Below are 57671 nucleotides of genomic sequence, written 5' to 3' on the forward strand. Positions count from 1 at the left end.
GCTATCACGATTGTCTAAATTATTCGAGGCATTGCTTGTCTTAGCGTCCGTCGCAAAATCCTCTTTGCTTCCAATGATCGTTCCGTTTATTTTTGAGTTGCTTGTTTTAAGCGATAAAGACTCCGCTGGCTTCAAATCCATCAAGTCAATTTTGCCATTTGAAGTTTGAAATTCGCCTTCTCTAAACTCTAGATTGTGCAAACTCATTTTACTATTGCTGGTTTCAAAAGAGCCGTCCTCAAATTTCATTTTCGCGAGCTCTAGTTTTCCATTACTGGTTTCAGCATCAACAGAATGCGCATCAACATCATTGATAATCATCTTGCTATTGCTTGTTTCCAAATCAAGATTGTCCAGAGACAAATTCTCTGTCGAAATCTTACCGTTAGATGTTTCAACCTGTAAGTCCTTGAGCTTTGCTCTCGGAATTTCGATGGTTACTCTTGGATTACGGTTCCCAAAATTGAAGAAGCTAAAATTAAACCCTATCGTTCTTTTACGTTCTAAATGCAGAGAATTGCTTGTTTGTTTGATTCGATATTTGATATCTCGGCTTTTCTTATAACTGATCCGTGTCTTGTTTCCAGAAACACCCACAACATCAATCGGCATATTACGATCGTCCACAACTAATTTGTTCACAGCTTTTGTTGTCGTGAAGGTCTCGTTACTCATTCGATTATGAAAAAACATACTGCTTATACTTACTAACGCAGCCCCAACCAAAATCAACCCAATAACCACTCTTTTCATTTTTTATACCCCTTATCTATTTTTCTTATCTTTATCATAAAGAATTTATCAACCGTTTACATGGGACAAAAGACTGATTCTTTCTCATTACTTTTTCCGATTAAAGCCGGCTTTAATTTCAATAAAATCTTGAAAAAGTTGAAACAGCTGAAAAAGCATCGCGCGCTCTTCAAAGGCCTGACGGCTTTCCGGTAATTGTTTTTGCTGATACCGCTGATCTGTCTCAGCAATTTTCGTTAAAATTTCAGAACCGTCATTTTCCTCAGCTAAAGTTTTTGAGGTAAATTCAAATAATTCCCTTAATTCCTGAACATCTTCAGGGTCAGCGTCCAACCGATTTAGAATTTGTAGCATGTCGGCGAGTACACGCAGCTGCAAACGGCGCATCGCAAAATATTCGAAATAATAGCTATTGCCAGAAAAGAAGCGATTTTCTTCGAATTCCTGCGCGCGAACTTGCGCTTCCCGAACGAAGTCCCGCAAAGTTAAGCACTCGTGACGTAGTTCTTCTTCTTTCGCCGGCTGATTCAAATACGCAGACATTTGCCCCAGCATCTTTTTCATCGAAACCTCTACCACCATCTGATCTTCTTGAATCTTCTTCTCCGTATTAGGCATATACAGATTGGCTACTAACGCACAACCAACACCGATGATCATCAGCAGGTATTCATTGATAATCAGGCTTATAGGCATCTCTCCGGCAACCAGATAATGGGTGATCAGAACCGAGCTAACCGCTATCCCTTCCGCTAAATCAAAGCGAATCGATAGTGGGATGAATACTAGTAAATATAAACCAAAGACTATTGGATGAAACCCTAAAAGCGAAAAACAGACTGCCGCAATCAATGTCGCTAAGGTCAAAGAAAAAAGCCGATTCAAAGCTGTCTTAGCAGTAGAACGTTTCGTATTTGTTACTGTCAAAATCGTAATGATTGCAGCCGAAGCAGCCGATTCCAGATGGAATCCACTAGCTAATAATAAAGCAATCGGTGCTGCAACGGATGTTTTTATTGTACGTAATCCTATCTTCATTTGCTTCCCCCTTCCTTTAAAAGCTTACACTAAAGTGGCTTGGGAAAAAAGTCGCAACTTCCTGAATAATCTTGTATAGTAGATACGTTGAAAAAATTACCTATTTCTTGGAAGCTATGACTAGTTTATTTCTGAGAAAATTGCAGGATCATAGAAGGAGTGAAGAAATGGAAAGCTGGCTATTTTTAGGAGTTATTTTACTAATTGCATTTATCGCAAAAAATCAAAGCTTACTGATCGCAACCGCAGCGATTTTAATTTTAAAATTAATTCCTCATTCAGACAAGTTTTTATCCCTTTTAAATAAGCAGGGAATCAATTGGGGGGTTACCCTGATCTCGGCGACCATCTTAGTTCCGATCGCCACTGGCGACATCGTTTTGAAAGATTTACTGAACACATTAAAGTCCCCTCTCGGCTGGGTCGCTACGATCTGCGGCGTGTTAGTCGCTGTCTTATCTTCAAAAGGAGTGGGGCTGATCAATCAATCCCCAGAAGTTACTGTCGCTTTAGTTTTTGGTACAATCATGGGCGTTGTCTTCCTCAAAGGAATTGCTGCAGGTCCTGTTATTGCTGCGGGTATCACCTATTGTATTATGCAAGTGATTCAAGTAGTGACCAATCATTAACCTTCCCCCTCTGCTTCTACAAAAGAAACAGAGGGGTATTTGTAACTAGGAAAGTTCTCTTGTAAGATAGAAGCATACTATTTAACTATCAATCCTAAATGTGGGAGGTGTTAACGATGGGGAAACAATCTAAAGCGGCGCGTTTGCGTCAAATCGTAAAAATCGTTAACCATTATAGCGTCGTAAAAAACATTACTCAGCAAAAGAATCCTGAAGAAGTCCGAAAAGCCTTTGAGGAACTCGGGCCTACCTTCATTAAAGTTGGACAAATGATGTCTGTTCGTACAGATATTTTTACACTGGCTTTCACTAAGGAATTACGCAAGCTGCAGGATGATGTGAAAACGGATTCCTTTGAATCCGTTAAAACGCTTGTTGAAAAAGAACTAGAGCTCCCTTTAACCGAGATTTTTGACAATTTTGATGAACAACCCTTCGCCTCAGCCTCAATTGCCCAAGCACATCACGCACGATTGAAAAACGGTCAGAAGGTCGTCGTGAAAGTCCAGCATCCGGGGATCGCCTCCGAAATTGAGTTGGATTTGTCTTTATTTGAAAAAGCCATTCCGATTGCTAATTGGGTACCGGAAAGTAAAGTCATTGATCTAAAAAACATTTTGAAGGAAATCCGTGAATCTCTACAAAATGAGTTAGACTTCAAAAAAGAATTAGTTCTAGCAGAAGAATTTTATCGTTTGAATAATGGTTGGAAAGAAATTCGGTCTCCTCAAATGGTCCCTGCTTACTCCACAAAAAAAGTTATTGTCATGGAATTAATGCCTGGCAACAATTTAAAGGAATTAATCAGTGCCGAGGATGCTAAAGTTGCACATGGCGAAACGACATATAAGGAACTTAAAAAAACAATCAGTGAATTGCTGATAGAACATTTTATGAAGGAAGTATTCGAAGACGGATTCTTTCACGCCGATCCTCATCCTGGCAATATTTTACTGCAATTAATGAGCAAGGAAGAAAATCAAAAAGATCAGCAAATGAAAACAAAGAACCGCCAAGGGAAATTTGGGCGCCTTCCATATGAATTTACGTATGCAAAAAATGAAAAACTCCGACCTTTCCGTCTGAACTTTATTGATTTTGGTATGATGGGCACAATCAATCGTGAAATGCAGGCAAAAATGAGCAACACGATTATTGCGATCTATAGCAAAGATAATCAACGGATCACGAACGCGGTTCACGCAATCTGCAAACAGGTCGGCAGCTTTGACGAAGAGAAATTTACCTATGAACTGGATGATTTTTTAAATCGATATTTGAACTTACCAGTTAAAGAAATTGATTTACAAAAAGTTTTTTCTCAGGTCGTCATTATTTGTCATGAGAATAACCTACAGATCGATGACTCGGTCACTATGCTGATCAAAGCCTTTGGTACGCTCGAAGGAGTGATTGAGGATCTTAATCCAGATTTGTCCTTGTTTGAAGTCGTCGCACCTTTTGCTCAAAAATACTTTCTCCAACAGCTGAACTTGAAAGATGAGTTACAAGAAACAGGATTGGATTATCTCACAACATTAAAAGCCCTACCAAAAATTCCTAGCCATGCTTTAAATGCTCTGGACACCTTCGGAAAAGGCAAAGGAAAATTAAATTTAGAATTAAAAAATCAACGGAACCTATTAGAGCGTGCGGAAGCAATGGTTAATCGGTTAGTGATTGGTCTGATCCTTTCTGCTTTAGTAATCGGTTCATCGATACTCGTTCAAACCTCTTCTGAGGGGAATACCTTTATTTCTGATTTAGGAATCTTTGGTTATTCTGTCGCAGCCCTCTCTATTCTCTTCTTAATTGTCGAGAGTCTTTATCGACGATACCGAAAATGGAAGGATCGTTAATTAATCACTTAAAAAGAAGTGTGCACAATTTTTAGCACACTTCTTTTTTTTTCGCAAAACCCTTGCTCTATCTTTTTTTTCTTTAATGATAAAAAAACCGAAAAATGGTCGAAAAGATTATTATTCTTTGCTTTATTCTTTGTTAACCTATATAAAAAAGATTTTTTTAATAAGATGATAAGCAGATTTTTTTACAATAAAGCCATAAGATTCTATTATTTTATTGTAAACAGTTAAATAATAGTGAAGTGAGGAGGTACGGTATGAACAAGTTTCTTAAAACCATCTTAATCATTTTCTCATTGGTTTTACTTTCTATTTTTCTATCTGTCGTAGCAATCTATTACTTTATCGCTTCAAATCCGTTAGACCTAAGTGCCCTGCAACAGTTCGTATTAACAAATAATTATGCTCAGATTTATTTATTCTGGGTTGCAGCAGCTTTAGCCATTTTAACGGTAATCGGGATTTTCATCATCCTGTTTTATCCAAAGAGAGTGACCAAGTTCGTTTTACAGGAAGAACGTGGCAAACTAGCTTTAGACAAGCGTGCAATTGAAGGGTATGTCCGGACAAGTATCAAACAGGAAGACTTTATGGATAATCCCAAAGTAAATGTAGCAGCGACGAAAAATAAAATTAAAGTGAATGTTCGCGGTCAGTTGAAGAAAACATCTGGTTTAGTCGGTCAAACAGATCGTTGGGCTAAAAACGTGGAAACAAAAATCAAGCAATTAGTAGGGCCTGATGAAAAAGTTTCTATTAAGGTAAAACTTCAAGCACTTGAACCAACGCCAACAGAAACAACGGTGACACGAACAGAGCCACGAGTAGAATAGGAGGAATAGCGATGCAAGAATTTTTAACACGAGACAAACTACCTGCAATCTTCGGTATCCTCGGTTTTATCTTAGCTGTACTATTCTTTACCATCGGCTTTTTTAAAACGATTTTACTAATTTTGATTACAGTTATCGGTGTTGCTCTCGGCATTTACCTAAAAAACAATCATATTTTAGATGACTATTTAAAGAAATAGGAATGAATCAGCTTTGGAATAACTTTTTCTTTTTGAAAAAGTTTATACACTAACACACTTAGGAGGAGAAAAATTATGGAAAACACAACAATCAAACCAACAGAACCAAAAAAAGAAGTTAAAGGTGAATTAACTTACGAAGATAAGGTCATTCAAAAAATCATCGGTATTGCTTTAGAACACGTAGATGGTTTATTAACCGTAGACGGCGGTTTCTTTTCTAACATCAAAGACAAATTAGTTAACAGTGATGATGTAACTTCTGGTATCAGCACTGAAGTCGGTAAAAAGCAAGTAGCCGTTGATATGGATGTAGTTGTTGAATACGGCAAAGACATCGAAAACATTTATGATGAAATGAAAAAATTGATTTCTGAACAAGTAGATAAAATGACTCATCTTGATGTCATTGAAGTAAACGTGAACGTTGTAGATATCAAAACACGTGAAGAATATGAAGAAGACAGCGAAACGGTTCAAGATAAAGTAACTAGCGCTGCACAAACAACTGGGAAATTTGCATCAAAACAAACGAATCGTGCGAAAAACGCAATGAGTAATCAAGCCGATAAAATCGGAGACAACTTAGAATCTGAACCTCGCGTACAATAAGCCATTCTTCCCCATTGACTAGCTGAAACTTGGCTAGTCTTTTTCTATAGGTCTTTATAGCTTAAATAATCCTGATACGTATCTGAAGCCTTGGTCCCTTTTACAATCGCCTGACGAACCGCTTCGACTGCAAGGATAGATACAGCTTCAAAGCTGGCTTCGATTTGATTTGCGCCTAACACAAAGAGTGTATCCCCATCATAAGTTGTGTGTGACGGACGTATCGCTCGCGCAATTCCATTGTGACTGATGTCAGCTAGCTTGTTCATTTTGGCTTTCGGGAACGTCGCATTCGTCATCACACAACCAATCACTGTATTGCCATCAAACAGAGCAGCTTCATTCTGATAATGTTCAAGAAAGAGTTCTTCTGAAAAACCAATTCTTGTCTCTCCCGCTTTTCGAGCGCCAGCAATAATTTTTCCTACTTGCTCATCAAAAACATCTCCTACAGCGTTAACAGCGATTACGGCAGTTACCCACAGACTGCCATGTTGCATTGTATGAAGTCCGATACCGCCTTTCATCGCATTTTGAGAACCATTGATCGTCCCCACCGTACAGCCTGTTCCAGCACCATAATTTCCCGCTTGAAAAGGTTGTTTTTTAAATGCAGCCTCGCAGGCACTGCGTCCAGCTTGGTAGTTTGGTCGAACATCAGAACGGCCAATCCGTAAATCAAAAAGACTCGCTCCTACCACATTAGGAACAAAAGTAATTCCCATGTCCCTTCCGATATGCTTTTCCTCTAAAAAATCTACGACGCCAGCATTTGCTGCTAACCCAAAAGCGCTGCCCCCAGACAGCGTCACCCCGTGAACAAACTTCCGATTATTCTCTGATTTCAGTGCATCGGTATCCCGTGTGTTCGGTGAACCGCCGCGAACCGAAACACCGCCTGTAACACCATCCTCACAAAGAATGACGGTACAGCCTGTCATCGCCTCGTTGTCGGTATATTGTCCAATACGAAAAAACTCTTGATATGCGTCCATCTTGTCCCTCCACTCATTTTCTCTATTTTAGCTGATTCTTTGAACCAGCTCAATTTTCGATTTTCTTGCTCATAAAAAACAACCGCCATTTTACAGGCGGTTGATGACTTCATCAACATTCTTGATCGTTACAGAAATTGTTCCGTCAGGATTATTAACAAACTCGATTAGTTCGGGATTGCGATAAACATCCAATGGAACAATCAACTCAATTCCGTTAGACAGCTTCAACTTTTGTTTGCCGTACTTCTTTTCTGTGATTTCTCGAACGTCTTTTAATAGCGGGGCTTGATCTACGTACCCTTTTTCAACAACCTCTTCTTGAAACGCCATTTGTGCTGAAACATTATCCTTAAAGACCTTCTGAGCTACAACCTTGGCATCAATTTGTCCGCTTTCCTCCACGATATCGTAAACAGCTTCTTTCACATCAGCGATCACATCATGCTTTTGATTTTCAAATTTTGCGCCAATTTTTTCGGCAGCTTTTTTGATCACACGAACGTTTTCTTCTAACGATGGCGCTGGACGACTTTCAATTACTTGCGTGGAGAAGTACAAGCGCTTTTCTCCAGAAAAAGGATATTTTTTTTCGATCATTTCATAGCTTAAATTACTTAAATGTACGACGATTCCCTCATCTGCTTTTTGTGATTTGCTTGAAAGCAATGCACGATGAAGGATCAATTCGTTCTTCAAACCAGCCTCGTCTGAATCAACTAGATGTGTATAGCCCTCATGATAATTCACCTTCAAAAAGGCTAAATATAATTGTGTGTCTTCTTCAAATAATACGACAAAGACATCGGCGCTAGGTGCCTCTTCACTTTCTTTATAGGCTTCATACCAACGATTCACGATTTTTTCGCTAGCAGGCAAGAAATCATGCTCTGCTTGTTGACTTAACAAAGCAAAGGTTGAATCCTCTGCTAAGGTGCCTGTTTTTGTTTGCGCTGAAGATAATTTTTGAATTTTTTTGGTTAAGTAGTCTCGAATATATTCGGTTGCCAAGTCCAATTCGCTTTGGCTATATATCGGATCGCCAGATTCCCGATCCACGATATGAAGAGCGGCTTTTTTTAAATAGATATCCATAAATTCCCTGCTTTCTAAAACTGTATCTTTTACTTCTGTCTATGGTTAAAATGAAAACTGTCAACCTGACTATCATACACAGGAAACAGGGAAAATGGCAACTATTGTTTTAGTAAAAGTTCACCGTCTTTCATTTGATACACATTATCGCTCCATTGCGTCATTCGTTCATCATGAGTAACCATCACAATTGCCTTGTTGCGTTCGTGGGCTTCTTTTGCTAATAGTTTTACAACATCATAGGCGTGGTCTGAATCTAGGCTGGCAGTTGGCTCATCCGCTAAAATTAATTGAGGATCATTGAATAGTGAACGAGCAATAGCTACTCGCTGACGTTCGCCCCCAGATAAAGCTTTCGGATATTGTTCACGCAACTCCCAAATATCCAAGGATTTTAACAGTTCTTCGATTTTAGCTGCATTTTTTTCCTTTTCAATTTTTTCTACTAATTGAAATTGCTCCTTCACCTTTAAAAAAGGAATTAGGTTCGAGCTTTGTAAAATAAAACCAATTTCCTTAAAACGGGCTTTAGATCGTTGCTTTTCATTCATTTGACTAAAGTCTGCACCATTAATCGTAATCTTTCCTTCTGTTGGTGTTTGAAGGCCTCCCGCGATTGTTAAAAATGTACTTTTCCCTGAACCTGAAGGACCGATGACACTAACAAACTCGCCTTGTGCCACATTGAAATCTACCTTCTTTAACGCTGTCACTTCTGTATGACCTTGTCCAAATTTTTTCACGATTTTTTCCATCATTAAAACATCATTCATCTTATTCCCCTCCAATCGCCGTTACTGGATCAACCTTGGTAACCGTGCGCATTGAGAACAATCCACCGATCATCGCAACGACTACCAAAATTAAGCTATAAAGCATCCATTCTGTCCAGTGAACCGCAAACGGCATTGCACTTGGCAAAGCCAAACTCGTCAATACACTTAATCCTACCGCGATCGCTACTCCGATCACACCAACTAAAAAGGCCTGCGCTAAGATCGAACGAACCAAATAACTTGTCGCCACTCCTTGAGCCTTCATTACGCCAAAGATGGCCGTTTTTTGCAACGTGATTACATACATAAATATACCAATGATCGCTGTCACGACAACGAATAGGAAATAGATCATCGTATTTAATGTCAATTTTTCTGGGGTATATCCTGGGATATTTTCAATAAACGTCTCAGGTGTCATTTTGTCTAATTTTGTTTGTCCCGATGGATTCGCAATAGATGTCTTGCCCTTTGTCGCTATCAAACTGATGGGCTCATTTCCTGTTGGCTGAGATCCATATTTCAATGTTTTGAATGCTGCTTGATTCAAATAAATTACTGGTGCAAGTGTATAGGTTGTTTCTTTTGTCACGCCGACGATTTTCAGAGTTTGATCATTTACTTTTATCTTTTGATTTAATTTGTATCCTTCAGACAAAAGATTTTCTGATACGATCGCTTCATCATTGGCTTTATATAGTCGGCCCTTTATAACTTTTGGTACGACAAATGCGTTACTTGCTGTACCAAAGATTGAAACGTTGGTCTTTTCCCCACCGCTCTTCTTTTCTACAGCTGTAGAATAAATCCCGATTCCTGATTTTTCTTTCGCTGTTACTCGTTTAGTATCTGTTTTTTGTAACTGGGAAGCATTAGCAATTTTATTGCTGTCCTCTGATAATATGATAGAGGATGCCCCCCAATCATCTATGGCTGTTCGATTTCCATCTGCTAAACCGTTGGCCAATCCTGACAACATGAACACCACATAGCCCACTAAAATCATGATCCCAACAATCAAGCCATATCTTAATTTCGCATAGCGAATTTCTTTCCACGCTAAAAACATATCATTCACCCTTTCTGACAACAGAATACTCTTCCGGTGACAAAATGTCACCGATTTTGCTCATATGCTATACTATAGAAAAAAGTACCGAAGAATTGTCAGGGAGGTAGCCCATGCCGAAAAAAACTTTTCTAAACTTACCGGAAACACGACAAGCGGAAATTCGTGATTTGCTATTGACCATTTTTTACGAAAAACCCGTTAGCCAAGTAAAAGTCAGCGAAATTGTGACGGCACTGCAAATGTCACGAGGGATTTTTTATAAATATTTTGAAGACTTAAATGATGCTTATGATTACTTGATTCACTACTATGCCGGGCAAATCCATGGAGAGATCATCGACTATATGACACGACAAGAGGGAGATTTTTTCCAAGGAATTGAAGCCTTTCTGCTGCTGTACGTTGACTTGGATACACGTACTACGCGCTATCGTCAATTAGTCCTTTTAGCACAAAACAGCTATCTATTTTCCTATCGCCCAGAAGCCGACCATGGAGTTGAAGCGTGGGAGGACTTGCTGCAAAAAAATCACTTTGACATGCCGTCACCAGAGGAACAAATTAGTTTCTTATATTTTTCCATGAAACTTGTGATTGACTCATTAACAGACATGTTGGCCAATCAATGGGGAGAGGACGAATTGCTGAGGGATTTTCATTTTAAAACACGTTGGCTCCTAGAAGGCATCAAAAAACGCTGAAGCGAACTTCAGCGTTTTCTCAAAATTAATTCAAAGTGTGTTCAAAAGTTGACGAAACCAGCCTTTTGAGCACTTTTTACTTGTATTTATTAGTAATACTGATGATTTTTCTCCTGCAACTGCTGCTTAAGCAGACTTAAAAATGCTGCCTTCGACATTTGCTTAACCGTGTTACTACCATGCTTACGAACTGCGAAAGTATCCTCCGTTAACTCCTTATCCCCAATGACTAAAATATAAGGAATTTTTCGTAACTCAGCTTCGCGGATTTTTTTACCTAGCTTCTCGTTTCTCAGATCCTTCTCCACACGAATCCCGGCTGCATGAAACTCTTGGAACAATTCCTCTACTCCTGATTCATGAGTTTGTGCGACACTGATTAGGGCTACTTGTTTTGGTGCCAACCAAAACGGAAAGGCGCCAGCATAGTGTTCAATTAAAATTCCTAAGAAACGATCCAATGAACCAAAGACCGCTCGATGAATCATTACAGGCTGTGCCTCCTGATTGTTCTCATCTACATAAGTCAAATCAAATTTTTCCGGCATTTGAAAATCCAATTGTACTGTCGCACATTGATGGCTGCGATTCAAAGCATCCTTGATATGGATATCGATTTTCGGCCCATAAAATGTACCGTCTCCCTCATTTATATTGTACTTATAGCCGAGGTCAGTTAGTACTTTTCCTAGAGAAGCTTCAGCTTCATCCCATAATTCGATCTCGCCCATGAAATCATCGGGACGCGTTGATAACTCTACTCCATATTCAAAACCAAATATTTTGTATACTTCATCAATGATTTTTAATGCCAAGGCAATTTCTTGCTCGATTTGATTTCTTCGAACAAAGATGTGCGCATCATCTTGACAGAAGGTCCGAACCCGCAGCAACCCGTTTAAAGCCCCACTGAATTCGTGACGGTGAACTTGACCAAATTCAGCCATGCGCATCGGTAAATCGCGATAAGATCGTTTGCGATCCTTATAGATTAAGCAATGTCCCGGACAATTCATCGGCTTCAAGGCATAATCCTCATCTGCGACTTTTGTGAAATACATATTATTTTTATAATGATCCCAATGTCCTGAACGCTCCCATAATCGCTGATTCAGGATCAACGGTGTCTTAACCTCTTTATAATCATACTTCGCCTGCAGCTCCCGCAAAAATTTCTGTAATTCATTGCGAATAGTTAAGCCATTTTCTAAATAGAAAGGCATTCCTGGCGCTTCTTCTGAGAACATAAATAGATCGAGTTCTTTTCCCAACTTTTGATGGCTGCGTTTTTCAGATTCTTCTAAGTATTCTAAGTGAGCTAAAAGCTGTGCCTTTTCAGAAAAAACAACGCCCGTAACACGCTGGAGCATCTCGTTCTCTGGATTTCCTTGCCAGTAAGCACCTGAGACTTTTAAAAGAGAAAAATATTTAGCCATCGGCAAGTCTAAAGCAGCCGGTTCCAGAAAATATTCCGTCACGTTGCCAAAGGAATAGACAAAGACCACTTGTTCAGCATCCAATTCTTCTAATGCTGAGAGCTTTAGTTCATTGTCCTTAAAAACTTCCTTCGCTTCTGAAACAGTCATTCTCGCACTTTTAATAGTTCTATTTGTTTTTATTTCCTTCTTGATATGGTGCTCGAGATCCTTCAAGATTAGTGCGCTTAGCGGTTGTTTCACTCGCAGATCGACCCAAATCGTCTGTTCTTCTCGATGGGCTTTTGCAAAGAGCGCCTCTGGATAGCACGCTTTTATCGCTTCCTGTAGTAAAAGACTGACCAATTGACAAATGGCCGTTGTCCCCTCGTTTGAAGCACAATCATAAAAAGCCAGCTCGGCGTTTTCACTGACTGGAGTTGATAAGTCAACAAGCTCGCCATCAATACTGCCAACGACCGCTTCTTCCATCAATTGATTTTTTATCTCGAACAATGTGATGCCTTTTGCCACCTTTTGTTTACTTCCATCTGGTAAAACAATCTCGACTTCCTTTGACATCCAACTCAACTCCGATCCGCATTTTCAATAAATAATACTGATTGCTGCCTTTTCCTTTTAATTTTAACAAAAGGGCTGAAGGGTTTTCAATAAAAAAACGCCCCTATAAATAGGGACGTGAATAAACGTGTTACCACCCAAGTTCCCAAAAAGTTTCCACTTTTTGGCTCGTAAGATACATAACGGGTATCCGCCGGACCGTTTTCGGTCACTCAAAGGGAGTAATTTGTTTCGCTCAATCAGAAGCTTCCAGCCATGACTTCTTTCTCTTAGAGTGAGCGTGGAAACAAATTTTGTCCTTCTCATTGCATTCAACTATTGATTAAAGCATAGACTTGCGTCAAATTTTTGTCAACGCTTTTCTTCTGGATTTATTCATTCGACTTCAGTGCATCAATCATATTGATATGCCGTAAGCGAAAATGAGTAGCAACCATTACGATCACTGAAAAGAGAATCGTTAATCCACCTGCTAAAAGATAGGCACCTGCACGAATGACCAGTGGAAAAGTGATCGTTTCCATCGACGCCTGATCTAAAATAAACTTCGTTAAGATAATTCCTAGACCATAGCCAAATAGGATTCCCAATATGGTGAAAACAAAGTTCTCCCGAAATATATATGACGTTACTTCTCGATCGTAAAACCCTAATACTTTGATCGTAGAAAGTTCTCGTAAACGTTCCGATACATTAATGTTCGTCAAGTTATACAATACGATGAAAGCCAATAACCCTGACAAAACCACAAAGATCCAAACGATTCCATCCAAATTATCCATAGAGTGTTCTTGTGTTTCAATCTGAGTAGAAATGAAGGAAGTATTGGTCACTTGTTCTGAATTCAGCAGTGTCTTTGACAGGTCCTCTTCTTCTGATTTGGACATTTTTTTACTCTTTAATAGATAACTGTTCACAGCAAAGCTTGTTCCACGAACTTTTTGGTAATAGTCTTTTGAAAGGTACAAGAAATTCCCTAGATAATTGTCGCTGATGTTCGCGATTCGAATCTTGAAAGGCTGCTGATCCTCATCATAGACTGTCAGACTATCCCCTTTTTTCAGCTCAAATAACTCGGCTATTTTTTGTGTGATTACTGCGCCTTCTTCTGGTAAAGTAAATTTCTTTCCTTGCTGTTTTAAATGAAGATATTGATCAAACACTTTACGAGACTCTGGTACCATCATAGTCAATTTTTGATTGGCCTGTCCTTTTTGTTTTAATTCCACCGTTTGATTCATCATTCCCAAGTGACTGGTGATTTTTTCCTTATCCGTGAAAATCTTCTCAATCGCAGCCCGATCTGGCTGATCCTTTAGTGTCACGATTGCATCGTAATCAATGATTGGACCAAATTGCTTATCCCCAACCGAACTCAAGGAGTCCTTTAGGCCGACGCCTGCAACCATCAAGGCCGCACACCCAGCGATACCGATCACTGCCATGATCATGCGTGATTTGTAACGAAACAGATTTCGATAGCTCACCTTTGAATTAAAGCTCATCCGAGACCAAATTGGCGTGATTCGTTCTAGAAAAATTCGTTTGCCTGGTTTCGGTGCCTTTGGTTGTAATAATTCCGCTGGTTTTTCATGGAGTTCCCGCATAAGTACAAGCAGCGCTGCACCTAAACTAGCAAACAGAAAAGCAATGGTCGCCTGGATAATCGGTCTTGATAAATAAAAGGCCTCCACACCTGGAAAATTGTAACGATCACTTGAAAGCTCAAAAACAAGTCGAGGCAAGGTATGTGTGCCGATCACCGAACCTAGAACGATACCGATAATCGCAGCCGATAAGGCGTAAATAATATATTTGATGGCTATTTCAAAGCGGGAATACCCAAGTGCCTTCAACGTACCGATTTCTCGACGATTTTCCTCTACCATCCGCGTCATTGTTGTAAAAGTGATCAAAGCAGCGATAAAAAAGAAGAAGACTGGAAAAACATTTGCAATCGCCGCAATTCGCTCCGAAAGGTCACCATACTCTTGAAACCCAGGATTCTCAGCCCGTTGGTCAAAAGTATAGCTGGGGGTTTTCAAATCGTGGATCGCTTGTTCATTCTCACGAATTTTTTTCTGTGCAGAAAGTAATTGTTCGCGGTTATTGTCCAGCTCTTTTTGCTGGTTTTCGAGTGCGGTTTGCGCCTGTGCCAACTGAGGACTTTCCGTTCCTATCATGGCCTGCTGCTGTTCTAATTGATCTTTAGCTTGATCGATTTCCTTTTGACCCTCAGCTAATTTTGCCAAGCTGTCAGCCACTTCATTTTTCTTTGGAAGTAATTCAGCTTGAGCCTCTTCTCTAATTTCGGTAGCTCGTTCTTCTGGTCGATCCTTGAAGAGTTTTTCGCTTGCCGCAATGTTTTTATCCATTGTTTGTTCATAGGCTGACCCATAGGTTTCTTTCCCCTGTACATTCTTAAAACGCACATAGATAACTGCTTTTATTTCACTAGAGAAATTGCTTTCCGGTAAGTAAGCAAAAAAATCAACATTTCCCTTGCCTACATTCGATAGCCCTCGTTCTTCTGTGCTTATATACATCGGAGACTGAACAAAGCCGACAATTTTAAACGTTTTTCGTTTTAATTGATCCGGCTGATCAATTTTATAGGTCTGATTCAGACGGTAGCCCTCTTCCTTGGCTTTCTCATCTAAGACAATTTCATTTTCTTTTTTAGGCAGATGACCTGATTTTACGATCAACTGGTTTTGCTGACTCTTTTTATTGTAGGAATAAAGCTTAACTACCTGATTCTTTTTGCTATCCGCGTAAAAAAGCTGATAGCCACTCTCCACCTCTGCATCTGGAATCTCTGCTGCTACTTCCTCATCCTTCTTGGTTAGCCCACCTGTAGAAACAATCTGAAGATTGGAGAGTTCTTGCTTATCCACAAATTGACTAGCCGAATGATTCAGGATCGGCCCCGTCGCCTTGATTCCCACATATAGTAATGTCCCTAGTAAAATAATTAGAACAATCGCGATAAATCGTCCTTTGGAATAAACGATTTCACGTAAGCTTGCCTTTAAATACGTCTTATTTTTCATCTACCTGCTCCTGCTTTTTTATCCATTACATTCTAACACAAAACGTTTTCATGCCTGCTATAAAAAAATTGATACAAAAAAACGCTGCACTTTTTCAATGCAACGTTTTTAATAAAAATTCGTTTTATTACATGTTTAGTTTTTAAATGAATGAATAGGTGCGGGAATACGTCCACCACGGGCAATAAAGTCCTCAGAAGCGGCAGCATTGACAGCCATAACAGGCGCTCTCCCTAACAGCCCGCCGAATTCTACCATTTCACCAATTTCTTTGCCCTTTGCCGGAATAATTCGGACGGCGGTCGTTTTATGGTTAATGACACCAATCGCCGCCTCATCGGCGATCATCGCTGCGATGCTGCTAGCCGGTGTAGATCCAGGGATGGCAATCATGTCTAATCCAACAGAACAAATCGCGGTCATCGCCTCTAGCTTTTCAATCGACAGTGACCCATTATTAACGGCATCAATCATTCCTGCATCTTCAGATACTGGAATAAATGCGCCAGACAATCCGCCAACGTGATTGCAGGCCATGACTCCGCCTTTTTTCACTGCGTCATTCAGCAATGCCAAAGCTGCCGTCGTGCCATGTGTTCCGACAGTTTCTAGTCCCATCTCTTCTAGTACATGGGCAACCGAATCTCCTACAGCAGGTGTTGGTGCTAAAGATAAGTCAACAATACCAAATGGAACTTCTAACCGTTCTGAGGCGATCTTACCAACCATTTGCCCCATCCGAGTGATTTTGAATGCCGTTTGCTTCACTACTTCAGCGACAACGTCGAAGGATTCGCCCTTCACTTTTTCCAATGCGCGTTTCACTACTCCTGGACCGCTGACACCAACATTGATGACACAATCAGCCTCTCCAACCCCGTGGAAAGCGCCAGCCATGAAGGGATTGTCTTCCACCGCATTGGCAAAAATAACTAGCTTGGCACAGCCTAAATCAGAAGCCTCAGCCGTTTCTTTAACAATACGACCAGTATGTGCAACAGCATCCATATTGATCCCAGCTCTTGTTGAACCGATATTAACCGAAGCGCAGACAAAATCTGTCTCTGCTAACGCTTGAGGAATCGAATCAATCAAAATCTTATCTCCATGCTGATAGCCTTTTTCAACTAAAGCGGAGAAACCGCCTAAGAAGTTTACACCAACAGCTTTTGCTGCTTTATCTAATGTTTTAGCAAATTTCACATAATCTGTATCTGGCGTCGCAGCGGCAATAATACCGATAGGTGTAACCGAAATACGTTTGTTGATAATGGGAATCCCATATTCTGCTTCAATCGATTCGCCGACTTTTACAAGGTCCTTTGCTTTCGTCGTAATTTTTTGATAGATTTTTTCACAGGCGCGATCACTGTCGCTATCAATACAATCCAATAATGATATCCCCATGGTAATCGTCCGAATATCTAGATTTTCTTCTTCGATCATTCGAATCGTTTCCAGTATTTGATTGGTTTCCACAAAGAGCCCTCCTTATAATTTATGCATCGTGTCAAAAATTTCTTGATTTTGAATACTGATCTTCACACCCAATGATTGACCTAACTCATGAAGTTGTTCACGAGCTCCTTCAAAATCTACGGTAGCATTGGTTAGGTCTACTAACATCATCATTGTGAAATAGTCCCCCATAATTGTTTGAGAAACATCAAGAATATTAATTTTTTGTTCTGCTAATTTTTGACTGACACCAGCGACGATGCCAACCTTGTCTTTTCCGATAACCGTTACTACGCCACGCATTTGCATAACTCCCTTCTCAGATAATTGTTTCTCATTATAGCACAGTGATGGCAAAACGATTAGAATTTTATGAATCAAATCGATTTTTTTTACCCAAACGTTCGTGTTTTGCGAGTTCCACTTTGTGCTTTTAGCACGATTAGTGGCATCGTATGCGTACGAAGATTTCTTGAATTTTTACGTTAGAAAAATTCAATCCTTACTTGTGAGCTAGCTGCCAGTCCTACTTTTCACAGTTTGCTTGAATCGAAATCAAATGATATGTCATAAGTATTATTCAAGAGGATATCTAGTTGGATGGTAGGCGTATGAAGATTCCTCGATTTTTTACGTCAGAAAAAATCGGACTTTACATATGAACTAGTTGCGAGTTCCACTTCGTGTCTTTAGCACGATTAGTGGCATCGTATGCGTACGAAGATCCCTTGTATTTTTACGTTAGAAAAATTCAATCCTTACTTGTGAGCTAGCTGCCAGTCCGACTTTTCGCAGTTTATTTGTACTGAGACGAAGGAACTCAAAACGATTCCTCAACTTTCCAGCTAACGGTTCATTCTTTACTTCTCGACACATTTTTTCTATGATAGATTCAGCCATGCTCTTTCATGGAAAATGACGAGGAAGTTTTCTCGTCCTAGGAGGTTTTAACATGGAACTTTTTGAAACAATGCTTCAACATTCATCGGTTCGTTCTTTTACTCAAGAACCGCTATCTCAAGAGTTAAAAAAAGAATTGATCTTAGCCGCACAAAGCGCCAGCAGCTCCAATTTTCTGCAAGCCTTCTCGATAATTGAAATCACGGATGCAGAAAAAAGAAAGGTAATCGAACAAATTGCTAAGTTCCCCGTCGATAATGGCGACAAAGGAGAGCTTTTTATTTTTGTCGCCGATTTAAATAAGCATGCACAGGTATTAGCGTTAAACAATGATTCCGCAGAATACCTTCGGACGATGGAATCTTTGGTGGTTTCAGTCGTTGATGCTACTTTAGCTGCCCAATCAATGGCCGTTTACGCTGAATCATCCGGTCTAGGAATCTGCTATGTTGGCGGCATTCGAAACAATTTATTCCAAATGAAGGAATTATTGGAACTACCCGAATTAACCTATCCTGTTTTTGGGATGTTCGTTGGCTACCCAGCTAAAAAAAATGAGGTAAAACCGCGGCTACCACTCGATGCAGTCCTTGGCGAAAACACCTATCAGGTATTGAATGCTGACAAGATCAATCGCTACAATGAGGAGACGGCAGCATATTATCACCAGCGCAACAGCAACACACAAGAAACGAATTGGTCGGAAAAGGTTCGTCAGCATTTTGACTCTCCACGACGTTCAGATACTCTTGAATTTCTAAAAAAACAAGGTTTCGTCTTTTAAGCGAAACCTTGTTTTTTCTTACTCTGTTGGTATAACGGCAATAGCACGGACATTAAAGCCTGGTGCATCTTTGACTTTTGGAACTCCGATGATGATCGCGCCACCGACAGCTGGAAGTTCAGTCAGTCGATTCAATACTTCGACTTGAAATTTATCCTGCTGCAGCCAATATAGCTCACCGATCAGCCCAGCATTTTTCGTGCAATCAATAGCAGCATCCGTATCTAATGTTTCATGACCAATCGCGGTCACATTTCGTTCTTCGTGTAAAAATTTCAGTGCTTCTAATGACCAGCCTGGCGTATGTGCTTGCCCATCTTGATCGACATTGTAGAACGTTTCTGGATCTTGCCAACGTTTCGACCAGCCGCTGGCAAATGCGACAAAGCTATCTGCTGGAATCTCTCCATGTTCCTCTTCGAACTGCTTAATGTCTTCAACGGATAGAATATAATCGGAGTTTTTTTCAACTTCTTTTTCTTTGTTGATCACAATGAGCGGTAGCATAAAATCTTTGATCGGCAGCTGATCCACCGACACACGTTCCTCAACAAAATGCACGGGTGCATCAATATGAGTTCCGTATTGAGTAACCAGTTGATACTCCTTCGCAAAAAAGCCATCTTCCTTTACTGTAACCAACGTTTTTTCTCGCATTGGCTGAAACGATTGAAAATAAGGAATCCCGCCATAAATATTGTGACTTAAATCAACCCATTGTTGCTGTTTTAGAAAGGCAATACTGTTTGTAATCTCACTCATACTATTCCTCCTGTCATTAGAACGCTTTCATTTTTATTCTAACGATACCGAGAAAAGATTCCCCTGTCAAATCACTGTTTATTAAAAGAAAAAGGCGTTGTGACAAAAATTGTCACAACACCCTTATGATTACTCATTTACTAATACAATTTTTCCTTTGGCATGATGAGTCGCACTTAATTCATGTGCTTCCGTCACTCCTTCGGCTGTAAGAGGATACGTATGGCCAACGATACTCTTCACTTTGCCCTCTGTCATCAAATCCGCAATTTCTTGCAATTGCTTACCATCGGGTTGAAGCCAGATACTTTCAGCCACAGCAACATTTTTAGCCAATTCTTCATCCGGTGCACCAACGATCGAAATTAAACGACCATCCGAATTCAACACCTTAAAGCTGTCTTTTTGAACATCTCCCCCCATTGTATCAAAAACCAAGTCGATGTCTTCCAAGACTTCTGAAAAATCAGTCGTATGGTAATCAATCACTTGATCGGCGCCTAGCTCCTTAAGTAGTTCATGGTTTTTCATACTTGCTGTGGTAATAACGGTTGCTCCAGCATTTTTGGCTAATTGAATTGCATAGATTCCTACACCGCCGGCTCCAGCGTGAATCAGAACCTTTTCACCTGCTTTTAATTTTCCATGGGTAAATAATGCTTGATAAGCAGTTAATCCAGCTAACGGCACCGCCGCTGCTTCTTCAAAAGAGATTGAATCAGGCTTCTTCGCTAATAAATGATCATCTACAATTGTGTAATCTGCATATGTACCGAAACGAGTCGTTTCTGGGCGAGCAAAAACTTCTTGTCCTATGTGCCAATCCTTAACCTCTGAACCAACTTCAACGATTTCACCCGCAACATCCCAACCTAAAGTAATCGGAAAATCCCAAGGCATCATTTGAGCCAGATAGCCTTCACGTAATTTCCAATCAATCGGATTGACGGATGTCGCCTTAACTTTAACTAGTACTTGATGTTCGCCTAATTCAGGCAAAGTGATTTGACTTTCTTTCAATTGGTCCGCATGACCGTATTCTTCTATTACAACTGCGCGTGTTTCCATTCGTGCATCCCTCCATATCGAACCATTATAGAAGCTTGAACGAAAATTCGGAAATGATTTGCTTTAATCAAAAAAGTGAGACGCTAGCAGATAATCGATTTGGTATTTTTCTGCCAATTTTTTTAAATAAAGCAACGCCTGATCATCCGTTTCAGTCATTTGATCCAAAAGGGTAAAAAAATGCTGCCTTTCTTCTGGGGTTGCAACCTTTTTGAAATAGCCCCAGACATGCTCGTAAGCGTTTCGCTGGGCCTTTAAATTAATCGGCAGATTTTGTACGGTATTTAGGTGTTGATAAAATTGTTTGTTTTTTTCTTCTGACCATTGATTCCCAGAAAAAAGCTGCCGCAGCGCCAGATATTCTTTTTGGGAACGCGCCATAACGAAATATTTCCATCGGGCCCATTCTTTTTGACGATCCTGCATTTTCTTCACCTCATTTTTAACATCATACTCACTAACGGTAGGAATGATCTAAATGAATTATTACATAAATCTGAATAAAAGCGTGTGTTGAATGCTCTTGGCTGTATCTAGCTCTTCCTGATATGCGACAAAAAGACTGCAGAACTCTGTCTGCAGCCTCAATGATTTATCTTCTTTTATAAATCAGCGATTGTTGTTCCTTCACCGAAGATAGCTTCCCAATCCCCAGTAAAATCTGTTACAGCTTGTGCGATGGATGGCATAGCCAAAGCTTGTTGAATGATATCTACACCCATTGTGGCTGCTTGACTGCCATTTTCTAAAGCGGCATTGACTTGTCCAACGTTTTTAAAGCTGGCTGCCAAAATTTTTGTCTCGCTCTTTGTACGAGCAATCTCCTCTGCCATTTCAAAAATGGCTTCCCGAGGATCAATATTCAGATTTTCCATCCGGTTAAAATACGGCGCAATATAATCAGCACCTGCTGCAATGGCTAAATAAGCCTGAAATTTTGTATAGATAGCCGTAGCGGTAACGTTAATCCCGCGACGTTTCAATTCTTTAATGGCTTTTAATCCTGGTTCATTCACAGGGATTTTGATAAATACTTTTTGATCGATATTCGCTAAGATTGTTTCAGCGTCCTTGATGATGCCCTCATAGTCTGTTGCAACGACTTGTACGTGCAACGAACGATGGTCTCCAATAATCCCACGAATATCTTTCATATGTTGGAAGAAATCAATTTTTCCTTCCTTCTTTACGATTGACGGATTTGAAGTGACGCCTGCGATGGGCAACATATCAGCAAATTTTTTAATATCAGCAATATTAGCTGTGTCTAGCATAAATTCCATGATTAAAACTCCCTTGCTTATTTTATAAATCAAGCATAGCATCTTCAAGAACCTTTTTCTGCCCTCATCCAACAAAAAAAGCGAAAAGCTTTTCATCAAGCCTTTCGCTAAGGAATTTTTTTAGCAATTGCACAAATGTGCACGTCTGAAAAAAGAGCTACTTTCGTTGATGCACACGTAAAATTTCCTGTGCTGTCTCCTGATCCGTGATCAAGGTTTTAAGATAGCCTTTTTCCAGCAAAGGGGCAATCGAACGAGCCTTCGAAATCCCTCGCGCAATTCCCACAGATTGAGGAACGTTGGCTAACTCCTCTAAAGTCAGACCGATTGTCCGCTGATTCAATGTGCCATTCAATCGCTTGCCGTAGGCATCATAAAAACGACAGCAGCAGTCTCCTACTGCTTCCCGCAACTTTAATTCTTCATAGTCTGCAGCTGACAATAAGTCTCGCCATTGACTCTTGTGATAGCTCAAAGGACCACCAATTCCAACAATAACAAAATCCAACCGTTTCCAATACTCCTTCAAATCGTGGAAATACTTCGAATGAAAGATTCCCTCCGCCAGCTCCTTGGTTTCTTGGATCACAGTAGCATTGACGAACAAGCTGGTTCCATTCAATTTTCGAGCCAACTCATAAACCAGCGTATTGACATGATACCGTGAATTGATATGGCTCGGCCCACCGACAACAGGAACGACAGAAACGTTCGATAGCTGCTTGGCGTCAATTTTATTTATCGCTCTGCCGACACTCGCTCCCCAAGACAACCCGATGACCATCTCGTCTGTTAATTGCCGGCGGATCCATGCGCTAGCAGCCTCAGCCAGCTGTTCTTCTTTTGCCTCTTCATTGGCATCATTTTCAGTTGGAATAAGCTCGACAGCTGTCAATCCAAAGGTTTGCTTGAATTTCTCCTCCAGTTCAAACAAGCTTGCATCAAAATGGTTGATCTTGATCTCCACGATCCCTTGTTTCTTAGCCTGACTGAGCATTCGACTGACCGTTGTCCGATAGATCGCTAATTCTTTTGCAATTTGTGCTTGTGTCAGCTCTTGTTCATAATACATATAAGCGATTTTTGCTAGTAGCTTTTTCTTATCTTCCTTCATCCATTCATCCTCCCGCCGAAATCTCTATCTCTATTCTAACAAACGATCATTTACTGCGTTCCACAAAGCGTGTATCATTAATAATTAATCAAACAAGACTGCTCTCTAAGCAGCCTGTCTGGAAAATTGGCTTCTTAGAGAACAGATAGATCACAAGAACATCAAATACCTTTCATTATGAAATCCTTGTTTGATTCATAGCCTTAAGGAGGAAACTAAATGTCTGTAGAAGCCGTAAAAGAATATTTTTCATACTATGGAATCGCTGAGCGTATCCAAGAATTCCCCGTATCTAGCGCCACTGTTGAATTGGCTGCACAAGCACTGAATTGCGCGCCAGAGCGTATCGCCAAAACCCTGTCCTTTAAATTGAAAAAAGCCGACAAAAGTCTCTTGATCGTCGCTGCCGGTGACGCAAAGATTGACAACGCCAAATACAAAGCCGCCTTTGGTGAACGAGCGTTAATGCTGAAAGCCGATGAAGTAGAGGCGATTATCGGACATCCAGTTGGCGGAGTTTGTCCCTTTGGAATCAATCCCGGAATCGAGGTTTATTTAGATGAATCGCTAAAACGCTTCGAAAGCGTATATCCTGCCTGTGGGGATTCCAACAACGCCATCGAATTGACTATACCAGAATTAGAAAAATACACGCATTTTAAACAGTGGGTAGATGTTTGTAAAAACTGGGAATAAAACGAGACAGGCTGTCTGTCTCGTTTTTTATATGACTCCCTGTTCAAGAATACGGCAGTCCATTAAATATGTTTCTAAGACACTCTTTAACTCAGCTTGATTAACAACAGTATCCTCTTTGAATTGATAACCCACTAGTAACGCCTGCGTTGTTTCTTCGGTGATCATTCCTCGTGTTGAATCAGATGTTGGACTACCGAACGGCCCATCCCCATCTTCTAATACTAAAAGATTTTCGATATTGACGGATTTATTGCCGATTCCAGCATAGCGAGCCTCGGGGGCTCCCACCGTCAAGTGGATCGAATCTGTTACTTTTTCAAGATCGTAGGCACCAAAGGGAAGTTTCCACTTTAATGAAAAATAGTTATTCAAATCAACAAGAGCATTGATCTGATACAAGCCCTTTTGCTGAACAATTCGCCGCCACAAGCTGTCCGAAGAGGGGCGGAAACGCGCGGGATCTTTTCCCAAGGCACGGTACACTTTTTTTGTCGCAAGAATTTGAGGGTCTTCTTTAATACCGTCTAGGGTGTCTTCTTCTTCGATCTTTTGAATCAACGGATTCAGTAATTCCTGCCAGATCCCTTCATTATGGGCTTCATTCTTAAACTCAATCACACTATACGCCAATGAGACACCTGCTTCTTTTACTTTTGGATCAATTGTAAGCTGCATGTTCTTCCCTCCATAGGATTCTTCTTTTCTTTCAGTTTAAACGATTTGATTGCAAAGCAAAAGCTTACTTATTCTCGTAGGTCTTCGTTATAATGAAGATATGCAATAGTAAATAAGGTTCCAACAAAAATATCGTTTATTGAAAAGAGGAGATACTATGAAACTTACTTATCATGGTCACTCAGTGCTATCAGTTGTTATGAAAGACGGTCAAAAGCTATTGTTCGATCCATTTATAACAGGAAATTCTTTGACCGATTTACCTGCGGAGGATGTTGAGACTGATTGGATCCTGGTGACCCACGGACACAGCGATCATATCGGTGATATGATCCCAATCGCTAAACGTAATGACGCGACGATTATCAGTATCGTAGAGATCTGCAACTTCGCTGAAAAAAATGGAGTGAAAAAGACTCACGGCATGAATATCGGCGGGAAATATGATTTTCCCTTTGGACGAGTAAAAATGGTCCACGCTCAACATAGCTCAGGCTATGAAGTGGACGGTCAAACACTATATATGGGAGAACCCGCCGGTTTTATTTTGCAAGCAGAAGGAAAGACCATCTATCATGCAGGCGATACCTCAAACTTTGGAGATATGGCTTTATTTGGTGAAGCCTTTGACATCGACATCGCCTTTCTGCCAATCGGAGATAATTTTACGATGGGACCTCACGAAGCCGCTAGTGCCGCGAAACGCTTACGGGCGAAACAGGTCGTACCGATTCATTACAATACCTTCCCAGTCATCAAACAGGACCCGGAAGCCTTTGTACAGCTGTTGCCGAAAAATGTCGGAAAAGTTATGCGCGTTGGAGAAACGATCGAGATTTAATTGCGGGACTGTGGACGAATCTTCGTTCACAGTCTTTTTTTGGCTGTTCTTGTTTCCATCAATTCTGCTACAATGAATAGACAGCAAACGAATGGAAAGGAGTTGCCTATGTTAAATTTTGAAAGTGACTATTTAGAAGGCGCGCATGAAAAGATTCTTCAGCGCATGCTTGAAACAAATGAGGAGAAGCTAAGCGGCTATGGTCGTGACAAGTACTCTGCTTCGGCAGTCGAAAAAATTCGCCAAGCCTGTCTTTGTCCTGAAGCAGATGTTTTCTTCATCGCTGGCGGTACGATGACCAATGCACTAGTGATCGCTTCTTTATTAAAGAAGATCGAAGGGGTCATCGCACCTGAGACAGGTCATATCACTACCCATGAGACTGGTGCCATTGAGTTCTCCGGACATAAAGTCTTAAGTCTCCCTCAAACAGATGGTAAAATTTCCGCTCGGCAAATCCGGGCATATCTTGAGCAATTTTGGACAGATGACAATCGAGCGTTCATGGTTTTTCCAGGAATGGTCTATTTGTCTCATCCAACAGAATACGGCACCCTTTACTCCAAAGAGGAATTGAAAGCTATTTCTGAAGTATGTCGTGAATACAAGATTCCTCTTTTTATGGACGGCGCGCGCTTGGGCTATGGTCTGGCTAGTCCTGAATCTGATTTGACTCTGCCATTGATTGCGGAATACTGCGATGTCTTTTATATTGGCGGAACTAAGGTAGGGGCCTTTTTAGGAGAGGCGATCGTCTTCACAAAAAATAATTTGCCAGAATATTTTATCGCTCACATGAAACAGCAAGGAGCGCTTTTGGCGAAAGGACGTCTCTTGGGACTTCAATTCGATACGTTATTCACAGACCAGTTATATTTTGAGATTAGTGAACATGCTATCGCTATGGCGATGAAGTTAAAAAAAGGGTTGCATGATAAAAAGTATCGCTTCTATTTAGACTCGCCCACCAATCAACAATTCGTCATTTTAGAGAATAGTCAAATGGATGAACTAAAAAAAGAGGTGGCCTTTAGTTTCTGGGAGCAATACGATGACACTCATACCGTCATTCGCTTTGCGACAAGCTGGGCAACGAAGGAAGAAGACGTTGACGCGTTATTAGCATTGCTATAACAAAAAGGCGGATCAAACTCGATCCGCCTTTTTTGCTTCAGCTATAGACTGATTAACCGATAGGTCAAACAGGCCACGTAGCATTCATAACTTTCAGAAAAACGCATGACATTGTAGCCTAACGCCTCACTGATTTTTTTGATTCGATATTTCACTGTATTTTTATGGATAAATAATTGTTCACTGCAAACTTGAAAATCCGCCCCAGCATCCAATAAAAAGCTGCACAATGTCATAAGCTGTTCCTTACTCTCCATGATCGGTGCCAGCACACTGAGTGTCTCTTCCACTTCTGCCTCGCCAGCTTGAATCAGCTTACTGGCATGAGCAACTTGCCGAATCTCGCTGATAGAAAAACTTTTCTTTCCGTGAAACAGCCGTGGAAGCTGCAAAGCCACCCTATTGACCAATTGATACGTCATTCGTACATCCGTAGTATTCCGCAGCCGCGGACATAAGACGATGCTATCGATCATTTCCTGATAGGGACTGGTTTGCAGATAAGCTTCTCCTAGCTCAAGCTCAGAATCATTGTGGCAATAGTTTCCCAATAAAACAATTAATTGATCATCCATCAATTGTGCTACACAGGTCTTATAATATTTCGACGCATAGGTCAGAATATCTTCTTTTAATTTTTTTTCTTCCCTGAGATCATTCAATTGCAGTAGCCACATCAAACCAATTCCCTTAACGTCAATCTTCAAATGATTGGCTAAGCGATACATCTTCTCACTTTCATCATTTAAAATGGCCTGTACTAACGCATATTCACTGACTTCTCCGTGCTTTTTGCCCCAGAGGTTCATTGCCACCTGCAGCAGCTCCACTGATTGCGCACATTCTGCTTCTGTCAGGAGGTCATGCTCCTTCAAAAGATAAAAGCGCAGCATCCCATTTTCTTTGTGGTACAGTTCTTTATAAAAGATGGCGAAATCATTTTTCTGAACCTGCTGACCATCATCCACCACAACACGACGCAGCAGCCGCTCTAAATCAACAGAGGAATTTCGCGGCCATTTGATTTGATTAATGACTTCATTGTCAGGATTTGTCAAAATAATATTGGTCCGCAGAAGATCGGAAAGCAGCTTCAATGTCACCTCTACTGTACGCAAATGCTCCGGTAATAAGGAAATTTTCTCCAAAACCTCATTTACGATATTTTCTGTTGGACGCTCTTTTAAAATTCGAGCCATCACTTCTACGATGACTTCACTGTAGCGAATCTGATTTTGATTTTTTGGCATCTGGATAATTACAAAATCCAATTCCTCCGCTGTTTTTATTACTTCCGGCGAGAGCCTCGGAACAACGATTCCTACGTAATAAAGAATAATTCCCAGCTCGCCCATTTTATGTAACCGACAAATTGTCTCACACTGTTTTGCTATGTCGTCTTTGATGTCAAAAAAAGATGTCAGCATCAACTCTCCTGAATGGTATTCATTGGTTTCAAGTAGATCCGCACAGTCATTCATATCCGAAATATCCAAGAAAGACAAAGATGTGACTGTCTGATTTAAACAATTTGACCCACTCATTAATTGAGCATCACGCAAAGAAGGTAAACCCAACAGCTCTTTTAATTTTGCACCCAAATTTTCCCCTCCTTAAAATTTTCACATCAAATTTTATTTTTCTTCTAACCTTAGCAGATTCACTTTTCCTTGTCTATCCATTTTTCTTCAAAAAAGGCAGATTATTTCTTAAATAATTAAAAAAAGAGATGAACAGACGTCCATCTCCATTTATCTTATTTAATCGCTGTATCAGATTCGACGATTTTCCCGACGATGCCGTAGTCTTTTGCTTCTTCGGCTGAAAGCCAGAAATTACGATCAGTATCCTTTTCGATCTGTTCCAATGTTTGACCCGTTGCTTTGGCGATCAGTTTATTGACACGTTTACGCATACGTAAAATTTCTTTAGCTTCGATTTGAATTTCAGTCGACTGTCCCTGAACACCGCCAGCAGGCTGATGAATCATGTAACGGGTATTGGGTAAGCTATAGCGGTTTTTCTTGTCCGCCGCCAAATAAATGGTGATCCCAGCACTAGCAACCCAGCCGGTTCCGATCATTTTTACTTTTGGTTTGATAAAGCGAATCACGTCATGAATCGTATCTCCAGATTCTACATGACCACCTTGGCTGTTGATGAACATTGTAATCGGCTCATCATTGATGGCAGATAAATATAGTAGTTGCTCTGTCACTGTCTTCGCCAATTCTTGAGTAATCTCTCCGTAAATCAAAATTGTCCGTTGATTCAATAGTTTTAACAGCATTGGATTTTTTTCTTCCATTTTTTCAGTTGCTTCTTCGGCAAATAATTCGTTCATATAAAGTACCTCCTCGATGTCTAATCGTTTCTCGTGATTCTAGTATAGCCAAAAAGCGGGAGAAATGATAGAAAGAGCAACTATTCCGACTTGTTTTGTCACAATAATGCTCATTTTCCCCGATCAGTTATGGTACACTCTCTCCTAGAAACGGTTTTTAGTGGCACTATTTTATTTTTTGTGGGATGATAAATCGTATTTTATGAATAGAAGGGGGATCTTCGTGACCTATCGAAATAAGCCTCCATCATCAGCTGCTCCGTTGAGATAATTTATACAAGGACGTCCGTTCTGCTTTTCACAGTCAGCTATGTGTGTATACCATTTTTCTTTTTACTTTTAGGTGAGCAGTATGCAGACTTTTTAGCAGAATGATCTACGTGTTGAGAATCTGACTCATTTTGCGAGTTCCACTCCAGACTTTAGTAGGGAGTGGAATCGTATGCGAAACGATGATAAGAGCATTTTTCACGATTTATGAAAAATGAATACATTTATACGAAATAGGAGCAACTTACATGATTGAGGAAAAGAAAAGCTTTATCTCATGGCCTGTGCTTGCCATGATGTCATTTGTTACAGTCATCGGCTTTGATGATATTATTTACAACTTTGCCAATCAAGGTTTAGGTGTTATTACTTCATGGATTATTTTACTGCTATTATATGTGATTCCTTATTCTTTGATGGTTGGGCAGCTAGGATCGGTTTTTAATCATGAGGGTGGCGGTTTAACCTCTTGGGTGCGAGGAACTAGCGGGGATCGGTTAGGCTATTTTACAGCTTGGACCTATTGGGCCGCATCAATTCCTTACGTCGTTGATACCGCTAATGCGGTAGTGGTCGGCTTTGGTTGGCTCGTCAACGGAAATGATTCAATGGAAGATAAAATGTCCAACTCCATGTTTGCTTTATTGACCTTCTGTGTCTTTTTAGCTTTTATTTTCCTGCAGCGTCATTTTAAAAAATCTTTAGAGGTACTAAGCACCTTAGGCGGTGGTGCGATGTTCATCATGGCTATTCTGTTTGTTTTTATGACCTTTGCTTCATTATTTATGCCAAATGGTCACATTGAAACACAGCCGATGAACCTTGGAGCGGTCATTCCGAAATTTGACCTTCATTATTTGACAACGATCGGGTTACTGATCTATGCGATTAATGGTGCAGAGCTGGTCGCCCCTTTCGTCACACGGATGCGCAAGCCGCAAAAGGATTTCCCTAAAGCAATGATTATGTTGACGGTTATGACGATTTTCTTAACAGTCTTTGGTTCCTTCTCTTTAGGCGTCTTTTTCAACGCCCATCATTTGCCAAATAATTTAAAGATGAACGGTTCTTACTACGCATTCCAACGTTTAGGAGAATTTTTCCATCTAGGAAATACCTTGATGTATGTTTTTGCTGTTACTCAAATTATTTATATGTGCGCGCTTTTAGCTGTTCTGTTAGATGCAATGACCCGCATGCTGATCTCAGATACCGGCAAACAATTCATGCCGAAGAAGCTGACGAAGCTAAATGATGACGGCTTACCTATCAATGGCTATATCTTAACAACTGCCTTGAGTGCCTTTATCTTACTATTAGGCGTTTTCCTACCTGAGATGAACGATATTTTCAATTGGCTATTGAACCTTAACGGGATCATTTCGCCAGGTGTTACTTGTTGGATTTTCTACGCCTTCATTCGAATTCGTTTAGACAGCCGCAAGTTCCAATCAGATTATGTCTTTATCAAAAATGATCGCATGGCCGTATTTGTTGGCGGTTGGTGTTTGGTTGTCACCGTTATCGCTACTTTGTTCGGTGTCCTGCCGCAGGATGCGCCTTACGGTTCCAGCTTATTCTGGCACGAATTAATTATTAACATCGTCGGTATTGCCGTATTGATTGGTTTAGGCTTCATTATGCCTGGCTTAGCTAAACGCGAACGAGAAAAAGAAGCGTAGCTGCATGTTGCTTTGCTTACAGACTGGTTTTCAGGTTCCTTATTGAATCTGTCGGCCAGTCTTTTTCTATTCCTATTCAAAAAGATTTCTACTCGTGGTAAGATGATTTCTAAATAACGTGTCATTATTCTTTCATCGAAATCATAGAAACGGGTGAGTGTTATGTTGTTGTTGGGGTCATTGGTGAACTGTCTCGCGATTATGGCGGGAAGCTTTTCTGGTATCGTTCTGCGAAATATCACAGAACAGACAAAGGATACCGTAACAAAGGGGATCTCCCTAGGAGTCGTCGCCTTAGCGATTCAGATGTCGCTGCAGGCCAGCTCTTTTATTGTCATTATTATCAGTATCTGCCTGGGTGGGATGATTGGAGAATTTTTGAAGATTGAAGACTCCATGACTCGTCTCGGTTTATTTTTAGAAAATCGCTTCGCACGGGGAAACAGTAATTTCGCGGAAGGCTTCGTCACGGCTACTTTAATCTACGTGATCGGATCGATGGGGATCATTGGGGCTATCGAAAGCGGAGTTACGGGAAGTCATCAAACATTGTTTACGAAGGCTGTAATGGATGGTTTCATGTCGATTATGCTGACAGCCTCTTTAGGAATTGGGGTTATTTTCTCTGCCTTTCCAGTGTTGATCTATCAAGGAGCCATTACAATCTTCGCGAGTGTGATCGTCCGCTATTTGCCAAAGGAGCTGCTAGATAGTTTGATGAACGAGATCAGCGCTATCGGCGGCTTGATGATCTTAGCGATTGGCTTGAATGTCATGAAGCTTACAAAAATTCGCGTCTCCAATTATTTACCGGGTATCTTGGTTTTGATCGGGATCATGGTCGTTCAATATTATTATTTTTAAAGGATCTCTCGCTTAATAAGCAGATAAAGGAGCCGTTTGACCGCTCCTTATCTGCTTATTCTTTTGGCTAAATAATATTTTGTAGTCCCAATCATAGGTACATCGTCCAATTTGCCAAATATTTCGTAGCCCAGCTTCAAGTAAAAATCTAATGCCTGATATGCTTTCGTCGTCAACGTAATGGTCGTTACCTTTTCTCGCCGTGCCTGCTCCTCCATCGCCCGCATCAACTTCGAACCCACACCTAATTTTTGATACGCCTCGTCTACGCCAAGCAACGAAATATGCAGTGTATCATATTGCCGTTTGCCAACGAGCCCACCTGCTAATTGCCCATCGATCCATGCACCAAATGCGAGAATTTTCTCATCAGCTTCTGGGACCTCATCTGTAAACCGTCTTTTGTGCTGCTGATCAAATAACTCTTCTAAAAAAGGCATCAACGTCGCTCTTTCACTTTGTTCAATCTTCACGAATTTTCTCCTAGCTTCCCTTTTATCGTAGTAAGGGTTATTTTAACATGACTCTGACTAAAGCAAAAAGACAAAAATGAAACGAAAATGATAATTAAAAAAAAGTACATTAGAAATCTGTAAAGTGAATTATTTCTTTCTATTTCTTCTCTATACTTATAAGAAGAAATGTAAGCGTTATCTTTTGTGTTTGTGAATAATCGCACCAAAAAGAAGGGAAGAAAAACAAATGTCTGATAAAAAGATTCGATGGTTTACGGTCTCAATGATTGCTTTTAGTATGGTTTGGGGATTTGGCAATGTGGTCAACAACTATGCGCAGCAGGGCATCTCCGTAGTAGTTTCATGGATTCTGATCATGCTCCTCTACTTTATTCCTTACGCGTTGATTGTTGGACAGTTAGGCTCTACCTTCAAAACAAGTTCTGGCGGGGTTAGTTCCTGGGTCAAGGAAACCACTGGAAAAAGAAAAATTGCCTATTACGCTGCATGGACATATTGGGTGGTCCATATTACCTATTTAGCGCAAAAACCGCAATCCGTTTTAATTGCCCTTGGTTGGGTCTTTAAAGGAAATGGTCGCGTCGCTACGGATATGAGTGTCCAAACGGTTGCTATTATCTCATTTATTATTTTCTTGATTTTCTTATTTCTTTCTACTAAAGGACTGACGACGCTGAAAGTTATCGGAAGCGTTGCAGGTTCAGGGATGCTGATTATGTCAATTCTGTTCATCATTTTAGCCGTGGCTGTCCCAACGATAGATCCTTCATTCAAGATGGCTACGCCAGATATGGGTGATGTAAAAACATATATTCCCGATTTCAACCTAAACTATTTCGCCACGATCTCCATGCTGGTCTTTGCAGTAGGCGGCGCTGAAAAAATCTCTCCTTACGTAAATTCGATTGATCGACCTACCAAGAACTTTCCGAAGGCTATGATCTTTATGGCAACCATGATCGGCTTGAGCGCCGTACTCGGCTCAGTCGCTATGGGGATGCTATTTGACAGCAACAATATTCCGGATGATCTGATGGCCAATGGTGCCTACAGTGCATTTCAAATCTTAGGTCGCCACTTAGGCGTGGGCAATCTCTTAATGATCATCTATGGCTTGGCCCAAACAGCCGTTCAATCCTCCGCCCTGGCCTTCTCAATTGATGCGCCGCTGAAAATTTTACTTTCAGATGCGGATCCCGAGTATGTTCCTCAGTGGCTGCGGAAGAAAAATCAAAAAGGCACCCTAGTGAATGGCTATTTACTGACTGGAATCCTTGTGAGTATCATTATCATTCTGCCGATTTTTGGGATCAAGAGTATGAGCATCTTGGTTCAATGGCTGACGAACCTGAATTCCATCGTAATGCCAATGCGCTATATTTGGGTCTTCTTCGCTTACATGATGCTGAATGCTCAATACAAAAAGTTCCACTCAGAATACAAATTTATTAAGAATCCAAAACTTGGTTTCATCGTAGGTTTCTGGTGCTTTGCCTTTACTATCCTCGCCTGCATCTTAGGCATGCTGCCGAAGGTTGATTATGCAGCAGATCCGCAATCTTGGATATTCCAGTTAATCTCTAACATCGTCACTCCTGTTGTCTTGATCTTACTAGGGATGATCCTGCCAATGATTGCTAAACGGGAACAACAATCGGTCAATGAATAAATCAAGAAGCTCTGGATGAATTTAGTTGTGCTTTCATCTAGGGCTTCAGTTTGTTGACTTTATTTAATAGAGTTCCTGCCTTTTAAATTCCTATTTGAGAGGTGTATACTTAGGAAATGTATGAAGAAGGATGAGAACTATGTCGAATTATTTGGATGAATTGGCAGCATTTTGGGATAATTTCGCAGAAGATTATGAAGCTATTCAGCAAGAATCGCTGTTCCCGATTGCTGAAGATTTACGGGACTTTTTATTAGAAGAAAAAATCATTCCCTGCGAAACCTTTTTAGATCTTGCTGGTGGAACAGGACGCTATCTAGCGACGATTCAAAGAGAGGTAAAGGAGTACCATTTACTGGATATCTCTCAAAAAATGCTAATGATTGCAGCCAAAAAAGCTGCTGGCAATGTCCAACTGATCAACCAAGCACAAGAAACCTTTTTATCTCAACATAAGCAACGCTATAATGTGGTCTTTTCAGCAATGAACCCTGCTCTAGAAACAAAACAAGATTTATTGACTGTTTGTCAAGCCAGCAAGGATTGGTGTCTGATCTTGCGTGCAGTAAAAGATGAAGACCAGCTCTTCTCACCTTATGAAGAGCAGCAGAAGGAACTATTATTAAATGAACGGTATAAGACTTTTCTGACTGAATGGAAGATTCCTTATCAAACAAAACGTTTTGTCTATACGAAGAAGGAAGAGATTAGTCGGGATTTCTTTCAAGAGTATTTTGAAGAGGAATTCTCGAAAGTCGCGTTAGCTAAAATTATCGAAAAAAACTTTGCTAACAACGAAAAAGCAACAAATCGACAATTTCTTGATTTTGAACTAATTTATTTTCACGTGCCAAAGACTTATAATAAGAACGGATTTTAACAATTGAGGAGGCTCTCCAATGGAAGAAAAGACATTTCAACGAATTAAAGAATTAACCGAGCTTCAAGGAACTAGCGGTTTTGAAGAAGACATCCGCAGCTACATGCGTGATGCGATTACGCCACTAGTCGATGAAGTACAGCAAGATGGCTTAGGCGGAATTTTCGGCTTGCGTCAGTCCGACGACAGTAAACCACGTGTCATGGTGGCGGCCCATATGGATGAAGTCGGCTTTATACTCACAGAGATTACACCCCGCGGACTATTCAAGGTAGTCCCTTTAGGCGGTTGGAATCCCTACGTCGTTTCGGCCCAGCGTTTTACCTTAAAAACCAGTAAAGGCAATTATCCATGCATCTCCTCTTCTGTGCCGCCACATTTATTGCGTGGAACAAACGGACAAGGACAAATTAAAGTTGAAGATATCCTTTTCGATGCGGGCTTTGAATCAAAGGATGAAGCGTTAGCTTTTGGTGTTTTACCTGGAGACACCATCGTTCCTCAAACAGAAACGGTGAAAACAGCAAACGGCAAAAATATAATCAGCAAGGCTTGGGATAACCGCTATGGTTGTACAGTCGTATTAGAAGCGTTGGAAGCTCTGCAAAAGGAATCATTGGATTACACCTTGATCGCTGGGGCAAATGTTCAAGAAGAAGTTGGTTTACGTGGCGCAAAGCCAGCGGTAACTAAATTCCAGCCAGATTTATTCTTCGCGGTAGATTGTTCGGCTGCGGACGATTTAGTCACCACTAACGGAACGTTTGGTCATTTAGGTGAAGGGACCCTCTTGCGGATTCAAGATCCTGGTATGATCTTACTTCCTCGATTGCGGGAATATTTATTAGACACCGCCGAAACACACAATATCCCCTACCAATACTTTGTTTCTAAAGGTGGAACGGACGCAGGAGCCGCTCATACTGCAAACGAAGGGATTCCAAGTACAGTGATTGGTGTTTGCGGCCGCTATATCCATACCCATCAAACAATGTTCAGCATAGCGGATTTTGATGCTGCTAGAGAAATGCTGATCCAAGTATTAAAGGGCTTAGACGAAAGTACAATCAAAACCATTATTGCTGGAAAATAGTCCCTTAAGAAAAATTAAATAACTTTATTAAATCAAGACTAATAAAGGGTTTTCTGACTTAATAGATGATTAAGTTGACTAGGACCAGCATTTTTCTTGCAATCAAAAATTATTTCCGTTAAGATTTAAACATATTAATAACTCCTTAGGGGAGTAACCGGCAACGTTGTTGTTGTGATATCAACAGTAAGTTAACCAGTAATGGTTTTCTGGTATCGTATGAAATGGTGAGACCTAAGACAAGTTTAAACACTTGCCTTGGGTCTCTTTTTTTGTCAGTTTTTCTTTACGCTTTCGCGTAGTTAGGAAAATGACAGCAATAGCGTGCCGAGTGAAGTGAAATAAAAATTATTGGAGGATATAAATTGACAAAACACGCGTACCAACAAGAAACAGACAAATTAATGACGGACTTGAAGACTGCACCAGAAGGTTTAAATCAAGCGAAAGCCCAACAGCGGCTACAAGAAAATGGTCCGAATCAGTTAAAAGAGGCAAAGAAAAAATCTTCGCTGACTTTATTTTTAGAAACCTTTAAAGACGCAATGGTAATCGTTCTGTTGATCGTTGCTGTGGTACAGATGATTATGGGCGCTCATGTTGAGTCAATTGTCATCTTTGCGGTCTTACTGCTAAACTCAATCGTAAGCGTCATTCAAACGAAAAAGGCTGAAGGTTCATTGGACGCCTTAAAAAAACTTTCTGCTCCAGATGCCAGTGTTCTCCGAGGGGGGCAAGAGCAAAGTATTCCCGCTAAAGAAATCGTGACTGGTGATATCGTCATCTTAGAAGCAGGTGATTATGTACCAGCCGACGGTCGTTTACTTGAAGCGGGTTCGCTAAAGGTTGATGAAGGAATGCTAACTGGTGAATCCACACCAGCGGAAAAAGAACTCACTACGTTAAGTAATCAAGTCCCCATCGGTGATCGAATCAACATGGTTTTTAGTGGAACGATTGTCACCTACGGGCGCGGAAAATTTTTAGTAACTGCGACTGGTAGTGAAACTGAGATCGGTCAAGTCGCTGGTTTATTAGAATCGACTACAGAACAAAAGACCCCTCTTCAGCGTGGGTTGGATCGTTTCAGCAAGAAATTAAGTATTGCTATTCTAGTTCTATCGTTAGTAATCCTTGGGGTTCAGCTCCTGCGAGTTTTCTTAGATGGTTCAACGGATATGACACAAGATATCGTCAACGCCTTTATGTTTGCTGTAGCTGTTGCTGTCGCTGCCATTCCTGAAGCGTTACAATCGATTGTTACCATTGTACTTTCCTTAGGAACGAAAAAAATGGCGAAACAGCATGCGATTATCCGCAAGCTGCCAGCAGTAGAAACATTAGGCTCAACCAGTATTATTTGTACAGATAAAACAGGAACACTTACACAAAACAAAATGACAGTTGTGGACCATTTCTTAGCCGATGGACAAAGTGGTGAATTTTCAAAAGATCCGAAGCAGTGGGAAGCAGACGAACAACGCTTGATTGAAATCAGTGTGTTAGCCAATGATGCAACGATTAGCGAAGATGGCACCAAATTAGGCGATCCTACAGAGATTGCTCTAATAGATTACAGTGAGCAGCAAAATCAATCCTATCGGGAATTACGAAAAAAATATCCCCGTGAAGCCGAGCTGCCCTTCGATTCTGATCGGAAATTAATGTCCACACTCCACACGATCGATCAGCAAAAGATCATGGTAACTAAAGGTGGACCAGATATCGTTTTTGAACGCAGCTCGAAAGTTTTACTCGATGGTCAAGTCGTCGATTTTACAGCTGACTTAAAAAGCCGTTTCCAGAAGCAAAATGAAGCCTTTTCTGAACGTGCATTACGTGTTTTAGCCTTTGCTTATAAAGAAGTAGCATCTGATTCATTAACGCTAAATGACGAAGAAAATCTTGTCTTAGTCGGTTTACTAGCAATGATCGACCCGCCACGGGAAGAAGTTTTCCAAGCAGTGGCAGATGCAAACTCCGCTGGGATTCAAACCGTAATGATTACAGGCGATCACAAAACAACCGCTGTTGCAATCGCAAAAGAGATTGGAATTTTCCAACCAGGAGACCTTGCACTGACTGGTGCTGAATTAGATCAGTTAAGTGAGCAAGAGCTAGCTGATCAATTGGAACAAATAACGGTTTATGCGCGTGTTTCACCAGAGAATAAAATCAGAATTGTTCGCGCTTGGCAGGATAAGGGGAAAATTTCTGCTATGACTGGTGACGGTGTCAATGACGCCCCTGCTCTAAAGCAAGCAGATATTGGTATTGCCATGGGTACGGGAACCGATGTAGCTAAAGATGCCTCAGCGATGGTCCTAACTGACGACAACTTCGCCTCAATCATCAAGGCAGTCGAAGTTGGACGAAACGTTTTTGACAATATCAAGAAAGCTGTCGCTTATCTATTTGCTGGTAATTTAGGTGCGATCATCGCCATCATCTTTGCACTAGCGATCGGTTGGGCAAATCCATTTACAGCTTTACAGCTGCTCTTTATTAACCTAGTCAATGACTCTCTGCCGGCAATCGCACTAGGAATGGAAAAAGCAGAACCAACGATAATGAAACGACAGCCTCGTGATCCAAACAGTGGGATCTTTACCGGTAAAACATTAGTCTCAGTCACTTACAGAGGAATCCTAATCGCTTTAGCTGTCATTGCTGCCCAATGGATTGGGAATCAGCAGTCTGCAGAAATGGGTGTCGCGATGGCCTTCTCTACCCTGATCTTAAGTCGGACACTGCAAACCTTTGCGGCACGTTCAAACACACAAACTTCCTTACAAGTTGGTTTGTTCTCCAATAAAATGGTTCTACTTGCTATTCTTGTCTGTGCCGGACTATTCAGTCTGACATTATTGCCGGGCTTGCGTGAAGTCTTCGCTATTCCAGCTGCCTTTGCTTTGAAGGAGATTGGTTTAGCCCTCGCCTTAGCTACTTCAGCAGTTCTATTAATGGAGATTACTAAGTTGATTATAGTTAAAGTCCAAGAACCTAAAACAAAGACACAATTAAACAATTGCTAAATTCACGTAAAAAGGCAGTGCCCAAAGTTGGCACTGCCTCTTTCATATTATAAAAACTGTTGTAAATAACGCTGAATTCGTGGATGATCACTTTCAAAGAATGCCTGACTGCTGCCATCGAAAGTAACTGCTCCTTCTTCTAAAAAGACAATCCGATCAGCCACTTTCCGAGCAAATTCCAAGTGATGCGTCACAACAATTTGTCCATTGCCTGATTCTGCTAAATCTTTAATGACCTGTAAAACTTCTTGTGCCAACTCAGGATCTAAAGCACTGGTCGGTTCATCGTAAAGCATAAATTCTGGCTCCATCGCTAATGCTCGCGCAATCGCTACCCGCTGCATCTGTCCACCAGATAATTGTTTTGGGTGTTCCGCCGCTTTATCCAGCAGACCAACTTTAGTCAGCAGCTGTTCTGCTTGTTTTCTTGCTTGATCCTTCGAAACCTTCTTTACTTGAGTAGGCCCCTCCATGACGTTTTGAATTACCGTCAAATGAGGAAAAAGATTGTATGCCTGAAAAACAATACTAAAATGTCCACGGTATTCTTTTAATTGTCGAAAAGACAGATTTTGTGGGAAAGTCAGATTATCCTGATCAATTTTTATGCTGCCGCTATCGGGCGTCTCTAATAAATCAATTGAACGCAGCAGTGTACTTTTTCCTGAGCCTGAGGGACCTAAGATAACCGTAGTTTCCCCTGGCTGAAAGGACAAATCAATGTCTTTCAAGACTTGATTGTCATCAAAACTTTTATTTAGTTTTTCGATTGTTAACATCTTTTTTCCTCCTTAATAGACCATCCGTTTTTCAAGTACAGATTGTAAATAATTCAAGAAGGTACAAAGAATTAAATAATACAAAGCCACCATACTGTAAAGCAATAAAGGCTCATAAGTCCGAGCAGCGATCCGCTGTGCTGTCATGAAGATTTCAACAATAGTGATACTAGCCGCTAAAGAAGTATCTTTAACAAGACTCACAAAATTGTTCGATAACGGCGGCAATGCAATCTTAAACGCCTGGGGAGCAATGATTCGATGTAAAATTTGCCAACGACTCATCCCTAATGATGCTGCAGATTCGTATTGCCCTTGAGGAATGGCCAGTAAAGCGGAACGAATGTTTTCAGAAGCATACGCGCCAGTATTTAGTGAAAAAGTCAAAATCGCAGCTGTCCATGCATCCATTTGGACTCCTACTGAAGGAAGTCCAAAAAAGACAATGAACAATTGGACCAGCAGCGGAGTTCCGCGGAAGATCCAAACATAGAGAAAGAAAATACCATTTAAGAAGCGATTTTTTGAAATCCGGGCTAAGGCTGTAATCAGTGCCAAGACCATCCCCAAAGCAAATGAAATCAGCGTTAACGGAATTGTCATCTTTAGCAATGCCCAAAATAGCGGCAACGCAGAGCTTTGAATAATATCAATTGTTCGTTCCATTCTACTTAGTCCTTTCCGTTACTTAGAAATATCTTTCTTAAAATATTTTTCTGATAGTTTAGTCAATGTCCCATCTGCTTCTAGTTCTTTGATTGCTTTATCCACTTTCTTCGCTAACTCTTCATCGCCTTTATGGAACATCGCAGCTACTTCTGTCGCTTCATCTGAAGTTTTCACGATCTTGATTGGCGCATCTGGTTTTTGATTTAAATAATCATAATAGGTCACGTCATCATTCAGCGTCGCATCTGCTCGATTATCTACTACTAATTCAACTGCTTTACTGAAGCCATCGACGCTTGAAATTTCCGCGCCAAGGTCTTCCGCCATTTGTGCATAGTTGCTAGTTAATGATTGAGCCGATGTCTTTCCTTTCAAATCAGCAAAATCCTTAATTTCATTGTTGTCTTTATTGACGATTAACGCTGGATGAGAAACAGAATAAGGCGTACTGAACAAGTATTTTTCCTTACGTTCAGGAGTGATCGCTACTTGATTAAAGACCACGTCTGTCTTTTTCGCATCAAAGGCTGCCAACATGGAATCCCAAGGTGCTTCAACAAACTTGATTTTATAATCGATCTTTTTAGCAATCGCCTTTGCGACATCGACATCATAACCAGTCAGCTTATCATTGTCATCACGAAAAGAGAACGGTGAATAGGTTCCTTCCGTCCCTACTCTCAGGACATTTTTTGAACTTGCTTCGCCGCTATCCTTAGACTGGCATCCAGCTAAAAATAGAACCCCCACGACGAGTAAACTAGCAACTGCTATAATTGATTTTTTCATTTTTTCTCAATTCCCTTCTGGCTATTTTTTTGCCTTTTCTGTGGCTATATTAGTAAAAGCCTGTTCTAAATCATTTTGTAAATCGGAGATATCTTCAATGCCGACAGAGAAGCGGATCAATCCATCTTTGATTCCCGCTGCTTCCCGTTTCTCCTTTGGAATCGATGCATGGGTCATAACAGCTGGAACCTCAATTAGGCTTTCAACACCACCTAAACTTTCCGCTAAAGTGATCACTTTTAATGACTCAACAAATTCTGCTGATTTACTTTCATCTACTAGCTCGAAGGCCACCATACCACCAAATCCTCGCATTTGCTTCGCAGCAATTTTATGGCCACCATGACTATCAAGTCCAGGATAGTAAACAGTCGCTACATCCGGATGGTTTGCTAAGTATTCTGCGATGGTTCCCGCATTTTTTTGATGTGCTTCCATCCTTACCCCAAGAGTTTTGATTCCCCGTTGCAGTAACCAGCTATCTTGCGGGCCTAATACTCCACCTATAGAGTTTTGATAGAATCCAATTTTTTCAGCGAGTATCTCATCGTTTGTGGTTGCTAGTCCGGCAACCAGATCACTATGTCCGCCCAAGTATTTAGTCCCACTATGCAAGACAATGTCTGCACCTAAAGCTAATGGTTGTTGCAAATACGGGGTCGCGAAAGTATTATCCACGATTGTTAGTAAATTATGGGATTTTGCCCAATCGGTACTTTTCTTCAAATCAACAATTTTCAATAAGGGATTGCTCGGTGTCTCCAAATAGAGAGCCTTCGTTTTCTCGGTAAATGCCGCCTCAAGTTGTGAAAGCTCACGACTATCCACCATGGTATAAATCAGCCCTAACGGCTTAAAGACCTTCTCCAATAAGCGGAAAGTTCCTCCGTAAACATCATCACCTAGGATTAAGTGATCTCCAGGTTGAAAGATAGACAATGTCGCATGAATGGCAGCTAAACCTGATCCAAAAGCAAAGCCCTTTACGCCACCTTCTAATTCGGCAATTAACTCTTCTAATGCGAAACGAGTAGGATTGCCTGAACGGGAATACTCAAAATCTCCCGGCTGCCCTAATTTTTTTTGTCGATACGTTGAGGTTTGATAAATTGGTACACTGACCGCTCCTGTCAATGGGTCTTCGCTGATTCCTCCGTGGATCAATTTGGTTGATAAATGCATATTAATTCCTCCTGTAAGTTTGTTTTCTGCGTTCATCTGCCAAGCAACAACACATTTTGCTTCCCCCTATCTCGAATTTTGCGTACAAAAAAAGAGGTGCAAGCTATTAAAGCTGCACCTCTTAGATTCGTCAAAAATTTAGAAGTTTCCTTCATTTTCAAACGAGCTCAGAACAGTTAATAGACATGACAAATTCGTATGCTGCTTTTTTGCACCATACAACAACATGCTGATTCAACTGCTTGAAGATTACGTTTCGCAATGTTGTTTGCCATATGTCCTGACCTCCTTAAATGATTGCACTCAATTTAGCATTTACAAAATGAGAAGTCAATCAATTAAATCTCAGATAATTTTAAAATAACTTTTTCTCTTGGGCATCTCAAAGAAAGCTGCTTTTAAATCAGCTTTTAAAATTCTTCAAAAATAACTAAAATATTTTTCTATAATTTCAAGACATCTGCAACAGTATAATACCCTTTTTTTTGATTCGCTAAAAAGACGGCGCAGTCACATGCCCCTTTAGCAAAACCACGCCAATCAGTGGAATGGTGACTGATTTCCAATCGCTCTCCGAAGCCGCCAAAGAAAACCGTATGACTGCTCGGTGTATCTCCCATACGTACAGAATGATACCCAATCGAGCCTTTTTTTCGTTCGCCGGCACCTTCCCGACCATAAATCGCTAACTCAGAAAGCTCTTCACCCAATTCATGGACAATCAGCTCTCCCATTTCTTTGGCAGTACCGCTTGGAGCATCTTTTTTCCAGCGATCATGCATCTCTACAATTTCAATATCTGTTTCGTCACCGATTGCCGCGGCGGTTAATTGCAGCAGTCGATTCATGACATTCACCAGTTTGGACGTGTTTGCGGCATAAAGAATCGGTATCACTTCTCCCGCTTGATGGAATGCTTCCTTTTCCTTTGGACTAAAGCCTGTCGTCCCACAGACCAACGCTTTTTTATATTTTTTTGCCAAGCGCAAGGTCTCTAATCCCATTTCCTTCGAAGAAAAATCAATGATGACTTCACAGGATTCAATCACTCTGGCCAAGTCGTCCACAACTTCCACACCAAGCTCATTACCGATCATCGCCACTTGACCTAAATCTTGTCCAATATAATCGCGCCCTTTAGGACCAACTCCAGCAACCAGTGTAAATCTTTCATCTCCAGCGGCTATTTGCGTGATCAATCGCCCCATCTTACCTTTTGGTCCAACAATAATTGTTTTGATCAATGTTTCTCCTCCTTACGAATAAAACGGTTTCAAAAACAGTTTACCATGTACGGAGAAAGAAAAATCTTAAAAATAGACATTTGAAAGAAACCTTCTTTTTCAAGGAGATAAGAATTATTTACGATTCCTTTTCTTTCGTGAATTTGGTTTCTTTTTTCGTCCATACGGTGTATCTTTCAGCATCTTTTCTTTACGTTCTAGGTCCTTTTGCTTTTTACTTTTTGGTTTTGTATAAACTGTTTTATCTCGCTCATAGGCCGTAAGTGCTAATGATGTCTTTTTCTCAGTGCTTGATTTAGGTTCATCAATGACGGCAATTGTCCTGTGATCACTCCTTCCTTCAGATGCTCCCCCATCCTCGCGAAACTTTCTTGATTCTGTATTATGGCCTGCTTTAATAAACTCTTGAGTATTTTCTTCTTTTTCCTCATCGACAGCTCCCAACGTGGGATCATTTTTTCCTAGTGCTTCCCTATTTTCAGGGAAAAATGCCTCCAGTTTATCGATGATTTCCTGATTCGTCAGTTCCACGGATTCAAGCTCTTCCTGCTCATTCTTTTTCGCAATAAGAGCTCTGCGTGTGCAATTCACAATATCAGATTTTTCAACTTTCACAAATCTTCTCACTCCAGCTTTTCGAAAAATCGTCAACATCGTCAACAAATTTAATACGGCATCTGCTTTTTCTGTTGCTATCTTTGGATCGGCATCCCTTAAATTCCAAGTGTGTAATTTACTATTGGCATCCTCAAAAACTGAAATAAGTTTATATTGCTGCCCGTCTAACGACTCAAGAGGTGTAGTCTTTTCTTGCAGGTAATTTTTATAGAAACCTAAGATTTCATTTAACTTGTGATACATCTTAGAATTTCCAAATAATCGATGCTTAACCTGTTTCCATTCACCTTGATCAAAGTAATGTTCAAAAAGAGGACAAAAACGTCTCAACATATCTGTTGGCTCCGTATGAAGATAGATTTCACGAATCAACTCAGTAAAAAGGAGAGAAAAATCTCCGATCACTAACGAATTTCTTATCATTACCGCAATAGCATACTCTATTATCGCAGCGGCATCCTGCGTTTCTTGATAGAAAAGTTCTACTTTCTTTTGTAAGGACTCTCTCTTCATTCCAAAAATTTGTCTTTGATTTAATGGTTGCACTAACATAATTCCGCATCCTTCCTATCCTAAAATAAGTTTTCAAAATAAGATACGTCAAGACAACGAAAAAATACGTGAATTCGCAGAAAAAAATACCCTAAATAAAGCTCATTTTTTAAAGGAAATGAGTTTTCTAAAATGAACTAGAGAAGAAAAAAATCACTTGAGAAATTTCTCTCAAGTGATTTTAGAAGAACATTCTTAAGAAGGACCACAAGTAACGTAGTAATCGAAATAGAATGAATAAAAGGAAAATATTTCCTAGGATAAAGCTGACAGCATTGCCAGCACTGGCTTTTAAATTGCTTAAAGTAAAGCGTCTCAAAAATCGCGGCATCGAGTTATAACCATTGCGCTTCAAGCGGAAACTCTCTTCATAGGTGAGATCCAACATGTCATAATAGACGATTTGTAACGGTTCTCGTGAGAAGAAGGCTTTTGAAAAGCCAACCATCATTGTGTATTGCTTGTTATTAGAAGGTAGGTTCCTTACTCCCTTTTTGTTGATCCGAACCTTTTCATCGTCATCTATTACATTGTAGCTGTACTCTTCCTCTTGAATCTTATGAATCTGCACTTCCGGCTGATTTTCTGCAAGAAAAGTCTGATAAATTTCTGGAAATTTCTGCTTTTCCAAAAAAAGATATACGCCTAATCCAGCAATAAGTAGCATCAACACAACATTTAGAAATAAATTATCCTGAAAAATTCCACTGTATGCTAAAAGAATGACGAGAGCGACTCCGCAAATAACCAGACGCTTCCAATAATAGTTTTGATACATTATTTTAATCGTACGTTCGTAGTACTCAAAATCGGATCCAGCAAAATCCATTAATTTAGCTCCCTTCTTAAAACTCTTAAATTTAGTATAGCGGAGCAAAGATAGACTGTCAGTTCCTTTTTATCATAAAAAAGAAATCACATCATACCTTTAGACTAATTTAAAAAGTTTTTGTGAAAACCATTACTTTTTTTCGCTCCCCCCTGTCATAATCATTTTGTGGGAGTATAATGAATAGTGTAAAAACGATTACGTTTAATCAAGTGAAGGAGTACACTCATGAAGATTGCCATCATTTTCTCAACCATAATACTTGTTCTAGCAAATTTTTATCTTTTTCTCGTTTATTTCAAAGAGAAGAAGATTGATGATAAATTGGAACGTCTAGCTGTGATGTTCGGTACCAATATGAGTGTATTATTTGTCGATAGCTTGATTCTTTTCTTTGGTGCTTTAGCAGAAGAAGGTCTATTCTTAATGACGATTTTAAGTGATTTCTAAAAAATCTGCATCCTAGATTAGGACGCAGATTTTTTATTATTTAACAAAACCATATTCAAAAAGATTCAGTTTGCGCTTTAAGCAACCAACTAATTGTTTTCATCTTAAGAATTGAAAACAATGTCTGTATTCCCTTATTTCTCGTATTTTAAGAAGAAATAAAGTATCATGGAGAAAACTTTTGTAAGGAGTGCCAAATGCGTATTCTTAAGAAATTCTCCCCTTTATTTTTGATTCTTGCGGTCGTTGGGGATTTTTCATTGCCTTATTATCTAGGACGCTCCTATCCAGGCTTTGATCAAATGACGATGATCATCAGTCAGCTAGGTGAATCAACGAGTCCTGTTGAAACTTACTTTAATAATGGATCAGTCATTACCGGCAGCTTGTTTATCTTATCAAGTATCGGAGTCTATGACTTTTTTCAATCTGAATCAAAGGGTTTAGCACAAATTGTAGCGGGTGCGATCGCACTCTATGGTTTTGGCGATTGTCTGCTGACAGGTTTAGTAAAAATCAGTGATACCGCTAGTTTCTTTAGTCCTGCTTACTTTTTACACGCTGCCTTCTCCGGAATAGCCATGGTAGCGATGATGTTCGTTCCGCTACTATTGGCGTATCAAGCTAGTCTAAAGAGTCAGAAAGTCATTTCACTTTTTTATGCTGTCTGTTTACTTAGTTCACTCCTAGCATTGATCTTATTTGCGGCATACTACTTACCAATCATTGGCAGTCTCTTGTCGTCTACACGCGGTTTTTGGCAGCGTCTATCACTCTTTTTCCTATATCTGCCTGCACTCAGCATCGCCTTTAGACAACTCGCTCACAAAAAAAAGATGATGCGGACTTAATTGCCGCATCATCTTTTTACTTATTTTAATTTTTTTATCCCAATTTGAGCTGCTCCGATGGCGCCAGCATATTGCGACAGCTCATCACATTTTACTGGTCCTGCCACATAACGCTCCAACACGTTTGCAAAGGCCACACTTTTTGACAGACCTCCAGTGAAAAGGACCTCTTCCCCGCGTGCGGGTCTTAGTTTGGAATACTGACTGCTAATCCGCTGAGCAATAGAATGAAGAACACCTAGTGCGATATCCTCCCGATTCTCTCCTTTTGAGATCAAACTAATGACTTCTGATTCAGCGAAGACTGTACACATACTGTTGATGGTGACTGGTTGTGCCTCTTGAACAAATTGATCCAAGTCACAAATATCTTCACCTAGTGTCCGCATCATGACCTCTACAAAACGTCCAGTGCCAGCCGCACAACGATCATTCATACTGAACTCCGTCACGTTTCCTTTCCCATTTAGCTGAATCGTCTTGCAATCTTGTCCGCCTATATCAATGACCTGTCTCACTCCAGGACGTAAAAATTCGGCACCTTTACCATGACAGGTAATCTCCGTAACGACTAGATCCGCTGGCAGAAGTTTTCTGCCATACCCCGTTGTCACAAGCTTCACATCACTCAGTTCATCGTTTCGTTTAAAATAATCAACAACCTCCGACATCGCTTTTTTGGGATTTCCAGCAGTAGGGATTAAATATTTATCGATCAATTCCTCACCGGAAAAAAGTACGCCTTTTGTTGTCGTAGAACCAGAATCTAATCCTATTGTGTACATACAGTCTCTTCCTCTAACATTTCGATAAACGCAGTAACGCGTGTGTTGATTTGTTCAATATCTGAAGTTGAATAATCTGTCTCTAAATACATGTAAGGGATTTGTTTCTCCTCATTCAAGAAACGTTTGATTTTCAAGGATTCCACCGAAAATGGAATACAGTTTTGCAAGACCATATCGATTACCCCATCAACCTGATAGTCATCGATCATTTGACTCAGCAGCTCTTTTCGCGGCTGATTATTCGACATACAGGCACATCCAATATTGATATATTTATCTGTCAATGCTTGGTAAACATCCTCTTCTGTCTCATCAACTAAGCGTTCAACAGCCTTCGCTACCGTACAATTCTCGTACGCCACTACTAACCCGCCATTTTCTTCAATCGCCCGAATGACTTTTTCCGTAACGCCCCCCATGGGTGAACCGGTTATTAAAATGCGCGGTTTGGCATCCAAACGTTCGCCGGCCTCATACTTTTCTTTTACTTTAGCGGTCGTCTCTTCCAACATTTGAATTACTTCTTCTTTATCAAACTTGTATTGTGATCCATACATCACTTGGAAAATTTCTTGTCCAGTGATTGCTGGCGGATTCAATTGTCCTAAACGATAGAAATCTTGCTTCGCCTGACGCTCACGGTTTTTCAAGACGATCGCTTCACGAATCTTCTCATTCGTTATTTCAACATCTAAAAAATCCTCCAGCTTTTCTTTAAAGCGAACCAACTCGCTGTACCATAATTTTTTACTTTCTTCGGTATCACGCATATGAGGCAATTGCATCAAATAAGTATCCTTGAATTCCTCCATATACTCATACATTTTTTTCTTGCCATCGCAGGTCGTCTCACCAACAACTAAGTCAGAAAAATAGAAATACGGGCACTTGTCGGTTTTACCGAACCCGTAACTCGATTTGATCAAAGGACACAAATTCCGCGGCAAATCTTCTTCCGCATCGGGAATTGTTTCATCCGAAGTCGAACACAGACTGATCTGAATCGCTCCGCCTGCAAGCACTAATTCTTCCGGCATGAAGGTACAGTAGACCCCCACAACGGGCTTACCCTGCTCTTTAATTTCTTTAACTGTTAAAAATCCCTGTCTTCTTGCTTCTCCAAATTCATCAAAAATCTCTGGTAAGCTTGTTCTTAATTCCATGTTATCCATTCCTTCCCATTTTGAGGATTTTCTCTTTAGATTTCTTCTAAATCACCTGATACTCCGCAATTCAGTTTTCCCTCCAACAGAAAAAGAGCACACCAAAGAAGGCTGCTCCTGGATAATTTTTTTAGCTTAATCGATCCGAGGAGGAAAAATATTTAATTGACGCGCTTAGAACCTCTAAGTTTTGCGGTACTCAAAGTCATCGCTTAAACATTGCTTCCACCTCCAGATGTATTGCTTCAAATTTTCGATAGATGCTCATCTGACGCATCCTTAAAGTTTGTGTAAACACTTACAATCACTCCCTAAGTATAACGAAGGGAATTTTTTCCCGCAATACTTCCAAAAGAGAATCGTTCTCACTCTGTTTCCAATGCCAATAAACGACACAAGAAAAGCAAGAAAAGACCAACATCTTATAAATGTTGATCTTCTAAATTTATTGAACTATTTTCTTTTCACCGGTACCCAGATTTCCATATCTTCGCCTTGAGTATAAACCTCCAAATCTGGACCGCCAGAGTGCATTTCACCCGTCATGTACCCTGTATTCAACAATTGGTAGTCTTCAGATTCTGGTCCCCATTTTGTAATGATCTCCATCTGAGTCGTTCCAGATGTTTTGCCAGTGCAGGGAAAGACCGCCCAAGTATTGGCAGGTACTTCAATCTCTTCCATGCCTTCCGGTGTCGCTATAGTCGTTGCCGCTGCAATGTAGTAGTCGAATTGCTTATTATCTTCCGGATCTACATTGTAAAAGCTCGCTCCAATTACTCCGAATGGTTCATGATCGATCAAAGGCGCCACTATTTCCTGTTTATTGCCAGAGATGAATTGATTCCAAAAGGCTTCGCAATCCTTCATTCCTTGCTGATTCTCATTCGTTGAACGCATCTTTACCCCCGCCAATTTGAAGCTGTCTAATTCCACGATTCTGTATTCCATTTTTCATTCCTCCAATTATGTGTGTTTGTATTTCTCTTTGCTACACTCATAATTTATCATCTCAGTGAGGAAATTTTTGTAACCTGTTATGTTTGATAAGGTTTCTCGTCATGTTTGCTCGAATAAACTCAAGGTCAGCTTAAAGGAGTAATCATCGATCCTATGATTCAGACTGCCATGATAGGCTTCGACAATTTGTCGAATGGCCCTTGTACCTATTCCGTGACTATCTTTATCCTGTTTCCGCGTCATAAAAGATGTCACTTTTTTCTCTGTACTGTTCTCACATGAAACGACTAGTGAATGATTGAAATAGACAATTTTTAACTGAATATACTTATGTGTATCACAATGCTCACAGGCTTCCCTAGCGTTATCTAAAATATTACCGATCAAAGAAGAAATATCCGTATCCGAGAATCCCATTGACTCTGGACACTTGATGTCAAACTCGCAAGTGATCCCAGCCAGTTGAATTCTTTGAAAATGCAGACGCAATAAAGCATTCAACCCTGTGTGCCGCGTGAAGGAAGGCAGTTCATTTGATTCTAGCTGGTTGATTAATTCATTGATTTGCTCATTTGCTACTTCATCTTTATTCGCATTCAAATAGCCAACAACAGAATAAAGATGGTTCTTCAAATCATGCTTTATTTGTCGAACCTCTTGCTGATGCTTTTCTACTTGCTGATAGTAATCCTCCAGCAGTTCATGACGCTGCTGCTGCAATTGATACTCTTGATTTTTCTTGGCCATGTTATCTGACATTTCAAACCCAATATAAAACAAGAGCAGCAGCAGGCCCAACGCACCCATTAAAAGAAAATCCCTCAGTAAAAACTGATCTGTGATAGTCACTCCCGTAACTAATAGTCCCAAGGCAAAACTGCAGGATAAAGCAATCAACAGCTGAATAATGGAAAAATTTCGCTGAACTGAAAGGCCTCTTTTTCTTCTAGCAGACCACATAGAAAAAATTAGGAGCAGGGTAAGCAGCATCGCCAGGCGATTACCAAGCTTGCCTTCACTAATAAACCTTTGAAGTTCTGCCACTGAAAGAAATGCACGAGCAAAAACAGCCATCAACCATTCTCCTGTAATAGTAAAGACAATAAACAAAATCGAGACTAGCCCCTTTTGATACGCTTTACCTTCATAGAAAAATTGGACACAACTTAAAAGAAGCAGGATGCTCAAGAAATTATATACGGGGCGAAGAAATCCAGTCGTCGATTGATTCACGTGCTGATTGATTACATAGTATGGAATCACAGCCAAATACATCCATAAAAAGTGTGTTTTCTTAGGAAATCGGGGCTTTGTCGAAAAGAAACTGGAAAATAATAACCCCATGCTTAAGGTGAGCATCACAGTAACCGGAATAAAATTTTCTAATAAACCCATACCTTCCCCCTCCTTATCGTGACAATATAAATTGTTGAAACTGTTCATGAAAAGAAGAATGAAATTTTTTACTAATAGGTAATTTTTCGCCTTCCTTCATATAAACAAAGTTACTCTCCACCGTATTCAACTGTTCCAAATTGATAATGATAGAATTATGAATTTGCGCAAAAAGAATTCCTTTCACCTGTTCGCGCGCATCCTTTAACGTCCCATAATATTCATAGATTTCTCCATCGGTCGTATGAAGCAAAATTTTACGGCCCGAGCTCTCGATAAAACGAATTTGAGAGAAAAAGTAGGTGTAGACTTTCTTTTGTGCAATAAATTGGAAGATACCTTTGCGCTTTTGTAAATAGTTGACTGCAGAAGTCAAGATACCTAATGCTTTCTTTGGATCAAAGGGCTTAACGATAAATTGAAAAGCCAAAACTTCAAAGGCCTCCGACATCAATTCTCCATGACTGGTCATAAAGATGATCACCGCCTCAGGGTCCGCCTTACGAATTTGTACAGCGGTCGCTAATCCATCCGTTCCTTCCATTTCGATATCTAAAAGATACATATGGAAAAAATTAGGCTGCTGCGTTAAAAATTTCAACAACGCATCCCCTGAAAAAAAGACCTCTGTAGTGTATTTGCTGGTATTTCCTTGAAAGACTTGATCCACGAGTTTTTCAACCTGCCCGCTCATCAAACGGTCATCGTCACAAATCGCTATATTCATATCCATCTCCTTGCTGATAACGTTTTCTTTAGTATACCTGAGAACATCTATCTGTTGTCCTCGAATTTGACCAATTCCACTCAGTTATTTGGATTATTTATGTCAGTAAAAAACTGCCGTAAGTGGTTTACGACAGTTTTCATTATTCGTATTAAGATTTTTTTCGGTTAGATAGGAAATACATCCCTGCTAATAAGGCACAGGAAACAAATGATATCAAATGCCCATTGCTCAGACCTCTTAACAAATGATGGATAAAATTGTCTTCCACCAGCATTGTACCGGCTGTATAAGCGATCAATAACGCTCCGATCCAGATCAACCAAGGGAAACGATTCATCAGCCTCAAAATAACCTGACTGCCAAAAATCACAATCGGTATACTGATAATCAAGCCTAACACGGCTAAACCGAAATGCCCATCGGCTACACCAGCAATCGCCAAAACATTGTCCAGACTCATGACCAGATCCGCAATAATAATCGTGCGAACTGCAGATAAGAGCGTCGTCTCACTCTTCACAGCTGCCTCCTCGCCATTTGATTTCAATAAGTCATACGCGATGTAAAACAGCAAGACGGCTCCAACGATTTTTACATAGGGAACCGTCAATAATTCAACCGCGATCAGCATTAATAGAATTCGCAGAACAACCGCTCCTGCTGTTCCAATCACGATTGCTTTATTCTGTGAACTAGCTGGAAGCTTGCGAGTAGCTAAAGCAATCACCACCGCATTATCTCCGCTTAATACCAAATTCAATAGGATAATCGAAAGAATTTTTGATACGATTTCAATACTCATTAATCTATTCCACGCCCTTAGTTCGTATTCGAGCAGCCTTTTTCATCAGGCGTTCTCTTTTAAAACATATTTCTTGTCTAAAATAGCACGATTTACTGAAAAAAGCATGAAAATGAACTAATGTTTTCGTTTGAGCACGAGCTGTCAGCGCAGAAGCGGCAAACTGCCGGTCAACTTATTGACTTGTTTCTTATTACCGAATAATGTCAGACCGAAATAGTCAATCGCTGCTTCTGGGACATCCTTCATCTTTTCAATATATTCCTCATAGGTTTTACAGCCCTGTGCGACATCAAAAAAATCGACGACCGTTACTTTTTCAAAACTTGGTTCATAGAGTCGTTCTCGCATCGTTCGTAAAAATTCCCTATTCCCTTTTAAAATCGGAATCGGGAATTCAATAATGCCCTGGTGTTGATAGCCGCTTTGGTCAATGACATCTTGACCCACTACCTCAGGAAACAGTTTCCCGATCGTCACACCCATTACAGCCGTACTATTTGCAATAATTCCTAATGGCATGGATTCGTCCACTACCATCACGCATTTCAATTCATCCATTGACATGTTATTCCTCATTTCTTTTTTCAAAAATTGTTCGATATTGGTTCGGAGTTAAGCCAATGAAGCGACTGAAATAATTTGTAAAGTGGCTCTGATCATAAAAACCTGTCCGGTCAGCGGTCTCTGTTAGACTGCAGCCTTGCTCCAATAGCTCCTTTGCCTTAACGATTCGAAACGTTTCAAGATAGCGATAAGGGGTGATTCCTTTTTCTTTGGTAAATTGACGAACCAGCGAATGCTTATTCAAATGGACGACCTTGCAAAGCTGATCCAAAGTGATCTTCTGGTCATAATGAGTTTCCAAATAGCCGCACACCTGCGCAATCGTCTCCTGTTCCTCTGTTGTTGCGACGGGTATTTTTTGAGTGTACCGCAGCAGCTCTTCAAGAAACAAAAGAAACAGTGTCTCCCTCTCTTCTTTCTCTCCTTGCTTCATGATGGCATCATGCAAGCGGCGATAGTCTTCGGCCACACTGGTTTGTTCCTGCATTGGCGTAAGAAATTTAGGCAGTTCATTGCCAGTGAACGGCTGGAAAAGCTCCTTCTTAATATTGATGCAAAGATAGGTTAAGCGTTCACCATCGACTCCCTCACAGCTATGATTATCATATGGATTGAAGGTAATGAGGTCTCCAGGAACTAAGACATACTCTTTGCCATTGACCACCAGCCTCCGCTCCCCCTCTTCAATCAACCCTACTACGTAATAATCATGAAAGTGATTGGGAAAGTTTTGCGACACGCCTGTAAAAGAATACGCTTCTACATTTAAGTCTGCATCGTAGCAGATAATTTTTTGATTCAACGTCTCGCCTCCTTGTTTTCCTTATTGTATCAAGTCTTTTCCTCAATCGCTTGGAAGATATTGACTATTTAAGAAAAGACTGATTTTTATGGTATGATCAAAAGAAAGGAATGGAGGCGGATACATTTGAAGCATAAAGATCATTATAATGATCAATACATTTTAGATTTATCAGAAAAGCTGTCTAGGGCACAGCCAGACTTTAACAGAGAAAATTTTACATCTGAGCTCATTGGTAACCTGGAGGACAAAGAATTATTTGCTCGGTTTGATTTCATCGTTGACGCTCTGGAAAAGAATTTAAAGGGAGAGTACGAAGAAAGAATCCACGTCTTCCAGCAAATCCTCGGTCCTGAACTGGAACAAGCGACAGGAATGTTTAGCTTTGGCTGGTGGCTCTGGCCCATCGGCCGCTATGTTGAGCGTCACGGCAACGAAGATTGGAAAGTTTCGTTGGCCTTTTTAAAAGAATTAACGAAGCGCTTTACAGGAGAATATGCGATTCGTCCACTGCTAAAGGAACATCCTAAGGAGATCATGGATGAATTGATTTTATGGAGCAAAGAGGACAATGTTCATGTACGCCGCTTAGCTTGCGAAGGCGTTCGAATCCGTTTGCCTTGGTCGGAAAAGCTCTACGTCGCGATTGACGAGTTTGCGCGCTATGCCGAGATTTTGACGAATTTGAAGGACGATCCTGAGAAATTTGTTCAAAAAAGTGTCGGCAATAATTTGAATGACCTCTACAAAGATGATCCTGAAAAAGCCGATCAGCTGATTAACGAATGGCGCAAAACACCTTCGAGTAAAGCACAAGAATGGATTATTAAACACGGGCGCAGAAATAAATAAAAGAACGTTTTTAATTTATTGTTCTTTTTATTGATAGAATAAATGAATAATTAAAAATGTATTTAATATTCGAATGATCGTTCTTTTAAAATTTATATACTATTTTTAAAGGACTGCCATTCACCTTGTTTTCATCTAGCAAAAAAGGAAGACACCTCAATCGGTTGTCTTCCTTTTCTTCACTAGTAGTAGGAGCAGCAATAAACAAACTCCAGAAAATAATAAATACTTGCTTTGCAGCTCCCCTGTTTTAGGATAACTAGTAGTGACTTGAACATTCGTAATTTGTTTGGTTATATTCTTTTGTGGTTCAGTAGAAGGAATAACTTGCTCCATTGATGAATCCTGCGAACCCAAGATTCCTTCAATATAAATTGTACTTTTCATGGAATTGCCTCCTTAAATTAAGGAGCTACTGAGGTGCCATCTTTTCCTAGAACTTCAAAAGCTAGTGTCAAGGTATGATTCGTTTTTTCGGCTTTTGCTTTATAGTATTCATCTTTTGTTGTTCCAGAATAGTTATATGAAGTTGTTTTAGCGTAACTATTGACCGTATCAGAATCTACATTCACTTTGCCTTGATTATTGGCTAATGTTAAAAAATCACCAGCAACGAAGGATTTTAAATCAACAGATTGTTCCGCATCAGTATAATCTTTTCCGCTAATTTTTAACGCATCAACATTGTCTAAGTTCCCTGAATCTACAGTGAAGTCTAATACCGATACTTTAACTGCACGTCCAGAGTTATTAGTGATTGTGTAATCTGGAGACGTAATAGTTTTGTGCTGTGACTCCTTTGTTGTATAGAAAATATTTGCCGTATCTACTGTTACGTTAATCCAATCGTTCGATCCTTCATCAATATTTGGCGCGTTTTCATCCGTATTATCTTGTCCTAAAGACCCATCTACAGTGATTGAGGCCGAATCAGTTCCATTAACCTCCGCCGCAAAGACACTCGCTGCTCCGCCACTTAAAAATCCAATTAATAATAATCCGCTCAAAATTTTTTTCATCTGTAATCTTCTCCTCTTTTTTTATTATTAGTTTTTGACATGAACTGTAATTTTCGCTGCAACCTCTCCCTTTTTCTCTTTTGTTTTATCATCATATAAAGAGAACTTCGCCGTAGCCGGGTAATCTCCCTTTGATAATTTCTTTTCTAATTTTGCTTCTTTCACCTCATAGCCAGGTTGAATCGCACCTGAAGTATAAATCACTTCGCCCGTATCATTTCGAGAAATTTCAACATTAACAGGATACGCATTATGAGCTGGATTTTGAATGGTCAGCTCTCCAGCTTTATCACTTGTTTCAAAAGTTGCCTCTGGCACAATGATCATGTTGAACTTGCTGCGATCAACTTTCTCTTGTGCCATTTTCTTCAACTCACTGTCACTGATCTTTTCAGCATCTTTACCTTCTGGTAAAAATTCTCCACTTACTATCGAAACGGGTTTTTCTTCTTGTCTAGTAAAGAAATAGGCACCGATACCGCCGAAAATCAGTAATAATAGCAATAAAATCAGTAACCATTTCTTTTTTTTCTCTTGTTGTTTTTCTTCAATCATATAAATGCATTAATCCTTTCTCTCTGCCGTCATTGTTAAACGGTATTGAACCTGATGTTTTGTTTTTTCATCACCATAATAGATGCCTGAAAATCCTAGCTTTGTAGAAGAATTTCCAGCTAATTCCTCAAAATTTAAAGGAGCATCCTTCAATGATTTTGTTAGTACCCCAATTGATTGATTTCCTTCTGTTAAGTTCAACAGAAGGTCCTTTTTGTTTGTTGCATCTGCCTTGGGCAATAGGTTAATGCCTGTCGGATTAGATAGTTCTTGAAAATCTGTCGCTTGGACAGTGACGGGAAAAGAACTATGGTTCTCAATCTGGTACTCCTTGGCTTCACGAATTTTTTGTTGGCCCTCAGATTTTTCTGAATAGAATGCTACTTCTACAGGAAAACTAACATTGATCATTTCTTGTTCTGTTTTAAAAGGAATTTTCAACCACTGACTCGATTGACTATCAGGGTCACAAACAATACGGACATATAGCCAGTATTCTGTTCGATCCTTCAAATCAGAAAACGTGACGGTACTATCCAAATTAGCCGTTTGATAGTCGACAAAGCCCTCGTTCTCAGTTTCCGGAGCCTCTGTTTCTTTTGAATATAACTTGAAGTCTACTCTTTTTATCAGATTGTCATTTCCATGTAATTGATAGTCTGACAATTTAAAGGTCGCCTCATGTGTTGCTATCTCTTGATCGACCTTCAATAGTTCAACCGGTTGATTCAATCGATTTAAAGTTATACTTTCTGCGTTTTTCAACGTTGTCTTTTCTTCTGCTGTAAAATCAGGAGTTCTTGGTCCGACAGAGCGTGAAATCGTGTTTGTTGTGACATTCCATGTCCCGTTATCACGTTGCGGAGTCAGTTTTTGCGGCAAGATCGCTTCGTCAGTCACAACATCATAACGATCTGTATCTTCACCAAAAGCAGAAAAGGAGAAAATACTTGAGGAACTTGAAAAACCGATCGGGTTGTAAGTCGTTCCGGCCTTTGCCTTGAAACGGATCTGTTTCGCATTATCAATTTCAAATGTAGAATTCGTTCCAACCCCACGATCAAACACGCTTTCATCCTGACTAATATCAAAATTTCCGATAGAGTCTGGAAGAAACTTAATCGCGCTGCCAGCAGCTAATTTCATAAAGTGTGGATAAGCTACTGAAAATTCTGCTCCCTCGCCCACTGTGATAAAAGCCGGCTTATCAAAATAGTAAAAATACCCTTTATCAGCATTGGTTCCTTTCACTGAAAATTTCGAATTTTTACCTAATGTAATCACGCTATTGTTCGTTCCATCACAATAAATAAAATTATGATTAGATGTAATGTCAACCTCTGCCTCTTCACCAACCGTTATACTACTGGGATTTGAGGGCATCCACAGACTGCCTAGCGCGTCATTTGTGTTTTGGACAATAGT

Annotated in this window: 57 protein-coding genes (2 of these 57 cut by a window edge); 19 read left to right on the forward strand and 38 right to left on the reverse strand. The window is 40.3% G+C overall.

Annotation, left to right across the window (positions count from 1 at the left end; translation table 11 throughout):
- Both IGI50_RS12205 and IGI50_RS12210 read right to left on the reverse strand, forming a co-directional pair.
- On the reverse strand, window positions 1-753 hold the 5' portion of the coding sequence (locus IGI50_RS12205; RefSeq protein WP_438777089.1) for a DUF4097 family beta strand repeat-containing protein. It extends 63 nt beyond the left edge of the window; the window shows 753 of its 816 coding nt (coding positions 1-753); the start codon lies at window positions 751-753; its stop codon lies off the left edge, out of view.
- Between the two features lie 87 nt (window positions 754-840).
- Window positions 841-1791: an aromatic acid exporter family protein gene (locus tag IGI50_RS12210; protein ID WP_438777091.1), complete on the reverse strand. Its 951-nt coding sequence runs from the start codon at window positions 1789-1791 to the stop codon at window positions 841-843.
- A gap of 167 nt (window positions 1792-1958) precedes the next feature.
- Here IGI50_RS12210 and IGI50_RS12215 point away from each other — a divergent pair, with 167 nt between their 5' ends.
- The 5 genes from IGI50_RS12215 (at window position 1959) to IGI50_RS12235 (ending at window position 5930) form a co-directional block, all read left to right on the forward strand.
- Window positions 1959-2420, forward strand: coding sequence for a DUF441 domain-containing protein (locus tag IGI50_RS12215; RefSeq protein ID WP_438777092.1), 462 nt, complete (start codon window positions 1959-1961; stop codon window positions 2418-2420).
- A 116-nt stretch (window positions 2421-2536) separates the two neighbouring features.
- A complete protein-coding gene (locus IGI50_RS12220) occupies window positions 2537-4279 on the forward strand; it encodes an ABC1 kinase family protein (RefSeq protein ID WP_438777093.1) in 1743 nt (580 codons plus the stop codon).
- Between the two features lie 263 nt (window positions 4280-4542).
- Window positions 4543-5118 carry an alkaline shock response membrane anchor protein AmaP gene (gene amaP / locus IGI50_RS12225; RefSeq protein ID WP_222225795.1) on the forward strand — a complete coding sequence of 192 codons (576 nt, stop codon included), beginning with the start codon at window positions 4543-4545 and terminating at the stop codon, window positions 5116-5118.
- A gap of 11 nt (window positions 5119-5129) precedes the next feature.
- Window positions 5130-5318 (forward strand): DUF2273 domain-containing protein, encoded by a 189-nt coding sequence (locus IGI50_RS12230; protein WP_010745605.1) that lies wholly within the window; start codon window positions 5130-5132, stop codon window positions 5316-5318.
- Window positions 5319-5393: 75 nt separating this feature from the next.
- Entirely contained in the window at window positions 5394-5930 is a 537-nt protein-coding gene (locus tag IGI50_RS12235; RefSeq protein ID WP_010745604.1) for an Asp23/Gls24 family envelope stress response protein, read from the forward strand.
- Window positions 5931-5974: 44 nt separating this feature from the next.
- Here IGI50_RS12235 and IGI50_RS12240 read toward each other — a convergent pair whose 3' ends face one another.
- The 4 genes from IGI50_RS12240 to IGI50_RS12255 form a co-directional block, all read right to left on the reverse strand.
- Entirely contained in the window at window positions 5975-6925 is a 951-nt protein-coding gene (locus tag IGI50_RS12240) for a P1 family peptidase (RefSeq protein ID WP_438777094.1), read from the reverse strand.
- Window positions 6926-7015: 90 nt separating this feature from the next.
- Window positions 7016-8020, reverse strand: coding sequence for a nucleoid-associated protein (locus IGI50_RS12245; RefSeq protein WP_010745602.1), 1005 nt, complete (start codon window positions 8018-8020; stop codon window positions 7016-7018).
- Between the two features lie 101 nt (window positions 8021-8121).
- Complete coding sequence (locus tag IGI50_RS12250; RefSeq protein ID WP_438777095.1) at window positions 8122-8793, reverse strand: ABC transporter ATP-binding protein; 672 nt, start codon at window positions 8791-8793, stop codon at window positions 8122-8124.
- A 1-nt stretch (window position 8794) separates the two neighbouring features.
- On the reverse strand, window positions 8795-9865 hold the full coding sequence (locus tag IGI50_RS12255) for an ABC transporter permease (protein ID WP_438777096.1): 1071 nt from the start codon (window positions 9863-9865) through the stop codon (window positions 8795-8797).
- Between the two features lie 113 nt (window positions 9866-9978).
- Here IGI50_RS12255 and IGI50_RS12260 point away from each other — a divergent pair, with 113 nt between their 5' ends.
- Window positions 9979-10569 carry a TetR/AcrR family transcriptional regulator gene (locus tag IGI50_RS12260; protein ID WP_438777097.1) on the forward strand — a complete coding sequence of 197 codons (591 nt, stop codon included), beginning with the start codon at window positions 9979-9981 and terminating at the stop codon, window positions 10567-10569.
- An 89-nt stretch (window positions 10570-10658) separates the two neighbouring features.
- Here the strand turns inward: IGI50_RS12260 and thrS are convergent, their stop codons facing one another.
- The 4 genes from thrS to IGI50_RS12280 form a co-directional block, all read right to left on the reverse strand.
- Window positions 10659-12566 (reverse strand): threonine--tRNA ligase, encoded by a 1908-nt coding sequence (thrS, locus tag IGI50_RS12265; protein WP_438777098.1) that lies wholly within the window; start codon window positions 12564-12566, stop codon window positions 10659-10661.
- A 371-nt stretch (window positions 12567-12937) separates the two neighbouring features.
- Entirely contained in the window at window positions 12938-15619 is a 2682-nt protein-coding gene (locus tag IGI50_RS12270) for an FtsX-like permease family protein (protein WP_438777099.1), read from the reverse strand.
- A 135-nt stretch (window positions 15620-15754) separates the two neighbouring features.
- Window positions 15755-17098, reverse strand: coding sequence for a PFL family protein (locus tag IGI50_RS12275; protein WP_010745596.1), 1344 nt, complete (start codon window positions 17096-17098; stop codon window positions 15755-15757).
- Between the two features lie 12 nt (window positions 17099-17110).
- Complete coding sequence (locus tag IGI50_RS12280; protein ID WP_010745595.1) at window positions 17111-17380, reverse strand: ACT domain-containing protein; 270 nt, start codon at window positions 17378-17380, stop codon at window positions 17111-17113.
- A 649-nt stretch (window positions 17381-18029) separates the two neighbouring features.
- Here IGI50_RS12280 and nfsA point away from each other — a divergent pair.
- Window positions 18030-18761: an oxygen-insensitive NADPH nitroreductase gene (nfsA, locus tag IGI50_RS12285; RefSeq protein ID WP_438777100.1), complete on the forward strand. Its 732-nt coding sequence runs from the start codon at window positions 18030-18032 to the stop codon at window positions 18759-18761.
- An 18-nt stretch (window positions 18762-18779) separates the two neighbouring features.
- Here nfsA and IGI50_RS12290 read toward each other — a convergent pair whose 3' ends face one another.
- The 5 genes from IGI50_RS12290 to IGI50_RS12310 form a co-directional block, all read right to left on the reverse strand.
- On the reverse strand, window positions 18780-19523 hold the full coding sequence (locus IGI50_RS12290; protein WP_438777101.1) for a cyclase family protein: 744 nt from the start codon (window positions 19521-19523) through the stop codon (window positions 18780-18782).
- Window positions 19524-19652: 129 nt separating this feature from the next.
- Window positions 19653-20591: an NADP-dependent oxidoreductase gene (locus IGI50_RS12295; protein ID WP_438777102.1), complete on the reverse strand. Its 939-nt coding sequence runs from the start codon at window positions 20589-20591 to the stop codon at window positions 19653-19655.
- Window positions 20592-20654: 63 nt separating this feature from the next.
- Window positions 20655-21017, reverse strand: a complete 363-nt coding sequence (locus IGI50_RS12300; RefSeq protein ID WP_438777103.1) for a YbgA family protein — start codon at window positions 21015-21017, stop codon at window positions 20655-20657.
- Window positions 21018-21193: 176 nt separating this feature from the next.
- Window positions 21194-21874, reverse strand: coding sequence for a fructose-6-phosphate aldolase (locus IGI50_RS12305; protein ID WP_438777104.1), 681 nt, complete (start codon window positions 21872-21874; stop codon window positions 21194-21196).
- A 157-nt stretch (window positions 21875-22031) separates the two neighbouring features.
- Complete coding sequence (locus IGI50_RS12310; RefSeq protein WP_438777105.1) at window positions 22032-22988, reverse strand: sugar-binding transcriptional regulator; 957 nt, start codon at window positions 22986-22988, stop codon at window positions 22032-22034.
- Between the two features lie 219 nt (window positions 22989-23207).
- Between IGI50_RS12310 and IGI50_RS12315 the strand changes: the two genes are divergently transcribed.
- Window positions 23208-23684, forward strand: a complete 477-nt coding sequence (locus tag IGI50_RS12315) for a YbaK/EbsC family protein (RefSeq protein WP_438777106.1) — start codon at window positions 23208-23210, stop codon at window positions 23682-23684.
- Between the two features lie 27 nt (window positions 23685-23711).
- Here IGI50_RS12315 and IGI50_RS12320 read toward each other — a convergent pair whose 3' ends face one another.
- Window positions 23712-24362 carry a B3/B4 domain-containing protein gene (locus tag IGI50_RS12320; protein ID WP_438777107.1) on the reverse strand — a complete coding sequence of 217 codons (651 nt, stop codon included), beginning with the start codon at window positions 24360-24362 and terminating at the stop codon, window positions 23712-23714.
- Between the two features lie 157 nt (window positions 24363-24519).
- Here IGI50_RS12320 and IGI50_RS12325 point away from each other — a divergent pair, with 157 nt between their 5' ends.
- Together IGI50_RS12325 and IGI50_RS12330 are read left to right on the forward strand one after the other, a co-directional pair.
- Window positions 24520-25203, forward strand: coding sequence for a metal-dependent hydrolase (locus IGI50_RS12325; RefSeq protein ID WP_438777108.1), 684 nt, complete (start codon window positions 24520-24522; stop codon window positions 25201-25203).
- 108 nt (window positions 25204-25311) lie between these two features.
- Complete coding sequence (locus IGI50_RS12330) at window positions 25312-26337, forward strand: threonine aldolase family protein (RefSeq protein WP_438777109.1); 1026 nt, start codon at window positions 25312-25314, stop codon at window positions 26335-26337.
- Between the two features lie 41 nt (window positions 26338-26378).
- On the opposite strand, the gene IGI50_RS12335 is transcribed toward IGI50_RS12330, so the two are convergent.
- The gene (locus tag IGI50_RS12335; RefSeq protein WP_438777110.1) at window positions 26379-27938 is read right to left on the reverse strand and encodes a PucR family transcriptional regulator; all 1560 of its coding nucleotides are present in this window, start codon (window positions 27936-27938) and stop codon (window positions 26379-26381) included.
- 155 nt (window positions 27939-28093) lie between these two features.
- On the reverse strand, window positions 28094-28681 hold the full coding sequence (locus IGI50_RS12340; protein WP_010745583.1) for an ATP-dependent Clp protease proteolytic subunit: 588 nt from the start codon (window positions 28679-28681) through the stop codon (window positions 28094-28096).
- Window positions 28682-29199: 518 nt separating this feature from the next.
- Between IGI50_RS12340 and IGI50_RS12345 the strand changes: the two genes are divergently transcribed.
- Entirely contained in the window at window positions 29200-30633 is a 1434-nt protein-coding gene (locus IGI50_RS12345) for an APC family permease (protein ID WP_010745582.1), read from the forward strand.
- 162 nt (window positions 30634-30795) lie between these two features.
- Window positions 30796-31497 (forward strand): DUF554 domain-containing protein, encoded by a 702-nt coding sequence (locus tag IGI50_RS12350; protein WP_438777111.1) that lies wholly within the window; start codon window positions 30796-30798, stop codon window positions 31495-31497.
- 47 nt (window positions 31498-31544) lie between these two features.
- Here IGI50_RS12350 and IGI50_RS12355 read toward each other — a convergent pair whose 3' ends face one another.
- Complete coding sequence (locus IGI50_RS12355) at window positions 31545-31970, reverse strand: GNAT family N-acetyltransferase (RefSeq protein ID WP_438777112.1); 426 nt, start codon at window positions 31968-31970, stop codon at window positions 31545-31547.
- Window positions 31971-32199: 229 nt separating this feature from the next.
- On the opposite strand from IGI50_RS12355, the gene IGI50_RS12360 reads away from it, so the two are divergent.
- The 4 genes from IGI50_RS12360 to IGI50_RS12375 all read left to right on the forward strand — a co-directional run bounded on the left by IGI50_RS12360 (window position 32200) and on the right by IGI50_RS12375 (window position 38650).
- Window positions 32200-33642, forward strand: a complete 1443-nt coding sequence (locus IGI50_RS12360) for an amino acid permease (protein ID WP_438777113.1) — start codon at window positions 32200-32202, stop codon at window positions 33640-33642.
- 139 nt (window positions 33643-33781) lie between these two features.
- Window positions 33782-34522 (forward strand): class I SAM-dependent methyltransferase, encoded by a 741-nt coding sequence (locus tag IGI50_RS12365; protein ID WP_438777114.1) that lies wholly within the window; start codon window positions 33782-33784, stop codon window positions 34520-34522.
- Window positions 34523-34541: 19 nt separating this feature from the next.
- On the forward strand, window positions 34542-35615 hold the full coding sequence (gene pepA / locus IGI50_RS12370) for a glutamyl aminopeptidase (protein ID WP_438777115.1): 1074 nt from the start codon (window positions 34542-34544) through the stop codon (window positions 35613-35615).
- Between the two features lie 365 nt (window positions 35616-35980).
- Window positions 35981-38650, forward strand: coding sequence for a cation-translocating P-type ATPase (locus IGI50_RS12375; protein WP_438777116.1), 2670 nt, complete (start codon window positions 35981-35983; stop codon window positions 38648-38650).
- A gap of 47 nt (window positions 38651-38697) precedes the next feature.
- On the opposite strand, the gene IGI50_RS12380 is transcribed toward IGI50_RS12375, so the two are convergent.
- The 7 genes from IGI50_RS12380 to IGI50_RS12410 all read right to left on the reverse strand — a co-directional run bounded on the left by IGI50_RS12380 (window position 38698) and on the right by IGI50_RS12410 (window position 45312).
- On the reverse strand, window positions 38698-39429 hold the full coding sequence (locus IGI50_RS12380; protein WP_438777117.1) for an amino acid ABC transporter ATP-binding protein: 732 nt from the start codon (window positions 39427-39429) through the stop codon (window positions 38698-38700).
- A gap of 12 nt (window positions 39430-39441) precedes the next feature.
- Window positions 39442-40095 carry an amino acid ABC transporter permease gene (locus tag IGI50_RS12385; RefSeq protein WP_438777118.1) on the reverse strand — a complete coding sequence of 218 codons (654 nt, stop codon included), beginning with the start codon at window positions 40093-40095 and terminating at the stop codon, window positions 39442-39444.
- A gap of 18 nt (window positions 40096-40113) precedes the next feature.
- Window positions 40114-40887: an amino acid ABC transporter substrate-binding protein gene (locus IGI50_RS12390; protein WP_438777119.1), complete on the reverse strand. Its 774-nt coding sequence runs from the start codon at window positions 40885-40887 to the stop codon at window positions 40114-40116.
- Between the two features lie 21 nt (window positions 40888-40908).
- Complete coding sequence (locus IGI50_RS12395; RefSeq protein ID WP_438777120.1) at window positions 40909-42069, reverse strand: cystathionine gamma-synthase; 1161 nt, start codon at window positions 42067-42069, stop codon at window positions 40909-40911.
- Window positions 42070-42512: 443 nt separating this feature from the next.
- Window positions 42513-43313 (reverse strand): 4-hydroxy-tetrahydrodipicolinate reductase, encoded by an 801-nt coding sequence (gene dapB / locus IGI50_RS12400; protein ID WP_438777121.1) that lies wholly within the window; start codon window positions 43311-43313, stop codon window positions 42513-42515.
- A 114-nt stretch (window positions 43314-43427) separates the two neighbouring features.
- The gene (locus IGI50_RS12405; RefSeq protein WP_438777122.1) at window positions 43428-44483 is read right to left on the reverse strand and encodes a glycosyltransferase family 1 protein; all 1056 of its coding nucleotides are present in this window, start codon (window positions 44481-44483) and stop codon (window positions 43428-43430) included.
- A gap of 181 nt (window positions 44484-44664) precedes the next feature.
- Window positions 44665-45312 carry a hypothetical protein gene (locus IGI50_RS12410; RefSeq protein WP_438777123.1) on the reverse strand — a complete coding sequence of 216 codons (648 nt, stop codon included), beginning with the start codon at window positions 45310-45312 and terminating at the stop codon, window positions 44665-44667.
- A 228-nt stretch (window positions 45313-45540) separates the two neighbouring features.
- On the opposite strand from IGI50_RS12410, the gene IGI50_RS12415 reads away from it, so the two are divergent.
- Both IGI50_RS12415 and IGI50_RS12420 read left to right on the forward strand, forming a co-directional pair.
- Window positions 45541-45762, forward strand: coding sequence for a hypothetical protein (locus tag IGI50_RS12415; RefSeq protein WP_010745568.1), 222 nt, complete (start codon window positions 45541-45543; stop codon window positions 45760-45762).
- A 197-nt stretch (window positions 45763-45959) separates the two neighbouring features.
- Window positions 45960-46613, forward strand: a complete 654-nt coding sequence (locus IGI50_RS12420; protein ID WP_438777124.1) for a DUF998 domain-containing protein — start codon at window positions 45960-45962, stop codon at window positions 46611-46613.
- 20 nt (window positions 46614-46633) lie between these two features.
- Here the strand turns inward: IGI50_RS12420 and IGI50_RS12425 are convergent, their stop codons facing one another.
- The 8 genes from IGI50_RS12425 to IGI50_RS12460 form a co-directional block, all read right to left on the reverse strand.
- On the reverse strand, window positions 46634-47398 hold the full coding sequence (locus tag IGI50_RS12425; protein ID WP_438777125.1) for an acyl-CoA dehydratase activase: 765 nt from the start codon (window positions 47396-47398) through the stop codon (window positions 46634-46636).
- On the reverse strand, window positions 47386-48564 hold the full coding sequence (locus IGI50_RS12430; protein ID WP_438777126.1) for a double-cubane-cluster-containing anaerobic reductase: 1179 nt from the start codon (window positions 48562-48564) through the stop codon (window positions 47386-47388). Before IGI50_RS12430 ends, IGI50_RS12425 begins: the two co-directional genes overlap by 13 nt.
- Window positions 48565-49017: 453 nt before the next feature.
- On the reverse strand, window positions 49018-49515 hold the full coding sequence (locus IGI50_RS12435) for a GyrI-like domain-containing protein (RefSeq protein ID WP_438777127.1): 498 nt from the start codon (window positions 49513-49515) through the stop codon (window positions 49018-49020).
- A gap of 108 nt (window positions 49516-49623) precedes the next feature.
- Window positions 49624-50919 carry a sensor histidine kinase gene (locus IGI50_RS12440; RefSeq protein WP_438777128.1) on the reverse strand — a complete coding sequence of 432 codons (1296 nt, stop codon included), beginning with the start codon at window positions 50917-50919 and terminating at the stop codon, window positions 49624-49626.
- Between the two features lie 13 nt (window positions 50920-50932).
- Window positions 50933-51646 (reverse strand): LytR/AlgR family response regulator transcription factor, encoded by a 714-nt coding sequence (locus IGI50_RS12445; protein WP_438777129.1) that lies wholly within the window; start codon window positions 51644-51646, stop codon window positions 50933-50935.
- Between the two features lie 151 nt (window positions 51647-51797).
- Window positions 51798-52451 (reverse strand): TerC family protein, encoded by a 654-nt coding sequence (locus IGI50_RS12450; RefSeq protein WP_438777130.1) that lies wholly within the window; start codon window positions 52449-52451, stop codon window positions 51798-51800.
- 144 nt (window positions 52452-52595) lie between these two features.
- Window positions 52596-53018, reverse strand: a complete 423-nt coding sequence (locus IGI50_RS12455) for a DUF2000 domain-containing protein (RefSeq protein WP_010745560.1) — start codon at window positions 53016-53018, stop codon at window positions 52596-52598.
- 1 nt (window position 53019) lies between these two features.
- Window positions 53020-53820, reverse strand: a complete 801-nt coding sequence (locus IGI50_RS12460; protein WP_438777131.1) for a helix-turn-helix domain-containing protein — start codon at window positions 53818-53820, stop codon at window positions 53020-53022.
- Between the two features lie 126 nt (window positions 53821-53946).
- Here IGI50_RS12460 and IGI50_RS12465 point away from each other — a divergent pair, with 126 nt between their 5' ends.
- A complete protein-coding gene (locus tag IGI50_RS12465) occupies window positions 53947-54672 on the forward strand; it encodes a DNA alkylation repair protein (RefSeq protein ID WP_438777132.1) in 726 nt (241 codons plus the stop codon).
- A 156-nt stretch (window positions 54673-54828) separates the two neighbouring features.
- On the opposite strand, the gene IGI50_RS12470 is transcribed toward IGI50_RS12465, so the two are convergent.
- The 4 genes in view from IGI50_RS12470 to IGI50_RS12485 are tightly spaced (at most 27 nt apart) and all read right to left on the reverse strand, a layout consistent with a single transcriptional unit that may run on beyond the window.
- Complete coding sequence (locus IGI50_RS12470) at window positions 54829-55059, reverse strand: LPXTG cell wall anchor domain-containing protein (RefSeq protein WP_438777133.1); 231 nt, start codon at window positions 55057-55059, stop codon at window positions 54829-54831.
- A gap of 17 nt (window positions 55060-55076) precedes the next feature.
- Window positions 55077-55691 (reverse strand): hypothetical protein, encoded by a 615-nt coding sequence (locus IGI50_RS12475; RefSeq protein ID WP_438777134.1) that lies wholly within the window; start codon window positions 55689-55691, stop codon window positions 55077-55079.
- A gap of 27 nt (window positions 55692-55718) precedes the next feature.
- Complete coding sequence (locus tag IGI50_RS12480) at window positions 55719-56246, reverse strand: hypothetical protein (RefSeq protein ID WP_438777135.1); 528 nt, start codon at window positions 56244-56246, stop codon at window positions 55719-55721.
- Between the two features lie 9 nt (window positions 56247-56255).
- Window positions 56256-57671: the 3' portion of a hypothetical protein gene (locus IGI50_RS12485; RefSeq protein ID WP_438777136.1), read on the reverse strand. The gene runs 795 nt beyond the window's last position; the window shows 1416 of its 2211 coding nt (coding positions 796-2211); its start codon lies beyond the right edge, outside the window — the gene reads right to left on this strand; the stop codon is at window positions 56256-56258.

Origin of the sequence: Enterococcus sp. DIV0170 (assembly GCF_051710765.1) — a bacterium.
In the GTDB taxonomy this organism is placed as follows: Bacteria; Bacillota; Bacilli; order Lactobacillales; family Enterococcaceae; genus Enterococcus_A; species Enterococcus_A raffinosus.

Excerpts from the sequence above, each read along its gene's own strand:
- IGI50_RS12210 (WP_438777091.1), bottom strand. The coding sequence starts at position 1,791 with ATGAAGATAGGATTACGTACAATAAAAACATCCGTTGCAGCACCGATT.
- IGI50_RS12215 (WP_438777092.1), top strand. The coding sequence starts at position 1,959 with ATGGAAAGCTGGCTATTTTTAGGAGTTATTTTACTAATTGCATTTATC.
- IGI50_RS12220 (WP_438777093.1), top strand. The coding sequence starts at position 2,537 with ATGGGGAAACAATCTAAAGCGGCGCGTTTGCGTCAAATCGTAAAAATC.
- amaP (WP_222225795.1), top strand. The coding sequence starts at position 4,543 with ATGAACAAGTTTCTTAAAACCATCTTAATCATTTTCTCATTGGTTTTA.
- IGI50_RS12230 (WP_010745605.1), top strand. The coding sequence starts at position 5,130 with ATGCAAGAATTTTTAACACGAGACAAACTACCTGCAATCTTCGGTATC.
- IGI50_RS12235 (WP_010745604.1), top strand. The coding sequence starts at position 5,394 with ATGGAAAACACAACAATCAAACCAACAGAACCAAAAAAAGAAGTTAAA.
- IGI50_RS12240 (WP_438777094.1), bottom strand. The coding sequence starts at position 6,925 with ATGGACGCATATCAAGAGTTTTTTCGTATTGGACAATATACCGACAAC.
- IGI50_RS12245 (WP_010745602.1), bottom strand. The coding sequence starts at position 8,020 with ATGGATATCTATTTAAAAAAAGCCGCTCTTCATATCGTGGATCGGGAA.
- IGI50_RS12250 (WP_438777095.1), bottom strand. The coding sequence starts at position 8,793 with ATGAATGATGTTTTAATGATGGAAAAAATCGTGAAAAAATTTGGACAA.
- IGI50_RS12255 (WP_438777096.1), bottom strand. The coding sequence starts at position 9,865 with ATGTTTTTAGCGTGGAAAGAAATTCGCTATGCGAAATTAAGATATGGC.
- IGI50_RS12260 (WP_438777097.1), top strand. The coding sequence starts at position 9,979 with ATGCCGAAAAAAACTTTTCTAAACTTACCGGAAACACGACAAGCGGAA.
- thrS (WP_438777098.1), bottom strand. The coding sequence starts at position 12,566 with ATGTCAAAGGAAGTCGAGATTGTTTTACCAGATGGAAGTAAACAAAAG.
- IGI50_RS12270 (WP_438777099.1), bottom strand. The coding sequence starts at position 15,619 with ATGAAAAATAAGACGTATTTAAAGGCAAGCTTACGTGAAATCGTTTAT.
- IGI50_RS12280 (WP_010745595.1), bottom strand. The coding sequence starts at position 17,380 with ATGCGTGGCGTAGTAACGGTTATCGGAAAAGACAAGGTTGGCATCGTC.
- nfsA (WP_438777100.1), top strand. The coding sequence starts at position 18,030 with ATGGAACTTTTTGAAACAATGCTTCAACATTCATCGGTTCGTTCTTTT.
- IGI50_RS12290 (WP_438777101.1), bottom strand. The coding sequence starts at position 19,523 with ATGAGTGAGATTACAAACAGTATTGCCTTTCTAAAACAGCAACAATGG.
- IGI50_RS12295 (WP_438777102.1), bottom strand. The coding sequence starts at position 20,591 with ATGGAAACACGCGCAGTTGTAATAGAAGAATACGGTCATGCGGACCAA.
- IGI50_RS12300 (WP_438777103.1), bottom strand. The coding sequence starts at position 21,017 with ATGCAGGATCGTCAAAAAGAATGGGCCCGATGGAAATATTTCGTTATG.
- IGI50_RS12305 (WP_438777104.1), bottom strand. The coding sequence starts at position 21,874 with ATGGAATTTATGCTAGACACAGCTAATATTGCTGATATTAAAAAATTT.
- IGI50_RS12310 (WP_438777105.1), bottom strand. The coding sequence starts at position 22,988 with ATGAAGGAAGATAAGAAAAAGCTACTAGCAAAAATCGCTTATATGTAT.
- IGI50_RS12315 (WP_438777106.1), top strand. The coding sequence starts at position 23,208 with ATGTCTGTAGAAGCCGTAAAAGAATATTTTTCATACTATGGAATCGCT.
- IGI50_RS12320 (WP_438777107.1), bottom strand. The coding sequence starts at position 24,362 with ATGCAGCTTACAATTGATCCAAAAGTAAAAGAAGCAGGTGTCTCATTG.
- IGI50_RS12325 (WP_438777108.1), top strand. The coding sequence starts at position 24,520 with ATGAAACTTACTTATCATGGTCACTCAGTGCTATCAGTTGTTATGAAA.
- IGI50_RS12330 (WP_438777109.1), top strand. The coding sequence starts at position 25,312 with ATGTTAAATTTTGAAAGTGACTATTTAGAAGGCGCGCATGAAAAGATT.
- IGI50_RS12340 (WP_010745583.1), bottom strand. The coding sequence starts at position 28,681 with ATGAACGAATTATTTGCCGAAGAAGCAACTGAAAAAATGGAAGAAAAA.
- IGI50_RS12345 (WP_010745582.1), top strand. The coding sequence starts at position 29,200 with ATGATTGAGGAAAAGAAAAGCTTTATCTCATGGCCTGTGCTTGCCATG.
- IGI50_RS12350 (WP_438777111.1), top strand. The coding sequence starts at position 30,796 with ATGTTGTTGTTGGGGTCATTGGTGAACTGTCTCGCGATTATGGCGGGA.
- IGI50_RS12360 (WP_438777113.1), top strand. The coding sequence starts at position 32,200 with ATGTCTGATAAAAAGATTCGATGGTTTACGGTCTCAATGATTGCTTTT.
- IGI50_RS12365 (WP_438777114.1), top strand. The coding sequence starts at position 33,782 with ATGTCGAATTATTTGGATGAATTGGCAGCATTTTGGGATAATTTCGCA.
- pepA (WP_438777115.1), top strand. The coding sequence starts at position 34,542 with ATGGAAGAAAAGACATTTCAACGAATTAAAGAATTAACCGAGCTTCAA.
- IGI50_RS12380 (WP_438777117.1), bottom strand. The coding sequence starts at position 39,429 with ATGTTAACAATCGAAAAACTAAATAAAAGTTTTGATGACAATCAAGTC.
- IGI50_RS12385 (WP_438777118.1), bottom strand. The coding sequence starts at position 40,095 with ATGGAACGAACAATTGATATTATTCAAAGCTCTGCGTTGCCGCTATTT.
- IGI50_RS12390 (WP_438777119.1), bottom strand. The coding sequence starts at position 40,887 with ATGAAAAAATCAATTATAGCAGTTGCTAGTTTACTCGTCGTGGGGGTT.
- IGI50_RS12395 (WP_438777120.1), bottom strand. The coding sequence starts at position 42,069 with ATGCATTTATCAACCAAATTGATCCACGGAGGAATCAGCGAAGACCCA.
- IGI50_RS12405 (WP_438777122.1), bottom strand. The coding sequence starts at position 44,483 with ATGTTAGTGCAACCATTAAATCAAAGACAAATTTTTGGAATGAAGAGA.
- IGI50_RS12410 (WP_438777123.1), bottom strand. The coding sequence starts at position 45,312 with ATGGATTTTGCTGGATCCGATTTTGAGTACTACGAACGTACGATTAAA.
- IGI50_RS12415 (WP_010745568.1), top strand. The coding sequence starts at position 45,541 with ATGAAGATTGCCATCATTTTCTCAACCATAATACTTGTTCTAGCAAAT.
- IGI50_RS12420 (WP_438777124.1), top strand. The coding sequence starts at position 45,960 with ATGCGTATTCTTAAGAAATTCTCCCCTTTATTTTTGATTCTTGCGGTC.
- IGI50_RS12425 (WP_438777125.1), bottom strand. The coding sequence starts at position 47,398 with ATGTACACAATAGGATTAGATTCTGGTTCTACGACAACAAAAGGCGTA.
- IGI50_RS12430 (WP_438777126.1), bottom strand. The coding sequence starts at position 48,564 with ATGGAATTAAGAACAAGCTTACCAGAGATTTTTGATGAATTTGGAGAA.
- IGI50_RS12435 (WP_438777127.1), bottom strand. The coding sequence starts at position 49,515 with ATGGAATACAGAATCGTGGAATTAGACAGCTTCAAATTGGCGGGGGTA.
- IGI50_RS12440 (WP_438777128.1), bottom strand. The coding sequence starts at position 50,919 with ATGGGTTTATTAGAAAATTTTATTCCGGTTACTGTGATGCTCACCTTA.
- IGI50_RS12445 (WP_438777129.1), bottom strand. The coding sequence starts at position 51,646 with ATGAATATAGCGATTTGTGACGATGACCGTTTGATGAGCGGGCAGGTT.
- IGI50_RS12450 (WP_438777130.1), bottom strand. The coding sequence starts at position 52,451 with ATGAGTATTGAAATCGTATCAAAAATTCTTTCGATTATCCTATTGAAT.
- IGI50_RS12455 (WP_010745560.1), bottom strand. The coding sequence starts at position 53,018 with ATGTCAATGGATGAATTGAAATGCGTGATGGTAGTGGACGAATCCATG.
- IGI50_RS12470 (WP_438777133.1), bottom strand. The coding sequence starts at position 55,059 with ATGAAAAGTACAATTTATATTGAAGGAATCTTGGGTTCGCAGGATTCA.
- IGI50_RS12475 (WP_438777134.1), bottom strand. The coding sequence starts at position 55,691 with ATGAAAAAAATTTTGAGCGGATTATTATTAATTGGATTTTTAAGTGGC.
- IGI50_RS12480 (WP_438777135.1), bottom strand. The coding sequence starts at position 56,246 with ATGATTGAAGAAAAACAACAAGAGAAAAAAAAGAAATGGTTACTGATT.